This window comes from Gardnerella sp. DNF00109 (assembly GCF_049262845.1).
Taxonomy (GTDB): domain Bacteria; phylum Actinomycetota; class Actinomycetes; order Actinomycetales; family Bifidobacteriaceae; genus Bifidobacterium; species Bifidobacterium vaginale.
In genome coordinates, this window is record NZ_CP058406.1 from 1,499,459 (window position 1) to 1,557,129 (window position 57,671).

The 57,671-nt window shown below is 40.1% G+C and carries 48 protein-coding genes (1 of these 48 cut by a window edge); 23 read left to right on the forward strand and 25 right to left on the reverse strand.

All coding sequences use genetic code 11. The features are described 5' to 3' along the window. The 4 genes from valS to HXT20_RS05895 form a co-directional block, all read right to left on the reverse strand. Positions 1-795, reverse strand: the start of a protein-coding gene (gene valS / locus HXT20_RS05880) for a valine--tRNA ligase (protein WP_004116108.1). It extends 1,974 nt beyond the left edge of the window; only the first 795 of its 2,769 coding nucleotides appear in the window; its start codon is at positions 793-795; its stop codon lies off the left edge, out of view. A gap of 132 nt (positions 796-927) precedes the next feature. Continuing rightward, on the reverse strand, positions 928-2,475 hold the full coding sequence (locus tag HXT20_RS05885) for an ABC transporter substrate-binding protein (protein WP_422114469.1): 1,548 nt from the start codon (positions 2,473-2,475) through the stop codon (positions 928-930). A gap of 238 nt (positions 2,476-2,713) precedes the next feature. Further along, entirely contained in the window at positions 2,714-3,415 is a 702-nt protein-coding gene (nth, locus tag HXT20_RS05890; protein ID WP_004116115.1) for an endonuclease III, read from the reverse strand. A gap of 31 nt (positions 3,416-3,446) precedes the next feature. Next, complete coding sequence (locus HXT20_RS05895) at positions 3,447-4,220, reverse strand: response regulator transcription factor (protein WP_004114288.1); 774 nt, start codon at positions 4,218-4,220, stop codon at positions 3,447-3,449. Between the two features lie 189 nt (positions 4,221-4,409). Between HXT20_RS05895 and HXT20_RS05900 the strand changes: the two genes are divergently transcribed. Next, positions 4,410-5,135 (forward strand): hypothetical protein, encoded by a 726-nt coding sequence (locus HXT20_RS05900; RefSeq protein WP_004114286.1) that lies wholly within the window; start codon positions 4,410-4,412, stop codon positions 5,133-5,135. A gap of 100 nt (positions 5,136-5,235) precedes the next feature. On the opposite strand, the gene HXT20_RS05905 is transcribed toward HXT20_RS05900, so the two are convergent. Next, positions 5,236-5,730 carry an inorganic diphosphatase gene (locus HXT20_RS05905; RefSeq protein ID WP_004105658.1) on the reverse strand — a complete coding sequence of 165 codons (495 nt, stop codon included), beginning with the start codon at positions 5,728-5,730 and terminating at the stop codon, positions 5,236-5,238. A gap of 440 nt (positions 5,731-6,170) precedes the next feature. Between HXT20_RS05905 and HXT20_RS05910 the strand changes: the two genes are divergently transcribed. The 4 genes from HXT20_RS05910 (at position 6,171) to pgl (ending at position 12,085) form a co-directional block, all read left to right on the forward strand. Then, positions 6,171-8,603, forward strand: coding sequence for an acyltransferase family protein (locus HXT20_RS05910; RefSeq protein ID WP_075038430.1), 2,433 nt, complete (start codon positions 6,171-6,173; stop codon positions 8,601-8,603). 96 nt (positions 8,604-8,699) lie between these two features. Beyond that, the gene (gene zwf / locus HXT20_RS05915) at positions 8,700-10,280 is read left to right on the forward strand and encodes a glucose-6-phosphate dehydrogenase (RefSeq protein ID WP_004138752.1); all 1,581 of its coding nucleotides are present in this window, start codon (positions 8,700-8,702) and stop codon (positions 10,278-10,280) included. Further along, positions 10,277-11,230, forward strand: a complete 954-nt coding sequence (locus tag HXT20_RS05920; protein WP_004114280.1) for a glucose-6-phosphate dehydrogenase assembly protein OpcA — start codon at positions 10,277-10,279, stop codon at positions 11,228-11,230. The genes zwf and HXT20_RS05920 overlap by 4 nt, the downstream gene beginning before the upstream one ends. A gap of 33 nt (positions 11,231-11,263) precedes the next feature. After that, positions 11,264-12,085 (forward strand): 6-phosphogluconolactonase, encoded by an 822-nt coding sequence (gene pgl, locus HXT20_RS05925; RefSeq protein WP_004114279.1) that lies wholly within the window; start codon positions 11,264-11,266, stop codon positions 12,083-12,085. 247 nt (positions 12,086-12,332) lie between these two features. On the opposite strand, the gene gndA is transcribed toward pgl, so the two are convergent. Continuing rightward, complete coding sequence (gndA, locus tag HXT20_RS05930) at positions 12,333-13,793, reverse strand: NADP-dependent phosphogluconate dehydrogenase (protein ID WP_422114319.1); 1,461 nt, start codon at positions 13,791-13,793, stop codon at positions 12,333-12,335. Positions 13,794-14,223: 430 nt separating this feature from the next. Between gndA and HXT20_RS05935 the strand changes: the two genes are divergently transcribed. From HXT20_RS05935 to HXT20_RS05965, 7 genes are all read left to right on the forward strand, one after another. Beyond that, entirely contained in the window at positions 14,224-14,484 is a 261-nt protein-coding gene (locus HXT20_RS05935) for a glutaredoxin family protein (RefSeq protein ID WP_004124343.1), read from the forward strand. A 45-nt stretch (positions 14,485-14,529) separates the two neighbouring features. Further along, positions 14,530-15,030, forward strand: a complete 501-nt coding sequence (gene nrdI, locus HXT20_RS05940) for a class Ib ribonucleoside-diphosphate reductase assembly flavoprotein NrdI (protein WP_032836424.1) — start codon at positions 14,530-14,532, stop codon at positions 15,028-15,030. Positions 15,031-15,102: 72 nt separating this feature from the next. Beyond that, positions 15,103-17,325, forward strand: a complete 2,223-nt coding sequence (gene nrdE, locus HXT20_RS05945; RefSeq protein WP_004138562.1) for a class 1b ribonucleoside-diphosphate reductase subunit alpha — start codon at positions 15,103-15,105, stop codon at positions 17,323-17,325. An 82-nt stretch (positions 17,326-17,407) separates the two neighbouring features. Beyond that, positions 17,408-18,502: a class 1b ribonucleoside-diphosphate reductase subunit beta gene (gene nrdF / locus HXT20_RS05950; RefSeq protein ID WP_004114270.1), complete on the forward strand. Its 1,095-nt coding sequence runs from the start codon at positions 17,408-17,410 to the stop codon at positions 18,500-18,502. A gap of 295 nt (positions 18,503-18,797) precedes the next feature. Next, positions 18,798-19,259, forward strand: a complete 462-nt coding sequence (locus HXT20_RS05955; protein ID WP_004114257.1) for a hypothetical protein — start codon at positions 18,798-18,800, stop codon at positions 19,257-19,259. Positions 19,260-19,293: 34 nt separating this feature from the next. Next, entirely contained in the window at positions 19,294-19,947 is a 654-nt protein-coding gene (locus tag HXT20_RS05960; protein WP_020759544.1) for a response regulator transcription factor, read from the forward strand. 34 nt (positions 19,948-19,981) lie between these two features. Continuing rightward, positions 19,982-21,154, forward strand: coding sequence for a hypothetical protein (locus HXT20_RS05965; RefSeq protein WP_020759543.1), 1,173 nt, complete (start codon positions 19,982-19,984; stop codon positions 21,152-21,154). 220 nt (positions 21,155-21,374) lie between these two features. On the opposite strand, the gene HXT20_RS05970 is transcribed toward HXT20_RS05965, so the two are convergent. Further along, positions 21,375-22,598 carry a histidine kinase gene (locus HXT20_RS05970; protein WP_422114320.1) on the reverse strand — a complete coding sequence of 408 codons (1,224 nt, stop codon included), beginning with the start codon at positions 22,596-22,598 and terminating at the stop codon, positions 21,375-21,377. Next, positions 22,592-23,332 carry a response regulator transcription factor gene (locus HXT20_RS05975; protein WP_174190773.1) on the reverse strand — a complete coding sequence of 247 codons (741 nt, stop codon included), beginning with the start codon at positions 23,330-23,332 and terminating at the stop codon, positions 22,592-22,594. The genes HXT20_RS05970 and HXT20_RS05975 overlap by 7 nt, the downstream gene beginning before the upstream one ends. Before the next feature lie 193 nt (positions 23,333-23,525). Between HXT20_RS05975 and HXT20_RS05980 the strand changes: the two genes are divergently transcribed. Further along, positions 23,526-24,029, forward strand: coding sequence for a hypothetical protein (locus HXT20_RS05980; protein WP_014554325.1), 504 nt, complete (start codon positions 23,526-23,528; stop codon positions 24,027-24,029). 26 nt (positions 24,030-24,055) lie between these two features. Here HXT20_RS05980 and HXT20_RS05985 read toward each other — a convergent pair whose 3' ends face one another. After that, positions 24,056-24,403, reverse strand: coding sequence for a hypothetical protein (locus tag HXT20_RS05985; RefSeq protein WP_004116167.1), 348 nt, complete (start codon positions 24,401-24,403; stop codon positions 24,056-24,058). A 235-nt stretch (positions 24,404-24,638) separates the two neighbouring features. On the opposite strand from HXT20_RS05985, the gene HXT20_RS05990 reads away from it, so the two are divergent. Further along, a complete protein-coding gene (locus HXT20_RS05990) occupies positions 24,639-24,875 on the forward strand; it encodes a hypothetical protein (RefSeq protein ID WP_004114248.1) in 237 nt (78 codons plus the stop codon). A 128-nt stretch (positions 24,876-25,003) separates the two neighbouring features. On the opposite strand, the gene HXT20_RS05995 is transcribed toward HXT20_RS05990, so the two are convergent. After that, positions 25,004-25,774, reverse strand: a complete 771-nt coding sequence (locus HXT20_RS05995; protein WP_004114245.1) for a DUF3800 domain-containing protein — start codon at positions 25,772-25,774, stop codon at positions 25,004-25,006. Positions 25,775-25,987: 213 nt separating this feature from the next. On the opposite strand from HXT20_RS05995, the gene HXT20_RS06000 reads away from it, so the two are divergent. Together HXT20_RS06000 and HXT20_RS06005 are read left to right on the forward strand one after the other, a co-directional pair. Next, a complete protein-coding gene (locus HXT20_RS06000) occupies positions 25,988-26,128 on the forward strand; it encodes a hypothetical protein (RefSeq protein WP_422114321.1) in 141 nt (46 codons plus the stop codon). Positions 26,129-26,420: 292 nt separating this feature from the next. After that, positions 26,421-29,528, forward strand: a complete 3,108-nt coding sequence (locus HXT20_RS06005) for an InlB B-repeat-containing protein (RefSeq protein ID WP_422114322.1) — start codon at positions 26,421-26,423, stop codon at positions 29,526-29,528. Between the two features lie 152 nt (positions 29,529-29,680). Here the strand turns inward: HXT20_RS06005 and HXT20_RS06010 are convergent, their stop codons facing one another. The 14 genes from HXT20_RS06010 to HXT20_RS06075 all read right to left on the reverse strand — a co-directional run bounded on the left by HXT20_RS06010 (position 29,681) and on the right by HXT20_RS06075 (position 47,941). Next, positions 29,681-30,295 (reverse strand): FMN-binding protein, encoded by a 615-nt coding sequence (locus HXT20_RS06010; RefSeq protein ID WP_422114323.1) that lies wholly within the window; start codon positions 30,293-30,295, stop codon positions 29,681-29,683. A gap of 55 nt (positions 30,296-30,350) precedes the next feature. Then, positions 30,351-31,196: an ABC transporter ATP-binding protein gene (locus HXT20_RS06015; protein WP_004114240.1), complete on the reverse strand. Its 846-nt coding sequence runs from the start codon at positions 31,194-31,196 to the stop codon at positions 30,351-30,353. 64 nt (positions 31,197-31,260) lie between these two features. Then, complete coding sequence (locus HXT20_RS06020) at positions 31,261-32,550, reverse strand: ABC transporter permease (protein WP_410313165.1); 1,290 nt, start codon at positions 32,548-32,550, stop codon at positions 31,261-31,263. After that, the gene (locus HXT20_RS06025) at positions 32,540-33,943 is read right to left on the reverse strand and encodes an ABC transporter permease (RefSeq protein WP_101887734.1); all 1,404 of its coding nucleotides are present in this window, start codon (positions 33,941-33,943) and stop codon (positions 32,540-32,542) included. The genes HXT20_RS06020 and HXT20_RS06025 overlap by 11 nt, the downstream gene beginning before the upstream one ends. A 12-nt stretch (positions 33,944-33,955) precedes the next feature. Beyond that, complete coding sequence (locus tag HXT20_RS06030) at positions 33,956-35,227, reverse strand: DUF2318 domain-containing protein (protein WP_101887735.1); 1,272 nt, start codon at positions 35,225-35,227, stop codon at positions 33,956-33,958. A 122-nt stretch (positions 35,228-35,349) separates the two neighbouring features. Then, positions 35,350-35,982: an iron transporter gene (locus tag HXT20_RS06035; protein WP_004116196.1), complete on the reverse strand. Its 633-nt coding sequence runs from the start codon at positions 35,980-35,982 to the stop codon at positions 35,350-35,352. Positions 35,983-36,054: 72 nt separating this feature from the next. After that, positions 36,055-37,791 carry an FTR1 family iron permease gene (locus tag HXT20_RS06040; protein WP_004116200.1) on the reverse strand — a complete coding sequence of 579 codons (1,737 nt, stop codon included), beginning with the start codon at positions 37,789-37,791 and terminating at the stop codon, positions 36,055-36,057. Positions 37,792-38,038: 247 nt separating this feature from the next. Then, entirely contained in the window at positions 38,039-41,326 is a 3,288-nt protein-coding gene (locus HXT20_RS06045; RefSeq protein WP_422114324.1) for a type I restriction endonuclease subunit R, read from the reverse strand. 58 nt (positions 41,327-41,384) lie between these two features. After that, entirely contained in the window at positions 41,385-42,338 is a 954-nt protein-coding gene (locus HXT20_RS06050) for an Abi family protein (protein WP_422114325.1), read from the reverse strand. A gap of 111 nt (positions 42,339-42,449) precedes the next feature. Next, on the reverse strand, positions 42,450-43,619 hold the full coding sequence (locus HXT20_RS06055) for a restriction endonuclease subunit S (RefSeq protein WP_422114326.1): 1,170 nt from the start codon (positions 43,617-43,619) through the stop codon (positions 42,450-42,452). Then, positions 43,616-45,220, reverse strand: coding sequence for a type I restriction-modification system subunit M (locus HXT20_RS06060; protein WP_422114327.1), 1,605 nt, complete (start codon positions 45,218-45,220; stop codon positions 43,616-43,618). Before HXT20_RS06060 ends, HXT20_RS06055 begins: the two co-directional genes overlap by 4 nt. 456 nt (positions 45,221-45,676) lie before the next feature. Then, the gene (locus tag HXT20_RS06065) at positions 45,677-46,441 is read right to left on the reverse strand and encodes an ABC transporter permease (RefSeq protein ID WP_004114222.1); all 765 of its coding nucleotides are present in this window, start codon (positions 46,439-46,441) and stop codon (positions 45,677-45,679) included. A gap of 13 nt (positions 46,442-46,454) precedes the next feature. After that, on the reverse strand, positions 46,455-47,180 hold the full coding sequence (locus HXT20_RS06070) for an ABC transporter permease (protein ID WP_004114221.1): 726 nt from the start codon (positions 47,178-47,180) through the stop codon (positions 46,455-46,457). After that, positions 47,177-47,941: an ABC transporter ATP-binding protein gene (locus tag HXT20_RS06075; RefSeq protein ID WP_004116219.1), complete on the reverse strand. Its 765-nt coding sequence runs from the start codon at positions 47,939-47,941 to the stop codon at positions 47,177-47,179. Before HXT20_RS06075 ends, HXT20_RS06070 begins: the two co-directional genes overlap by 4 nt. A 139-nt stretch (positions 47,942-48,080) precedes the next feature. Between HXT20_RS06075 and HXT20_RS06080 the strand changes: the two genes are divergently transcribed. Further along, positions 48,081-48,782 (forward strand): response regulator transcription factor, encoded by a 702-nt coding sequence (locus HXT20_RS06080; protein ID WP_004573677.1) that lies wholly within the window; start codon positions 48,081-48,083, stop codon positions 48,780-48,782. A gap of 6 nt (positions 48,783-48,788) precedes the next feature. After that, entirely contained in the window at positions 48,789-50,198 is a 1,410-nt protein-coding gene (locus HXT20_RS06085; RefSeq protein WP_020760678.1) for a sensor histidine kinase, read from the forward strand. Positions 50,199-50,515: 317 nt separating this feature from the next. On the opposite strand, the gene HXT20_RS06090 is transcribed toward HXT20_RS06085, so the two are convergent. Beyond that, positions 50,516-51,541: an FAD:protein FMN transferase gene (locus tag HXT20_RS06090; protein WP_248911708.1), complete on the reverse strand. Its 1,026-nt coding sequence runs from the start codon at positions 51,539-51,541 to the stop codon at positions 50,516-50,518. Between the two features lie 772 nt (positions 51,542-52,313). On the opposite strand from HXT20_RS06090, the gene HXT20_RS06095 reads away from it, so the two are divergent. The 5 genes from HXT20_RS06095 (at position 52,314) to rbsK (ending at position 57,371) form a co-directional block, all read left to right on the forward strand. Next, positions 52,314-53,291, forward strand: a complete 978-nt coding sequence (locus HXT20_RS06095) for a sugar-binding transcriptional regulator (protein WP_248911434.1) — start codon at positions 52,314-52,316, stop codon at positions 53,289-53,291. 105 nt (positions 53,292-53,396) lie between these two features. After that, complete coding sequence (gene deoC, locus HXT20_RS06100; protein WP_004116226.1) at positions 53,397-54,053, forward strand: deoxyribose-phosphate aldolase; 657 nt, start codon at positions 53,397-53,399, stop codon at positions 54,051-54,053. Further along, entirely contained in the window at positions 54,050-55,426 is a 1,377-nt protein-coding gene (fucP, locus tag HXT20_RS06105) for an L-fucose:H+ symporter permease (RefSeq protein ID WP_004116227.1), read from the forward strand. Before deoC ends, fucP begins: the two co-directional genes overlap by 4 nt. A gap of 5 nt (positions 55,427-55,431) precedes the next feature. Next, positions 55,432-56,457 (forward strand): aldose 1-epimerase family protein, encoded by a 1,026-nt coding sequence (locus HXT20_RS06110; protein ID WP_014554312.1) that lies wholly within the window; start codon positions 55,432-55,434, stop codon positions 56,455-56,457. 2 nt (positions 56,458-56,459) lie between these two features. Beyond that, entirely contained in the window at positions 56,460-57,371 is a 912-nt protein-coding gene (gene rbsK / locus HXT20_RS06115) for a ribokinase (RefSeq protein WP_004573673.1), read from the forward strand. The last annotated feature ends 300 nt before the right edge of the window (positions 57,372-57,671 follow it).

Consider the following 57,671-nt stretch of genomic DNA (forward strand, 5'->3'; position numbering starts at 1 on the left):
AGAAGTGCATGCAGCAAGCAATTCTGGGCGCGTAGTTTCAATATAAATTGGCGTACCATCTTCAAAGCGGAACGCAATCTTATGGTAGAAGCCAGGATATTCGCGCGCTTCAAGCTCAGCCTGCGCAACTGCAGTCTGGAATGTAACATCCCACAAGCCTGGAGCGTCTTTCTGATAAGCCTCTCCACGAGCAAGATTGCGCAAGAATGCTTTTTGTGCAACTCGGCGAGGCTGCTCGCCAATAGTGTGATAAGTTTGCGACCAATCAACAGAAAGACCAAGCCTACGCCACAAAGCTTCAAAAAGCTTCTCATCTTGAGAAGTCAAGCGCTCACAAAGCTCAATAAAGTTCTGTCTGCTTACAGGAACCTGATCCTTAGCTTCAATCTTCTTGCCTTCAGTGCCTTCAAAAGGCGGCTTAAAATCAGGGTCATACTTCAACGAAGTATCCACTCGCACACCGTAATAATTCTGCACGCGGCGTTCTGTTGGCAAGCCGTTATCATCCCAACCCATTGGGTAGAAAACGTCAAAACCTTGCATGCGCTTATATCGTGCAATAACATCCGTATGCGTGTAAGAAAATACGTGACCAACGTGCAAGTGGCCACTAACGGTTGGAGGTGGAGTATCGATAGAATACACGGCCTTACGATCGCGAGAATTATGGAATGCGTAAGTCTTAGCTTCGTCCCAATTACTACGCCACTTGTCTTCAAGACCATCAACGCCAACTTTGTTAGGAAGCGGCGTTAAATGTGCGTGTTTTACTGTGTTATTATCCTGTTCACTCATGAACTGAATATTAGAAACTCAGCGCGACAACGTCAATATTTTTACAAATATTTGTAAAAATTATTCAAATCAACGGTTGCTGGCGACTAATCCCAAACCACACGCACTTATATTCCTGAAATAATCTTGGATTTATTTTACGTTTACATCGTGCAATGGTAAAAGTTGATCAGTCATGTTTGTAGGATATCCACTAACATTAGATTTAGCTACCACAATGCTCTTTCGCGCATACATCCAGTTCGAAACAGCGTAATTATTCAACTCTTTAGCATACTGTTTGACATTTGACTCATATCCTTCTGCATTGGTTGATTTCATTGCCTGTGCAAAATATTTCTGCGACTCATGATCTTGGAACAAATAAGTAGACTTTGTATCTGCATACGCTCCAGAATCCAAAGTGTGATTCATCCATGTGAGTGCTAAGTCATATTTACCATCATGAATTCGCTGTTTCATAGTGTTCTCATCTACTTCTTCGACATTCACACGGAAACCGCCGGTAGCGTTTAACTGAGAACCAAGCGCATTACCAATATTGCTCATTCCAAGAGGTACGAGGAATGTAATTTTACCAAGGTAGGCAGCAGAGAAATATGAGAATAGAGATCGAGCTTTTTGAGGATCGTGTGGATAAGTGCCACTTAAATCCTCGTATCCTGGCGACAATGGGGAAATTGGTCCGCGCACAATTTGACCACCAAATGGATCAGCCGATAAAACAGTGCTTACATCCATTGCGTAACTGCTTGCCCTACGAACGTGCTGATCGCAGAAAATAGACGATATTCCAGTGTTATAAGCAATCATTCGTATTCTAGTGCTCTGACCTTCAACAAGTTGAGTATTTGGCATTGACGCCATACGTTTGTTTTCATTGCCATCAAGAGGAACAGCCATTTGAATATCGCCATTCTGCATGGCATTTGCTAAAGATGTATCGTCATTAAAGTATTTAAGAGTTATGCTAGCGCAGCCAGATGCTGTACCCCAATATTTGTCGTTTCTCACAAGAACAAGGTCTGAACTTTTACTATAGCCGTTAACTTTAAAAGGTCCTGTTCCCATAGCGTCTGAAGCGTAGTTTAATGAAGCGCGAGTGTCATATACAATTCCAGCTCTACCTGCTAATCTTCGCAGCAGTAATGGATCTGGCATTTTTAATGAAATGTTTAGAATATCATGTCCTGAGTTAGATACGCTTGTAATATTCGTCAACTTTTCATAGCCTGGATAGCTTTTTGTAATACCTTGTTGAAGTGATTGCAGTACGGAGCCAGAGTCCATTACGTCTCCATTTGCAAACTTCACGCCTGAACGAATCCTAAACTTATAATTCAAACCGTCGGAAGATACGCTCCAAGACTGAGCAAGACCTGGTTTTAAAGCATTATTGCCGTCTCGTTTAATAAGCGTTTCATAAACGTTTTCAATAAGAGCTTGTTGCAGTGAATCACTGTCGTCAGTCCTAATATCTAAGGATGCTGGGGCTGTACGCAAGCCTATTTTTAAAACTGAGCCTGATGCTGGAACAATACTTTCTGGAACTATTGATCTTCCATCTAAAAATCGCCATCCACCCCATGCAACAACAGACATAATGGCAATTAAGACTATAAAAATAACCCACGAGGACACGCCTTTTTTAGCTTTTTTTGCATAACGTGCTTTTCTCATATGTGATCCAGATGAGTATCTTTCAAATTCAGACATAGCCAACAGTGTATATCATCGATTGAATCATACGTAGAATTTATGCAGAAAATAATCTAAAAATACCCTAAGAATATTCTAAAAGTTAATTATATGAGATATTAGAAAAATCCGTTACGACAACCACAACGCAGCTACGACAAAATCCACGACAAAACCTACAACATAACTACAACATAACTACAACATAGCTACAACATAGCTACAACGAAACAGATGGGCACAGAAATCTTAGAGGGCAGTCAGCACAATGCGGATTCCTAGCTGTACATATTTTTCTACCATGAAGAATAAGGCGGTGAGACAAATTAGTCCATTCTTCTGGCGGAAAATAAGATGTAATTTCACGCTCAACTTTTATAGGATCTGACTTAGCTATTTTCCAATCGCTTCTCCATCTAAGCCTTGACGTCACACGCATAACGTGGGTATCTACTGGAAACCCTGGGATACCAAAAGCATTGCCCAATACAACGTTTGCTGTTTTTCTTCCTACACCTGGAAGTTTTGTAAGATCATCCATATTATTTGGAACTACACCATTGAAATCGTCCATAAGTTTTTGCGAAAGCTCTATAATATGCTGCGATTTTACTCTATAAAATCCAAGTTGATGGATGATCTCTTGTACCTTATATATTGGTGCGCGCGCTAAATCTTTTGGCGTAGGATAAGTTCTAAAAAGTTGTTCCGTTACAATATTTACACGTCTATCAGTGGTTTGTGCGCTAAGAACAGTGGCTATTAGTAGTTCAAATGGATTTGTAAAATTTAATGCACACTTTGGATTCGGTATTTCTTCGCATAAAATCCTATACTCTTCACTCATCCTAGCAATTTTTTTAGATTTTCTAGAATTGGAAGATGATTCTTGACTACTATTCACGCTTTGTAATTTAACCAATATAATAAACCACTAATCCTCTACAGGAATTCTAGTCGGAAGCTGCCGACGAATCATTATTATCAGAATCTGTAGAATCTACAACTTCATCCTGAGACTCTAAAGGATCGAAACGATATCCAACATTCCTAACCGTTCCAATAACGTGCTCATATTCAACGCCTAATTTCGCGCGTAACCTACGAATGTGAACATCCACTGTACGAGTTCCACCGTAATAATCGTAACCCCAAACCTCTTGAAGTAGGTGAGCACGAGTGAATACTCGCCGAGGATGCTGAACAAAGTATTTAAGAAGCTCAAATTCTTTATACGCTAAATCAATAGGCTTTCCGTGCAAGCTAACTGTGTAACTCTGCGTATCTACGACTAAATCCCCAGAGCACATTTGACCGCTACTGTTAATTTCCACGCTACCAGAATCAGCTACATGTTCTTTAGAAGTAGATTCAGCCGACCCACCTCGTTGAGAAGCTAGTCTAAGTCTACCTTCTACTTCGGCTGGTGAAGCGGTTGTCAGCATAACATCGCTAACACCCCAAGATGCATTAACAACTGTGAATCCGCCTTCTGTAAGAATTAATATAACAGACATTGTTAAATTAGAAGCACGAACAATAGAGCATAAAGATTTCGCCAAAGACAAATCTTCTCTAGCATCTACAAGAAGAATAGTGTTTTCTGGCATCTTAAGCATACTAGACGGTTCCATTGGGAGCACTCGCACTCTATGCGAAAGTAGAGTCAAAGATGGCAAAACTTTTGCAGGCGCGGCACAAGAGGTCATCAATGTAATATCCGTCATATTGATACCTCCAGAACGCATAGAATTGAATAACAAATTCAAAATCAAGCTGTTAAAAGAGAATTGTAATCCATACTTAAGATACTTAATAAGAATCGAAGCATGCAAGTGTACGCTTACATATAAAATAAGTTAATACGGCTAAACATTTTATTAAAATTATCTTATAAAACGCGATAGGAGCGTAATATGAGCAACGATAACATCGCACATAATGCAATGCACAATCACATTACGATTATTGTAACTCAATTCGTTGCTATAGCTCTTTTAGCAATTGCAGCCATTCTGCCAATAGCAACAACAAAAGCCGTTATAACCGTTTGCGTGATTATTCTTCTTGCTCTAGTTACTTTCTGGCCGTTACAAGGTTCTACAGCAGATAAAGCTATTCCGCTTTTTGCCGGAATCGCATCCATGTGGTGCGCGACATTAGCTTTAAAAGGTTGGCTTCCTAGCAGCGTAATAGATAATACAGAAGTTAGTATGGATAAGTTCATTGCAGCTATTCACCCATATGAACGTTGGGCTGTTAGCTTTGCTCTAATTCTTGTTGCTGCAACTTTTGTTAGCTTTGGTCGTCAAATGCTTAGGGAAGAGAGATCTAATCTGGTAAGAAATATTTCACATTCTCTTACAGCAAGTATCGCTTGTGCAGCTCTTCCAGGATGGCTTTTTTTGCCTTCGATTATTCGTTTCACATTCTCCGTGCGTATTCTAGAACTTGGCATACTGGTAGCAGTATTGGGTTTGCTTGCCGTGATTGTTCTAGCTGGACTTTCTCATCTTTGGGTTAAAGATGCAAAATACAATACTGACATGCTTTTGCCACAAGTTGGTACTGCTTTGATTCCCGTGATGATGGGCGGAATGGTTGTTTACGCAACTGGTTTAGGAATGCTACTAATCGCTTAAATTTTTTAGAATAAAAAAAGTGTCTAACACATAAAAATGTGTTAGACACTAGCAAACGCGTTTCTAAAACGCTCGGAAGATTCGCGACTAATATCGAAAACTACTTTTCGCTTTCTTCAAGACGCTTGCGAGCTGCGACAATTTCCTTTTCAGCCTGCTCAACTCCAGCCCAGAAGTCACCAGGAAGAACTTCCTTACCTGGCTCCAAAGCCTTGTACTGCTCGAAGAAGTGCTTGATTTCAGCCTTGTGATACTCATTCACGTCATCAATATCCTTGATGTCGTCGAAACGAACATCTGCTGGAACGCACAAAACCTTATCGTCTCCGCCAGCTTCGTCAACCATGTGATACAAGCCAACAGCGCGGCACTCAACAACGCATCCTGGGAACACAGAGTTTGGAATCATAACAAGAGCATCGAGTGGATCGCCATCTTCGCCCAAAGTTCCATCAATGTAACCGTAATCATCTGGATAACCCATAGCTGTGAAAAGGGTACGATCCAAGAAAACGCGACCAGTTTCGTGATCAACTTCATACTTATTCTTGGATCCGCGTGGGATTTCTACCACAACATTGAATGTTTCTGCCATGTTTACTCCTTAATGCGTAAAATAATGCGTAAAACACACTGTTTATCAATCTAACGTTTATACACCTAAATTAGACTGTTCAGTCTAACTCTAGCGCGCAGCAAAGAGCACGTAAAACGCGTTGTATAACATTGGCATTTTAGCAAACAAAAGTCGAAAGCAACCGCACTAAAAAATAACAGAGAAAAATCTTAATAAAAACGAATAATTACCTTGAAAAATATTTAAATCCATATTAAAAAATTTCATAAAACTTGCAAAAAACATAAGAAAAATCAAGGAAAAACTAGGGAAAAACTAAGACACGCTATAACTAACTACAGTGTCTTAATACGTAGATAATATGACTACGTTTTGGGCGATGTTAGTCATAAAACAATTCATACCCACATCATGTCCACAACCAAAATTAAACCACGTATTAGCAAGTTGCAGGCAAAATGACAGAGATAAACAACGCAGCTAACACTACAAGCAAACGCAACGCTGCAATAGATGGCATGCGTGCTATTGCTGTTATTGCGATTGTAGCGTTCCACCTACGTCCAATAGTACTTCCAGGAGGATTCTTGGGAGTAACAATGTTTCTTGTTATGGCTGGATACTTCAGCACTGTATCTCTGCTAAAAATGTTTGAAACATCAAATGCGCAAAAGTCGCCAGCAACCAGCGAACAAACCAAAATACCGGTAAAGTCTAAAATATTCGCCTACTTAAAATACTTGTTTAAACGCGTAAAACGAATTTGGCCGTCTACTATAGGGATTATTGCTCTGAGCGCCCCACTAATGTGGCTATTTTCACCAAGTCTTTTAACAAAACTACAATCTGACGCACTAACAGGCGCTAGCTTTACAAGCAATATGGCGTATATTTTACGAAAAGTATCTTACTTTGAACAATCAGGACTACCATCCCCAATAAAACACCTTTGGTATTTGGGACTTATTATGCAAATCTTTGTATTTTGGCCGATTATACTATGGGCGATTCTTAAAATTGTGCACTCTAAATTTGTAAGAATGTGCGTTACGGCGATTCTTATGATTGCATGTTCGTTGGCAAACCTAGCAATTACGATTTTTTATGGAGATGGCCAAACCATTGCGCGCGTGTATTACTCTATTGACACTCGAGCTGGAGAATTCTTAATTGGTGCATTACTAGCAATGTATTGCACATGGTTTAGCGAACGTTCCATTATCAAAATTATTGCAGATGCTTGTAAATATATTGTTGGAAACAAAAGCAAAAAAACACAAATCGAAAAAATAGAGGATTCATCAGAGATAGAAGCGCAAAATACACAAAATACGCAAAATAAAAGCCAATCCTCAGAAGCCTCGATACCAGACGATTTACTAGCAGGATTGCAAGTAAACATGATGGAATCTGATAAAGATGGCGAATATGACGAATCCGATGAATCTAATAATGAAATTGCTGGGGAAAAGTGGCAACAAACCAACGAATCAGAAAACACTGATAAAGTAAAAACTGATCTAAAAAATAAATCAGAATCTGGTAAATTCGCAAAAATAGCAAAAACTCTTCAAAAACCTCTAAGCACACTACAAAAATCGATTATAGGATTGGCTGCGTTAATTTTTATTCTATGGTGCTTAGTGAAAGAAGACGGTTCAAAAACCTGGATTGTTTACGGCGGATACACGATATTCGCAATAGTTTGCGCGATTTTAATGTGGTCCTGCCTACAGAAAAATAGTATTTGCACTAAAATACTTGAAATTGCTCCACTGAAATATATAGGTCTAAGATCTTTTGCGATTTACATAGTCCACTTCCCTATTCTAGAAATACTAAACCCTGCTACAAGAACCACACAGATAACTCTTTGGGAACAGGCAGGGCAATGCGTAATAGTTATTATTGCAGCAGAGGTTTTTTACAGAATGTTCGAGATGCCTCTTGCAAATAAGCATATAACCTTTAGTATTATCCAGAAAGACGATATTATCTCGGATGATATAGACGCGAAAAACCCTGATTTATCTTCAGATACTTTAAACGTTAAAAGTAAGAATATAAGATTGCCGTTTGTTTTAAGAAGAACGGTAATAGTGATTTGTGCAATAGTTGGGCTAGCAATAATTGCAGCGCCAGTTAACTGGAATAGTATTGCGCAAGCGCGAGCTATACAATTAAGACCAGAATTAAACGCGCAAGACGCGAATACTCAAAACAAAACTGCACAAGAAAAAACTGCACAAGAAAAAAATTCCGCTAATACGAAGAAAAAAACAGGCGGAAAGCGCGAGAATATAGAAAAACAAACGCTTCCAACAAAACCATCTGACCATAGGATTCTCAACCCGATTGCAGAAAAAGTGCCAGAAAACATAAATACAAAACCATGGAAAATAGACTCAAAACGCAATGTTTGCACTGCAGACATAACAATGGTTGGAGATTCCGTAACAGAAGGCGCAAAACCATACCTTATGCAAGCATTACCAAACGCTTGGATTGACGGAAAAGTGAGCAGACAAATATTCCACGGAGCGGAAGATTATCAGCAAGATTTAGTTGGGAAACACCCTGGAAGCGTTGTAATCTATGAGCTTGGAACAAACGGACCTCCTAGAGACGAATCTGTTTTGCAAAATATGGTAAATGTTACAGGCGGCAAACCAGTGTATTTTGTAACAACCCGTGTTCCACAGCCTTGGCAAGACGAAACAAACGCAAGACTGCGCGCTTTTGCAGCGAAACGCAAAAACGTTGGAATAATAGACTGGTATGGTTTAAGCGCAGGACACTCCGAATTCTTAACAGACGATGGAATACATTTGACTCCTATTGGAGGTCCACAATACGCGCAAATGATAAGACTAGCCGTGTGCGGAGGATAATTTACTGGTAAATCCTAGTAAGAATCATGGTAAGTCCTGCGCAAATTTTGGTAAGTCCTGCGCAGCAAATCAAGTCGAAACATTACGATGGTATACATGACTGAATTAAGAACCACAATATGCTCGACTGCGCATAGCGAAGAAACAACAGCTTGGAAAAATCCGCTACGCGATCCACGAGACTTGCGTTTGGCTCGTATTGCAGGACCATGTAGTTTAGTAATATTCGGAATTACTGGCGATTTAGCGCGCAAAAAACTTATGCCAGCCGTATACGATTTGGCGAATCGAGGGCTTTTGCCACCTGGATTTGGTTTAACGGGCTTCGCAAGACGCGACTGGACAGATGAACATTTTGTAAACTTTGTGCGTGAAAATATTCAACAACACTGCCGCACACCATTTCGTGAATCAACATGGATTAACCTTGCTAAAGGCATACGTTTTGTTCGCGGAACATTCGACGACGCAAGCGCATTTGAGCGCTTAAGCAAAACCGTAAGCGAATTAGACAGAGATCTCGGAACTCGCGGAAATCACGCGTTTTACATGTCGGTTCCGCCTTCTAGCTTCCCTGTTGTGGCACAGCAGTTAGCAGCATCGGGGCTTTCACATTCCTCCGAAAACGCGTGGAGACGAGTGATAATAGAAAAACCTTTTGGTCACGATTTAACAAGCGCACAAGAGTTGGATCGCGTAGTTTCCGAAGTTTTTGACCCTAATTCTGTATTCCGCATAGACCACTATTTAGGCAAAGAAACTGTGCAAAATTTGCTGGCTTTTCGTTTTGCAAATGCAATGTATGAGCCAATTTGGAACGCTAATTATGTTGACCACGTGCAGATTACTATGGCAGAAGATATTGGCATAGGCGGCAGAGCTGGATATTATGATGGGATTGGAGCAGCCAGAGATGTTATTCAAAATCATCTGCTGCAACTAATGGCTCTTACTGCTATGGAAGAGCCAGTAAGTTTTAGTGCTAGTGACTTGACGGCTGAAAAAACTAAGGTCTTGTCTGCTATACGCTTGCCTAAAGATTTAGCAACAAATACTGCGAGAGGTCAATACGCAGAAGGTTGGCAAGGATCGTATAAAGCCGTTGGATATTTGCAAGAGCAAGGAATTAGCCCGGATAGCACTACGGAAACATACGCTGCCGTGCGTTTAGACGTAGACACTCGTCGCTGGGCTGGAGTTCCGTTCTATTTGCGAACCGGAAAGCGCTTAGGAAAGCGCGTTACAGAGATTGCCGTGATTTTTAAGCGCGCTCCACACTTGCCTTTTGAGTCCACTGCTGTGCGTGAACTTGGTAGTAATGCGATTGTGATTCGCGTGCAGCCAGATGAAGGCGTAACAATGCGATTTGGCGCAAAAGTGCCAGGCGGAACATCTATGGAAGTTCGCGATGTTTCTATGGACTTTAGTTATGGAAGATCTTTTACAGAAAACTCTCCAGAAGCCTACGAGCGCCTTATTCTAGACGTTTTACTTGGCGAGCCACCGCTTTTCCCAACTACACAAGAAGTTGATTTAAGTTGGAAAATCTTAGATCCTATTGAAGATTTTTGGAGTTCGCTTGGTACACAGCCTCAGCCATACCGTGCTGGAACGTGGGGTCCAGCGGAAGCTGACGCTATGCTTGCTCGCGATAATCGCCATTGGAGGCTGCCATGATTATTAATCTTCCTAACACAAACACGTCTAAAATCTCTGCAAAAATCGACGAGCTTCACGAAGAGCGTGGAGAATCTGCAACTGGACGCGTGCTAACTCTTCTTATTGACACCACTCTTAAAGATCTTGAAAACGCACTGGGAGCAGCAAATGCAGCTAGTCGCGAACACCCTTGTAGAGTTATTGCCATTGTTCGCGAATCACAAGTCAATATAGCAGATTCACAAAGCGAAGAAACGCCAAACTTAGACGCGCAAGTACGCTTTGGCGCAGATGCTGGAGCTGGGGAAATCATTATTCTCTACCCTCATAATGGCTTAGTTCGACATCCAGATACGCTTGTTATTCCTCTGCTTGTTCCAGACGCGCCGATTGTTGCGTGGTGGCCTACAAATGCACCAGAAAATCCTGCTAAGGACTTGCTTGGAACTATGGCAAGTAGCAGAATCACTGATGCTCAAAATGCGGACAATACCCTTGAAACTGTGAAAAATTTGCGCAAAAACTGGTCTTCTAAAGATGTTGATCTTTCTTGGACTCGTCTTACTCCTTGGCGTGCAATGCTAGCTTCTATGCTTGATCAGCCTCCGCATTTACCTGTTATTAGCGCTAAGGTTAGCGGTCCAAAGCATTATGTTCCGATGCATTTGCTCGCACAATGGCTAAAAATATCGCTTAATGTTCCTGTTGAAATTGTTGAGGATTCGAGTGCGCATGCAATTACGGAGGTAAGTCTTAAAAGACAAGATGGCGTGCTTTCTTTGACTCGTCCTTCTGGAGAAGAACAAGCAATGATAAGTCTTCCAGGACAAGCAACACAGCCAATTGCAATGCCAATTAGATCTTTAGAAGATTGCTTGAGTGAGGAGTTGCGTAGAATCGATCCAGATGAGATCTATGCTCAACTTGTTCACGCAGATTGTTGCACAATGCAAGATAACGAACTTTAATACAACGGGTAAAAAATAATAAAAGGATTCATTATGGCTGAAGATTTTAGATTTGCGCATAACGCAACAGTGTACGGCTACGATAATCAAGATATTCTAGCTGCTGTTGCTGCGCAAAAGCTTGTGACTTTGATTATGCAATGGCAAAACAATGTTGAAAATCTTAATAAGCCATTCCATCTTTTGCTAACAGGTGGAACAGATTCTATTCGCATGTTTCAAATGTTAGCTAGCAACCCATTGCTTCCAGCAATCAACTGGTCCAATGTTCATATTTGGTGGGCAGATGAACGTTTTGTAGCTTATAACAGCGACGATCGCAATGCGCTCAAGGCTCGCGAGCTACTTCTTAACATGCTTAGCGATCACAAAGTTTTGCAGGAGTCTCATATTCACGAAATGCCTGCAGATGATCGCAATGCGCAAGAAGTGGCGAATGCTGGCGATGCTGAAAACAATGCGATTTTAGACGCAGCAGCACGCGATTACGAAGAAGAAATTATAGGTTTACTAGGCAAAGAGCCTGTGTTTGATTTGGCAATTCTTGGCATGGGACCAGACGCACATATGGCTTCACTTTTCCCAGGATTGCCGCAAATTCATAATCGCGATCGCATAGTTTTAGGCGTGAATCACTCCCCTAAGCAACCGCCAATGAGATTAACTCTTAGCGCACCCGTGCTGGCTCATAGCCGCCGCACTTGGTTCTTAACGGCTGGAGAGCAAAAAGGAAAAGCTTTAATGAACGCGCTTTCTTCGGATAATAACCCAGATTATCCTGCGTCTTTTGCCAACGGCACGGAAGAAATCGCATGGCTAACCACCGCAGAAACTTTGCACGCTGCAATTCAGTAATCTGCATAATATTCAGCAAGTCAAAAATTAAATGCGCTACATAAATTGGCGCAAATGCGAAAATAGCATGTTTAAAACATGGCGCATTTGGGAAAATCTTCATAAAACCATTGAAATATCAAGGAAATCAATCAATTTAAGAATATTAGTAAAATTCAGCAATAAAATATGCTAAAAAAGATCAGAATAGAGTACATGCCTCTGCATAATAATGCAAAGGCATGTTAGTTATAAATATTATTTTGATTTAATCCTGCTTTACTTCTGGGCGATTAGGCTCTGCCCACAAAGTGTGGAATACTCCTGGCTCGTCAATACGACCGTAAGTGTGAGCGCCGAAGAAATCGCGCTGAGCCTGAATAAGCGAAGCTGGCAAACGCTTGGAACGCAAGCCATCGTAGTATGCAAGCAAGCTAGAGAATGCTGGCACAGGAACCCCGTGCTCAACTGCGCGCGCAATAACACGACGCCAAGCAGCTTGAGACTTTTCAATAGCATCCTTAAAGTAAGGAGCAAAAATCAAGGAAACACTCGCCTGCCCAGATTCAAAAGCCTCGGAAACGCGGTTTAAGAATTGTGCACGAATAATGCATCCGCCTCGCCAAATGCGAGCAACAGCAGCCTGGTCAATCTTCCAATCATGCTCAATTGCAGCAGCTGCAATCTCGTCGAATCCCTGAGCGTAAGAAACAATCTTAGAAGCATACAAAGCTTGGCGAATATCCTCAATAAACGCCTTACGCTCAGCATCGTTCAAATCAAAATGCATATCTGGACCAGTCAAGCCTTGACTTTCAGCAGCTTCTCGCAAAGCAACTTGGCTTGAAAGTCCGCGAGCAAACACAGCTTCAGCAATACCCGTTACAGGTATTCCGAGAGAAAGCGCAGACTGCACAGTCCAAGTACCCGTGCCCTTCATACCAGCGTGATCCACCATCATCTCAACCAAAGGCTTACCAGTCTTAGCATCCTTCTGTCGAAGCACATCTGCCGTAATCTCAATCAAATAAGAATCAAGCTCGCCCTTGTTCCACTCGCTAAACACGTCCGCAATTTCGTCAGACTTCATGCCCAAACCACGAAGCATTAAATCGTAGCTTTCTGCAATAAGTTGCATATCCGAGTACTCAATACCGTTGTGAACCATCTTCACAAAGTGGCCAGCGCCATCAGTGCCAATATGGGTTACGCAAGGCTCACCTTCTGCAACAGCTGCAATCGACTTTAAAATAGGGCCAAGAGTCTTCCAAGACTCCTCCGTGCCACCTGGCATCATCGAAGGACCGCGCAAAGCGCCTTCTTCACCACCAGAAACACCGCAACCAACGTAGTGAAGACCGCGCGCGCGAATGTTACGCTCTCGGCGAATCGTATCTTCAAAGTAGGAGTTTCCGCCGTCAACAATAATATCTCCTGGCTCCATAGCGTTTGCAAGCTCTTCAATAACAGCGTCTGTAGGAGCACCAGCTTTTACCATAATGATTGCAGTGCGTGGGCGCTTAAGCGAAGCAACAAATTCTTCAACAGTTTTAGCAGGAACGAAAGCACCTTCACTGCCGTACTCATTCATCAAGGTTTCTGTGCGCGAATAATGACGATTATAAACAGCAACTGTATTACCGTGATGTGCAAGATTTCTCGCTAAATTCGACCCCATAGCCGCTAAACCAACAACGCCAATATTTGCTCTAGCTTGATTTTCCGCCATTTTGCACCTCTATCTTTTAATATTTATAACCGTAATATTTATAACCGTTTTATTATTTTATGATTGCTTTATTTTTAACACTTAACCAATCAAAACACACTTTTTTAAGTTTATCTACCTATATGCACAAGCGTCATTCATACGATCACAAAGCCTACGACATAGCCCACGCGTTAATGGCAATTTTGTGATAAAGATTACATTTTTACTTTTATTAGTCGCTATTAAAAAAACATAAATACCGCTTAAATCTTACAGACACGCGTGATAGCCAAAATTTGGACACACTAAATATAGGGATTAGACATACAACACGCCACTATAAATAGTGTTAAGTGGTAGTAGACTGTTAAATCGTGCCAAAAAGCACAAACTTAAATAATCATAAAGAAAAAAGACTTAGAATACACTCAACGAAGGGAGAAGAACCGTGACTATTACAGTTTTCACCAAGCCACATTGCCCACAGTGCGATGCCACAAAGCGTCAATTCACTAAGCTAGGCGTGAATTTTGAAACAGTAGATTTAACTCAAAGCCCTTCTACTTTAGACCAATTGCGCGCAGCAGGATATCGCCAAGCGCCAGTGGTGATTACTCCAAACTCGTCGTGGAGTGGGTATCGCCCAGATTTGATTGCGCAAATCGCAAGCCAACTAGAAGACGAAAATCAAAGCAATAAAAATAATTAAAGCAATCAACAATCAAAATAATCAAAGCAATCAAGAAGCATAAAAATGTGTGATCAAGAAAATATGTCACAACCAAGCGAGCCAGAAGCGCGCGCACAAGGCGAATCAATCGGAGCTGTAGTCTATTTTTCTTCCGTCTCCGAAAACACACTACGATTCGTGAAAAATTGCGATTTTCCAAGCAACAATGTGAACGTATATCGCATACCGCTTCGACCAAAAGAGCCAGAATTGCACGTGCGCGAGCCATACGTTTTGATTGTACCGACTTACGGCGGAGGAAACATATCTAAAGCAATACCAATGCAAGTGCGCAAATTCCTAAATAATCGCGAAAATCGTTCGTTTATTCGCGGCGTAATATCTTCTGGAAATACGAATTTTGGAGATGCATATTGCGCTGCAGGCGGTCAAATCGCTGGAAAATGCGCAATCCCAAATATGTATTCGTTTGAACTTACGGGAACTCAAGAAGATATAGAAAAAGTAGCGCAGGGAATACCAAAATTTTTAAGGCAATTAAAAGAAACAGAAGAAACGAAATAAACAAATAAACAAAATCAACAAAAAACAGCGTTTGAAAAGCAAAACTAACGCACGAGGAAAGGAATAAACACCATGAATAGCACGGATCCGATGAGCGAATCTACTTCGCTTAATCTTGATCACACTGACGACACCAACACTGCTAGCAGCACAGCAGAGCGCATTCGCAACAGCCGCGACTACCACGTTCTTAACGCTATGCTCGGTCTTTTCGACCCAGAAAAAGGTATTCAGTTTGATAAAGATCAGGAAGCAGAAAAGCTTTACGTTTCGGGTTACGTGCAAGAACACAGCATGAAGTTTGCTTCAACTCATGAGCGCTTGAACTATTTGATTAGCAACTACTACTACAACGGAAACGTGTTCGGCAAGTATAGCAGCGAGTTTCTAGATAAGTTCTACGAGCACGCGGAATCTGCTCACCACACTTTTGGCACATTCTTGGGTGCTTTTAAGTTCTACACTTCTTACGCTTTGAAGACTTTCGACGGCAAGCAATATTTGGAAAACTTCGCTCAGCGCGCAGCTGCAGTCGCTTTGGAACTTGCAGACGGAGACGAAAAAGCAGCGCTCAACTATTTGGACGAGATGCTTGCAGGCCGATTCCAGCCAGCCACTCCAACGTTCTTGAATCTTGGTAAAGCTCAGCGCGGAGAGGCTGTGAGCTGCTTCCTCGTGCGTTTGGAAGATAATATGGAGTCTATTGCACGCGGAATTAACTCTGCTTTGCAGCTTTCTAAGCGCGGCGGCGGCGTGGCTCTGCTTCTTACGAATTTGCGCGAGCTTGGTGCTCCTATTAAGCGCATCGAAAATCAGTCGAGTGGCGTTGTGCCTGTTATGAAGCTTTTGGAAGATTCATTCTCTTATGCTAATCAGCTTGGCGCTCGTCAGGGCGCTGGTGCCGTGTATATTAGCGCTCACCACCCAGATATTATGCGTTTCCTTGACACTAAGCGCGAGAACGCGGACGAGAAGATTCGTATTAAGTCGCTTTCTTTGGGTGTTGTGATTCCAGATATTACTTTTGAGCTTGCTAAGCGTAAGGAAAAGATGGCTTTGTTTAGCCCTTACGACGTTGAGCGCGAATATGGCAAGCCTTTTGCAGACATTTCTGTTACTGAGCATTACGATGAGATGGTTGCAAATCCTCGCATTCACAAGAAGTACATTGATGCTCGCGAATTCTTTATGACGCTTGCGGAGATTCAGTTTGAGTCTGGCTACCCTTACATTTTGTTTGAAGATACTGTAAATCGCACAAATCCTATTGAAGGCCGCATTACTATGAGCAACTTGTGCTCCGAGATTTTGCAAACTCAAGAGGCAAGCACTTATAACGCCGACTTGTCTTATAGCCACGTTGGTCGCGATATTTCTTGCAATCTTGGCTCGCTTAATATTGCTAAGGCGATGGACGGTGACTTGGGTACAAGCGTTGATTTGGCTGTGCGCGCGCTCACGTCTGTTTCGGAGCATACTTCGATTGATTCCGTGCCTTCGATTCGTCGCGGAAACGCAGAGGGCCATGCTATTGGCTTGGGTCAAATGAATTTGCACGGTTTCCTTGCTCGCGAGCACATGCAGTACGGAAGCGAGGAAGCTCTTGACTTTACAGACATGTACTTTATGACGGTTGCTTACCACGCTTATAAGGCTTCTCACGCTTTGGCTGTAGAGCGCGGGACTGCTTTTGCAAGCTTTAAGACTAGCGCTTACGCTAAGCCTGCAGGAAAAGGCAACTACTTCGATAAGTACACTGATGGCAGCCGCTCGCTTGAGCCTAAAACTCAAAAGGTTCGCGATTTGTTTGCTCGTTTTAACGTTGCAATTCCAACCGTTTCGGATTGGGAGCAATTGCGCGACGAGATTTTGCGCGATGGCATTTACAACGAGTATTTGCAGGCTGTTCCTCCAACTGGTTCCATATCGTACATAAACCATTCCACGAGTTCAATACACCCGATTGCTTCTCGCATTGAGATTCGCAAAGAGGGCAAAGTTGGCCGCGTCTACTACCCTGCTGCATACATGACGAATGACAATATGCAGTACTTTAAGGATGCTTACGAGATTGGTTGGAAGGCAATTATTGACACTTACGCGGAGGCAACTCAGCATGTAGATCAGGGATTGTCTCTTACTTTGTTCTTCCCAGACACTACGACTACTCGCGATTTGAACAAAGCTCAGATTTACGCGTGGCGTAAGGGTATTAAGACTCTTTACTACATTCGTATTCGCCAGAAGGCTTTGGAAGGTACAGAAATCGAGGGTTGCGTAAGCTGCACGCTGTAAACCTTATGGTTGTAAATCTTTCGCAAATTAAATCAAAAACTTAAAAATTTTATAAAACGTAAACACAGAATCAGGAGTAATTATGACAGAACTCAGCCCAACTGCGCTCGATCCAACAGAACTTCGCAGTAGCTTAGATAAGCCTTTCGGCACGAACCGCGTAATCGCAGACGACGCTATGATGGCAGATTCCATCACCCCAGCTCAATACCGCTATCATCACGGATCTCGCGTGCGCCCAGTTAATTGGAATAATATTGTTGACGACAAGGATTTGGACGTTTGGAATCGTCTTATTGCTAACTTCTGGCTTCCTGAAAAGGTTCCGCTGAGCAACGATATTCCTTCTTGGCGTTCCCTCACCGATCTTGAACGCAAGACAACTACTCGCGTTTTTACAGGCTTAACTTTGCTTGATACCAGCCAGGCAACTATTGGCGAACTTTGCCAGATTGAGCACGCACGCACGGAGCACGAGCAGGCTATTTACACGAATATTGCTTTTATGCAGTCGATTCATGCGCGCTCCTACTCCTCTATTTTCTCCACTCTTTGCTCTAGCGAGGAGATTGACGAGGCTTACCGTTGGGCTGTTGGAAACGATGTTTTGCAGCAGCGAGTTACAACCGTGCTTTGCGAGTATGAGAGCGAAGATCCACTTAAGCGTAAGATTGCTGCAACTATGCTTTCTTCGTTGCTTCTTTACGCAGGTTTCTACCTTCCGCTTTATTTTGCTTCCCGCGGCAAGATGATGAATACTGCCGATATGATTCGCTTGATTTTGCGAGATAAGGCGATTCACGGCTACTATTCTGGCTACAAGTTCCAGCGCGGTTTGGAACTTAGAAGCGAGAACGACAAGAAGAATCTTGAAAAGTTCACTATGAACTTGCTTGATACTTTGTATGATTTGGAAGTTGAGTATTCTGGTCAGATTTACGAAGGATTTGACTTCCACGATGACGTTTTTGACTTCGTGCGTTACAACGCTAACAAGGCTTTGATGAACCTTGGCTATCCTGCTAAGTACAGCGAAGAAGAAACTCACGTAAGCCCTGAGATTCTTGCGGCTCTTTCTCCTGCAGCCGACGAAAATCACGACTTCTTCTCCGGCTCTGGTTCCAGCTACATTATGGGCAAGTCTGTTGAAACCGACGACGACGATTGGGATTTCTAGTCACTTAGTTGCTTCATTGCTTCGTTAATTAGTTAATTAGTTAATTAATCAGGTTGCTTATGCACTTTTCATAAGCAACCTATTTTTTTATTTAATTATTTAAGAATATTTCCAAAGCGGAAATATTCTTAAATGTTGATTGTTGAGAACGTGCAAACTACTAATAGTAAAAGTTTTTTAAAAAGTTTTCTAAAAGCACTATCGTTAAAAATAGGTACGCTTATTTGTGTAGATAAAATCTGCACGCTAGTATGTTGGTAATTTACAAAACGAGAATCACGAGGAGGTGCTTATTATGACTAATCCTTTGCGCGGTATACGAGAAGAAGATATCGTCAAGTATTTTAAAGATCACAATCTTTCAGTTGATAAGACGTATGTATTTACAATGAAATACGACCCTTGGTGGAAAGATTTAATCAAACTATTTTTGTTACCTAAATTATTCTATGTAGCGCAAGGCGTTGTTGCACGTATTATTGCTGCCACTAATAATGAGTTTATTATTGTTAATCCGAATGTCATTTTAGGCTCGGGTAATCTAGCTAAATTAGACGATAAGTATCTTCGTCGTATTGCGTGGAATCAACTCACTAATTTTGAAGTTATAAGTAAACCAACAACTCAAATAATTCGTTTTACTGCGAATGGCAAAACCGAAGAATGGAGTGTGCCAACGGAAAGTGCTAGCGTATGGCACTTTAATGTGTACAATCTTGATAATTTGAGAAAAACAATACAATCGCACATCTCTTGATAAGCGGATTCCAAAACAAGATATCATATATTGTATGAACACTACTTACGCAATTGTTGATAATGACACGCTTGTATTGCGATATATGCAACTTCTTCTTAAAAGTCGTTTGCCTGAAAACTTTGTTTGTGCATGGATGTGTTCTTCTGCAAAACAAGCTATTCATCGTTGCGTTGCAGAGAATACTCCTGACGTACTTTTAGTAGATATGTCAATGAGAGAAATGAGTGGTGTTGATGTAATTAAGGCAATTCGCGAGCGCAATAGCAATATTGTTTTAATTGGCATTACTTCCTACATGCTAGATGAATACGTATTGCAAGTTGCTAAGTCGGGTGGTCAAGCGCTAGTACATAAAGACAATTTAGCAGACGTAGTTGCAGCCATCCAATCGCGCGCAACAAGCTACGGTTGCCCAGAATTGCCACAATATATTGACTATTTTCACACTCCGCAAGAATCATTTAATATGATTTCTCAACTTCCGAAGACTTCAGTTTTGTCTCCTCAAGAATCGGAAATTATGCGCTTGTGCAAACAGGGGTATTCTACGAAAGAGATTGCAGATCAACTTAATGTGAAAGTTTCAACAGTAAACACGCATTTACGGCGTATTTATGGAAAACTTCAAGTCCGAAGTCGAATGCAGGCGCTTGCTGTGCTCGCAAAGTATTCGCATGACATATAACGTGTAAGAAATTAACGTGTAAAAGTAGGTAGTTATGAAATTATTAACGCGTATGATCAATTTTTTGCCGCATGACGCATGGCAGAAAATTGGAATTGGTGTAATCATAAGTTGTACTTTGATTCTTGAAATTTGTTCCTATAATAATCTTCATTACTACTCTAATTGGCATGCAATTACAGTTGAAATAGTATGGATTGTAATATGCTTATGTATTGCAATATGGCCTCATAAAGCATCTTTTATTGTGCTCATTTGGATGCCGTTGGTAATTATTGCGCCAAATATCAACTACTCATCTATGATGCTTACCATATTGATTTGTTTGGCAATTGCTGTAATTACTCAACCTTGGTACACTGTACTTTCTTCTTGCGGAGTATCTTCATGGTTCTTTATTATCTGCGATTTTCAAAACGCTCATGTGTTAGCGTGGTGGCTTCTTATAACTCTTATTTCTAGCGCAATCGTAAAATACTATATTTCTACTATTCACCAACAGCAGGAACAGTTATTTGCACAGCGTTACAACGTTTTTCAAAAATATGCCACTATTGCTGCAATTCGCATGCACGATGAAGTAACTAATGAGCTTTCCAGCATTATGATGATGGCTCAACAATCTATTGAACCTCAAACGACTCATGACCAAGAGCATGAAAATTCGCGAGAGATTCTTCAACGTGCTACTACAGCTGTTCATAGAGCACGTAATATCATTTCTCTTCTTGACAATGCTACAACTGCAAGCACTGGCGATGCTATGCAATCGACTACATGTTATAAAGATTTTTGTACAGGATTACGCGTTTTATTTGATGGTGAGCAAAAGTCATTTGAGAAGCTTGGCTATATTGGTTCCATTGACTTTAGTAGTGATTTAGCTGCTGAAGATTCGAGATCAGCGCATTTGCCTTTTGAAGAATGTGCTCAGATTGAGTATATTTGCCGAGAACTGCTTGCGAACGTAAAAAAGCATGCTGCAAAGCCTAAAGAATACGCCATGAATGTAATGCTTAATGACAATGAATGTCATATTACGTGTATAAATAGTGCGCAACGAGGTATTCTTGCTAACTTGCAATTAGGATATGGACTGCGTTTTCATAAGATGCTTGCGGAACGCGTTGGCGGAACTTTTAAAGTTATTGAAGATGGCGATTCGTGGATTATTAATGTACACGTTCCGCTTCATGTAGAGAAATAGCCATTGTGCAAGATACTTATTGTGCTTTCTCTTGCGCTTCAATCGAGTATTTGGACATATTTCAACCGAATATTTGGATGTGTCTGCTGCATGGCAGATGCAAGTAGGCGGTTAATTTGCAATGCAGAATGCTGTTTCGTTGCTATGTTATACACATTATCGTGGCAGATTCTGTTAGATTTGCGATTTTTGCCACGATAACGCAAGAGTCTGATTGATACTAGTTTAGCGGAATAACAACATTGACCAGCCAAGTGTCGTCATCTTTTTGCGCGCTTAAAGATCCACCTAAACGTTCCACAGATTTTTTGTGGAATAGTAGACCTTTGCCAAAAACAAGTCTTTCGCCAAACTTATTCAACGTCGAAATCGAATTCATACACATTATTCTGCATTCGCGCTTATCAACCGTAACGTTCATAGAAAAATCAACGCTAGTATTGCAATGCTTACGAATATTAGTAAGCAGCTCGCTGCACATGCGAATAGCACATTGAGCTTTTTCAGTACTAATAGTTGCAGAGGCAGTAAAATCACCACTCCCCGAACTTTTATCATTCACTGTTAGAGAGCCATAGTACCCAAGCTGCTCGCAAATCTTACGTTCAGCCTGTAAGCGTGCGCGAATATTGCATAAGAAATCAGCCAAAGTCATGCGATTATTGCTATTAGAACTATAAATAAACTGCGTGCTGGCAATATTTGAATCTAAAGAATCATCATACTTATGCTCAGCTTGTTCAAGTAGATTAATAACAAGTCGCGTTTTAGAAAGCGCATTACGAGAATGCTCAACAATCTGCTCTAGCGACTCTTTTGTATGATCACTTTTCTCGGTATACAAAGCATCAGTCGCAAGCAATGTAATATCCGTAATCTCATTGTTCACATCGTCGTGCAATTGCAATGCAACAGAAGCAATATAAGACTGGAACTCACTGCGCACAATATCCATTTTTGCGCGATTATTTTCCTCCAACATGTTCAAATACTTGCGCAAAGCGTAGCCACAAATCATGGAAATAAGAATAAAACAAGGGAAAGTAAGCGGAATGTACGCAATTTTTGCAAAGTACATAATATTCAGCGAAACTATGTACGCACAAAGCAAATACTTCCACGAATCGTAAAAGCCTGCAACAAACATGCTAGCGATCAATGAAAAAAGAAAGCAAGTTGCATTTACGCCTGGTACTGCTAACGTTACGCAATATAAAATCGGAGTTACGAGGGATATTTGACGAGGAAAAGCAATCAAAAGAAATATTGCGAACATCCAAACGTATTGGCACACAGATTGTAATGGATTATGCCACAAACCAGCTGTATTGCAAGATTGCACATCCATTGACACTACAAGAATCGCCAATATTATGAATAAAGTTCGCTGAATTTTCCAGCTTTTAACCAACTCAATAACGCGCGAAAATGTTTTCATTAACATGCGTTATCCGTTTCTTGCAAAAGATTCGGATGATTCTGCGGCGAATCATTAAAATATTGCATATTGCTATTTTGCTCACGATTTTGCATTGCAGCAAACGCGGATATTGCTTGCACTCGGTTAGAAACATGTAATTTTTTGTAAATTCTATGAATATGCGTGTTAATAGTGTTTGGCATAAGACCAAGTTGAGACGCAATCTGATTCGTTGTGTACCCTTTAGCAAGCAGATCCATAATTTTTAGTTCTTGAGGCGGCAAAACGCTGCGCGATCTTGATTTAGAAAGCCTAATAAAAGATTCTTGCGGAGTAGCAAAATCGTAAACAACGTCTTTAACGCAACGGCAGCCATACACATTCTGCTTATCGCAATATTGCAAAGCTTCTGCTAGCCCTTTGAAATTGTCTTTAGCAACCATCGCTTGCCCGCCAACTTGCGAAACCATAGAAGCGTAGGATCTACAATCGTAAGAAGTCATGCCAATTAAAATAATGCTGTTGTTTTTCTCACGAATTGCGCGTATTACGTCTACTCCAGACATGTCTTTCATTGACATATCTATCAGAATATAATCTGGAGTAGTTTTTGCTACTTGGCAATATTTCAAAGCTTGCACGCCTGATTTTACGCACCATTTGCACTCGTACTCGCTTGGCAAAAGCTTGCTGAGCACGTTTTGCATAACCGCTAAAACTAATGTGTCGTTATCTACTATTGCATACGTTTTTTGCATAATGGCTTTCTTGCAATCTTATGCTACTTTTCTTACATTCTACTTTATAAGCATGCGCAAAATAGAGCAAATCGTGTAGTAATAAATGATTACAAGTAATGCATGTAAATCAAATGTGATTATAATGAGTGACAATATGTGACTTTTGGTTGCGTTGAAAATTTATTTTTAATAATGATTGCAGCAGGATTATATGAAAAAACGACTAGTAGTATTGCACTCCGCAGAAGTAGCTGCGATGGCGTTTGCCTCAGCAGCTGCTTTTATGCGTAGCTTTGACTTTTTCGCTTTGTGGCTTGTTCTAGGACTTCTTTCTGTTGCAATGTATTCTTGTGCATATTTTTTCTTGCTCAAAAGCGTTATTAAAGCAAAAAATGCGTATATAGAAAATAATATATCTAAGCTTAGCGGCGCGGGCGCTAACAGCATAAGTAGTGATGTTGAGAATATAGAAAACAACAAAGATTACATAATGACTCTTGAGCGAGAGCGCAAAAAAGTCGAATCACAAAATAATCAAATACTCAACAATTACTCAAATAATTTAATAAATATTATTACATGCTTTATTTGTGGGCTTATTCACGTTCCTTGGATTTATTACTACGGAATTGCAAATGGCGTTTTAACATTAGTGATTCTGTGGCGAGTAATAAAGCGTCCACAAGGTCACCCTATTGATGAAAGCGATTTTTAAAGATTTAAGACTTTAAGGATTTAAGCTTATTGCTGATCTTCCATTGAAAGATTTAATCCTTTTGCAGCATTGCGAAAATATTCTATGTGATCGCCATAACCGTCTGCAATAATAGCATCCTCTTTTACAACAAAAGAGCCATTTTCTAGCACAATATATTTTGTAAAGACTTCTTCTAATTGCTTAGCTAATTCATCAATTTCATCTTGTGAAAGCTCTTCGCTACTATTTTCCGCAAAGTTATCTTCCTGCTTTTGAATTTGATTAATGCTATTTTCACTAACATTTCCTATTTTGTTTACGCTATCTTCTGGCTGCCAAGAGTTTATACCAAAATCACTCATGCTTACACTACCCATATCTGCGCTACTCATGTTTGTATCTCCTTGTATCTGTAACGTATTTGCGCAACATATTTGTGCGTTGCTTTAACTCTAATTACAAACATTTTCCGTGCAATCTTGAGTACTAAGTTCTGAGTACATAATATTGCTCGAAGACTTGCGGCATTTATACTAGAAATACAAAATACATACGAACGATAGGCAGCGTACACAAATTAGCTACAATGCTCACGAACAAAACAGCAAATTGGAAGGGAAACAACTCATGAGCAAGGACTCTATAAAACTTATTAAAAAAACGCTTATTTGGATTCTTAAGTGGGCAATATTTACAGCAATCGAATTCCTTCTTTTGTACGTTGCGATTATTTCTTGGAATCATGATTTTGCACAATTCATGCACGAATACAGAGATGCTATTATTCCATTTATGGCAGCAACCGGAGCCATGATAGCAACAACGATTCGCAACGAAGGAACTATTTTTGAAGTCAAGGAGTAAGGTGATTATGGCGCTAAAACGCAATATTGCAAACAATAAACAATTTATGATATAATTTTACTACGCCGTGACTGCGCCATATTGTAGGTTTGAGGTTAATCTTCAACACGGCGTCTATTTTTATTATTTCAATTTTCAATAATACGGCTGCCACTAGGTACAGCCACTACTCCAAATCCTTCCGCTTTACCTTGACTATTTCTACGAACGTTATTTCTTATCATATTATAAAAAGTTGAATCTCTTTTAGAACATTTTCTATAAACTGCTCCTGCAACTAAATCTGCAAACTGCACACCTACACTGTGATGAGAAGCTGCTATAAATAATCCTTCAATTAGATTGTTATAATCAGCTCGATGTGAGTCATGATTATTGAGTAGATCAAAATGGAAATCATCAAGTTGCTTATTTTGTTTACTATTACGAGCATCAATAACTATCATTCCATAAACTTTTGTACCAGCATTTTTACTTAAATCTTGAAGATAATACTGAAAACGTTCACATATTTTTTCAAACGCAGTGTGATACATATTTTCAGCATTGCCATCTTTATATTTATCGTAATACTCCTTAGTGTTCACTACAGCAGCAATAATTTTAAAATCTTCATTTTCCGAAATCAGCTTAAACAGATTCTCACGCAATTCATTCAATTCATTAACACTCAAATTAGAAAGAGGCGTGGTCTCGTTGCTTAATGGATGATTAATGAAATAACGCCACTTAACTTCCCCCTCAATCCCATATTTCTTTTTTAATCCATGCAGATTACTTTGTAATGATTTCCATTGCGATTCTGGAATGACTAATCCGCCCAAAACAAAATAAGGATTTTGCTCTACAGCATCACGTTTAGGAGCGGTTCCACTCTCGTCCAAAAAAAGAATTTGCATGAGAATATTTTATATGAAATATTCAACATTCTACAGTTATAAACACAGCACAGCTACTATTGCACTATTAATTAGATTATGCAAATATTTATAAACTATTGTATTTAATACAAATACGAGTATACTTTTACCTTCTACAGGTGTAGTGTAGAAACTGTATTAATACGATGCATTAACTAGCGCCCAACTTCAGCGGACAATATGGAGCTAACAATGAGAAGAAATAATAAATATAAAGGCATGCGCATACTTACTGCTTCAACTATCATTGCAGCAATGTCGCTACTTTCTGTATATCCAATAAGTGCATTAGCTATTACCCCCCCCCCCATCAACAGAAGTAACCGTAACTAACCCAGCTCCAAAAACACAACTTGTTGTAGATGGCACAAACGGATCAGACACAAACGATGGATCTGAAAGTAAGCCATTAAAAACTATTCAAAAAGCTCTTGAAAAAACTGCACAAAAACCTGCAAATATTACCATTAAAGGCAATTTTTCACTTAATACACCTGTAGAAATTCCACAAGACATTACACTTTCTATCGATAAATCCGGCGCCACAATAACAGGCTCAAATAATACCAACGATGGAATCACGCTGAAATCTGGTTCCACACTTCGCGGTGACGGCGAATTGAAAATGACTGCATTTAAGGTAGCTCTTACAGCGGAAAAAGGCTCTCTTATTACAGATGGCACATACACTTTCAAAGATAACGCAGTAGAAGACAGTCACGGAATTTACCTTGCGGGAACAGTAAAAGGCACAAGCAAAGATAAATTAAAAATTACTGCTGATGACAAATGTAATACAGGTTTTTATGCTGATGGTATTACTTTCGAAAATGCTACTATTAACGTTAAATCACAAATTCGCACATGGTTTGACGCAAGAGATTTAACTTTGAAGAATTCTTCACTTACCGTAGCAGGCTTTGGAATGTCATACTATGTAAACAAATTAAACATGGACAATTCGGAGTTTGTGATTAATCAAATTGGTTGGAGACACTCAACTGGTTTAACAATTCAAGGCGACTCAACTGTTACCAATAATTCACGAATTGTTGCTAATGCAGGATCTACAGCAGGCATTTCCGTTGGAATATCAAACGGAAAATTAACTGTTATCAACTCTACTCTTGAATTTAATAATGGTGGCACTGGCGGCTTAAATGTAAATACCGGAAAAGTAATTCTCATCAATTCTACAATCAAAGGTGATGGGAAAAATAGTGGAGCGCTTTTTGGAGCTCAGGAAAACGGATCTATTGAACTTAGAGAAGACTGCTTAATAGATAGCCCGGCAATCAAAAATGCAGATGGTGGAGCTGGAACAGAAAATAACTATGTTGTGACTGGAGGCTCGCACATGGTTACATATGCTCCTGATTATCACAGCAACAAGGGAAGCACTGTTCCTGTAAACGGTGAAGAAAACGGTAATGAAAGGCTAAGTCTCTTTACTCTTGCTGATAGTTCTGTGAATGAGATAAAACCAATTAACAAAAAAGGAAATACCTACATATACTCAGTTAAAAAAGCTTCTAAAGATAACGAAAAGCACGTATGGGTTCCAGCAGCAAAAGTGACATTCGAGCTCAATGATACAAAAGCTGAGGATTCTAAAAAAGCTAAAGGAGCTATATTCTCTGACTCTTCAACTAAAGCAAAAGAATCCCTTGCTATACGCGGTTACGCATTAAACTTTGCAAAAACAGTGGCAGGAGGAAGTACTGAAGTACCAGCAAATCCAATTGCTCCTGGATATAAGTTCCTCGGGTGGTTCTGCAAAAACGCTCAGCATAGCGAGCAAAAATTTACTGAAAAAATGATAATTAAAAGCGACACAACAGTGTACGCAAAGTGGGAAAAAGATTCCTCATCTTATGCTGTTCGCTACCATAATTGCGCTCAAGATGATGCAACATACATTGTTAGTGAAACTAGTCCAAAACGCACTAGCAAAGTTCTTTCATTCTACGAAGTTGTTAAAAATAATGCAAAATTTGCCCGAAAGGGAATGGTCTTCAAAGGTTGGACTACCGATAAAAACGGCAAAGGCAAGACTGTAAAAGCAGGTAGCAATATTTCTATATCGCAAAGTGAAAACTTAATTGACTTATATGCAAATTGGGAAGAAAAAGAATTTACAGTAAAATTCTCTGCAAATGGCGGAACTTTCTCCAATAACAGTATATTTAAGACAAATACAAAAGTATTTGAGATTAAAAAAGATAAGCGCGGTGGAGATGTTGCTGTTGTTAAGAAAACAGCAACATTTAGCGAAAACAGGACGCTAATCAATCTTATTAAAAGTTTGGATGATAATGTCAATATAGACACACCTGGCATTAGTGGCAAAGCAGATTCTGATTCAGACACAACTTATACAAATCTAGCCACGCGCAAATACTACACGCTTAAGAATAAAGATGAATCGTACAGTATATTCGGAATTACGATTGGAAGTTACTACTATTGGTTCAAAGACAAGAATGGAACTGAAAAAGCTAGTATTGATAACAATTTACGAGTGAACGACGATCTTACCTTCTACCTTAAGTGGGAGATTAATCCAAATGTTAAACAGATACAACAGGAGGATATTAATCTTCCTGCAGATTTATTAACTGGCGAGAACACAGCAACTACAGCGTATAAAGTTACTCCAGGACAAACTATTGATTTCACTGGCACAATCACAGCTTCAGTAGTAAAAGACCAAATGAAGACGATAGAAAAGAAATTTAACACAGTAAATGCGAAAGATTATGACAAAATTACTCTCGAAGATATGACATCTTCGTTCATGGCTACATTTACTATCCCAGACGGTTTAACGCTGCCTGAAAATATCACAAAAAATACACTTAAGCTCGATGGGTTCTCAGATACTTTTGCTATCCAGGATGTGCAAGTTAAAGACAAGACTGTAACAGTTACTATTAATTTGAAATCTGGCATTACAACGTATGCAGCATTGCAGACAGCAGTACAAACAAATCTTGGCGACGCAATGAAAATCACTATTCCGGGAATAAAGATAAATCAAGATTTCTCCGGAAAAGCTACAATCGTTGGAACAGTATCTGGCTCATTCCACGCAGCTGCAACATTTAATGGAACAACGAAATTATTTGACTTTACTTGGAACGGCTCACAAACAAACGATGGTAAGAACTCTGACGCAGCAGCAGGCGCTAATGATATTTCTCTCACCGTAGAATATGATCCACAAACTCCTCCGACACCTCCGACACCTCCGACTCCACCTACACCTGTTCCAGAACCTACACCTGTTCCAGAACCTACACCTGTTCCAGAACCTACACCTGTTCCAGAACCTACACCTGTTCCAGAACCTACACCTGTTCCAGAACCTACACCTGTTCCAGAACCTACACCTGTTCCAGAACCTACACCTGTTCCAGAACCTACACCTGTTCCAGAACCTACACCTGTTCCAGAACCTACACCTGTTCCAGAACCAACCCCAGAACCAACCCCAGAACCAACCCCAGAACCAACCCCAGAACCAAAATATAAGCCGACTCCAGAAAAAACACCAAACATTACGCCACTACCAAAAGAAAATCCAAATAATAAAATCGTAGAAAAACACAAAAATGAGAATAGCCAACTTCCAAAAACAGGAAGCGCAATATCACTAACCGCTTTTTCTACAATTTTAACGTTTGGACTTGCTGAAATCATAGCAAAAATTAAAGCACATAAAAATAAATAAACAATAATTTCATAAGAAAAAAACAAACAAAATAGGGGTTAGTATTGTAAACAACTGCACCACTAACCCCTATTAATTACACGCAAATATTCAACAATATAATCACGATTATTATAATCACGATTATATTAATAAAGTAAGGTAGTTCAAGATTATTTTGCGGATTGAATTGAAGCCTCTTGGCGAGCAACGTCAAGCGCTTTGTTGAAGGCATCACTAGTCCAACTTGCTCCAGCAACAACCGAAATATGCAAATCTTTTAACGGTTTTCCAACGATTTTTCCTGGAATAGCCTCACTGAAAGCGCTCATGTGTTTTTTGGAGATTGGCGTAAACGGATGAGACGTTATTTGCACACTGCTAATATTTCCATTTGCAACGCTTAAATTCACGTCAATGCTATCTTCTGCAACTGGCCCATACTTAGCTTTGATTTTGTAATCGCCATCTTTGTAATTGCCAGTGTCTGTTTTAGGCGAATTTTGCTGATTTTGCGAATCCTCACTTTGCGCGGAAGCGTGCGATTGTTGAGCACCAGAATCGTAAGATTTCGAAGCATTGCCACTATCGTTTTCGCTTTGACCAGAGTTTCCTGCAAACTCATCATTCATTGGAACGGCACTCGGCTCGCCGCAAGATGCAAGAAACGCACTTGAGCTAGCCAAAACCGCAATCGCAGCAACCGTTTTTGCAATTTTTTTAGACTTCAAATCATCACGCAAATTAGTGCAGCGTGAAACATTGTGAAATATATTGTCTAAAATCATAAATCATCGCCTTTAAATCTTAAATTAAAACTATGCGCAACTAATCATTTAAAAACTAATCATCTAAATTCGCTAATTTAGGTGACTTAGTAGGCTCATGATTTTGCAAAGCTTCCGCAACGCTTTCATCAACATGTGCACTCGTAAACGCAGGCTTGCCACCAATCGCCTCGTACGCTTTGCGCGCAACCTCATTATTCCAACGTTCGCCAACAAGCACACCGTGGTTGAGCATAATTTCACGATCCGCGCATTGAGCAACCAAAGAATCGTGCGTTACAACAATAATCGTAGTTCCCTGGGAATGAAGCTGCTTAAACAAGTCGAGTACAATCTGCTCATTCTTTTCGTCCAAATTACCAGTCGGCTCATCCGCAAGAAGCAACTTCGGGCAGTTAATAAGAGCACGCGCAACGCAAACGCGCTGCTGCTCACCGCCAGAAAGCTGGCTCGGCAAATGATGCGCACGGTCCTTTAATCCCACGCGTTCCAAGGCTTCCATTGCTTGCGATTCATCTACAACTGAATGATAATATTGCGCAACCATCACGTTTTCTACAGCTGTTAAATGTGGCACAAGATAAAACTTTTGAAACACAAGACCGATTACGTTTTTGCGAACGTCTGCAAGCTGACCCGCGTTCAAATCCTCGAGTTTGCGGCCTTGCAAAGCAACGGAGCCTTTAGACGGCGAATCCATGCACCCAATAATGTTCATTAGCGTAGTTTTGCCAGAGCCGCTCGAGCCAACAATCGAAAGCCACTCGCCTTGCGGCACAGTAAGCGACAAATCGTCAACAGCGCGAAGAGAGCCGTAAATCTTGGAAACATGGTCCAAAGTCAACAGCATTTCTGGCTCAGCTTTTGTGCTCTCCAGCTTAGTTTCTTTATTCTCTGTCATATTAAATCCTTAACTAAAATCCTTAACTAAACACTCTAAAATCACTATAAAATCACTATAAAAGCTATTCTTCTCGAAGCACAATCGCAGGGTCTATTTTTGAAGCGCGCAAAACAGGCGGCAACGCAGCAACGCAAGACGCTGCAACGCTAAACACAATAGAAAACACAACCAGCCACCAATTTACGCTCAAATCTCGCGCAAACACCATTGACGCAAGCAATCGCGCAAATCCATACCCCACTGCTGTACCAGCGATTCCGCCAATAAAACCATAAAGCCCAGATTCTGCAGTGAACTCAATGCCAATGCTTTTAGCGCTCGCACCCAAAGCTTTGCGCAAGCCAATCTCATTTCGGCGCTGCTGCACAATCGAAGAAATCGTAGTGCTTACGCCAACCATCATCAACGCAAGAACAACCAGCGAAACAATCCAAAATAGGCTGCGAAGCATAGCAATAATGCCAGTATCTGCCACCGTAACTTTAGTAACTTGTTGCGCACGAACACGCATAGAAGTCATATCGTTAATGCTGCGCACAACAGCATCTACGTTCGGCGCAGAAGACGAGTAAGCAATCACGTCCGCACCGCGCTTAACGCCTGTAAGCGCACGCAAATCCGCGTTAGTTGCGTAAAGCATGGAATCTTCGGCATCTCCCGTATCTAAAATGCCGCAAACGCGGAAAGTTGTGCCGTGAGTATCCATAATATCTGTGGAAACTCTGCCTTCAACAAGCTTATTTTGAGAAGATTTATCTGTTTGATTATCTGTTTGATTGCCTGCTTGATTACCTTGCGATTTTTGCGCAAGGCTATCCGAATCCGAGGAATTATCGCCAGCGCGATACGCGATTGCAATGCGCGAACCAATCTTCAATCCCATAGCCGAAGCAACATCTCGCCCAACCATAACGTTGCCACTGCTAGGCCAAGCGCCGTCCACGTTCCAATGCTTATTAAGCGACTTAACAGCGGAGACATCCACTCCAGCAAGCACGTACGGAGCCGCATTAATGCGCACATTTTCGTAACGGTAGGTAGCAAATCGCATAGCACCTTTTGCAAGAACCATGTCGTTAGTGTGCAAAACCATTGCGCGATCAATGCCATTTTTCCACTCGCCTGCAAGCGGCGTCACAATAATATTCGCTCCGTATGCGCGCATTTCGTCACTCATTTGTTGAGGAACAACAATGCAGATTGCAGCCAAGCAAAATAGCGTAGCGGCACCAACAAGAGTGGCAACTACTGCCATAAGCGCACGCGACTTTCGGCGAAAAACCGCGCCAAAAAGCATAGTCGCAAACATTGCGCCATTAGAAGTCATACCCGAACCAGATTTAACGCCCATGAAGCACCTCCGCAGGACGCACATGCAAAATAGAGCGAATAGAAGAGCCAGCAGCAGCAAGAACAGTAATCGCAAGAAGCACAAACACCAGCACAAATACCATTGGTCGAAGCGAAATCGCAGAACCAAACACGCTAAATCCAATCACTTGCGCAACGCCAAAGCCTGCAATCATGCCAATAAGCGCACCAGCGCACGCAATAACCGCTGTTTCCATAAGCATTAGCCGCGCAACAGCGCCATCGCGCGCACCCAGCGCCTTGAGCAGCGCAAGCTCCCCAGAGCGCTCAGAAATCGCAGCTGCCATAAGATTCGCAACCGCAACAGCCGCCGCAACCAAGCTAAGCGCCGTCATAAGCACCATCACAGCGCGCGTCTTGTTAAGCACGCTGCCTTGCATAGCAGAAACTTGCCGCACTTGCTTTGCAACAGCTCCTGGAATCACTTCTTCAATTTGGTAAGTAATCGAGCTTGGGTAGGCTGTGCAATACCACGTCTCCCACTCTTCTTGGCTAAGAGCCGCTGGATTCTTCGCCGCTTTACGCGCTAAATCGTTTTCTGGCGTAGTCAATGCTTTAACTTCAATCGCCTCAACCATATTTGGCTTATTTGAAAGGCGTTGTGCCTGGCTGGAATCCGCGTAAATCGCGTTATTGTCGCTATCTCCAGAATCGTAGATACCAACAATTTTAAGTGAGATTTGCCTGCTAGAACGATCTAGTTTTATTCGCTGACCAACTTTTAGATTATGACTTTTAGCAAGATTTGTGCCAACAGCAGCCTCGTGCTTAAAATCGCGCGGGAATCTGCCTTCAAGCATCTTCCACCAAGACCGCATTCCTTGTACACCAACAACTGTTGTTTCTCCAGAAGCGAGCGCAAGCTTGCGATTAAACCACGTGCCAACAATCGGGACTACTGAATTAACAGATTTAGCGGAATTAGTGGATTTAGCAGAAGAAGAATTAGCAGATTCGGCAGAAGAATTTGCTTTAAGATTTGCATAAATCGTTAGTTTTGGCGCAAAATTCGTTATGTTAAACGCCCAAAAAATCATTTTGATTTTTGCAGCATCCGATTCCTTCAAAAAAGCGGTAGATTCTTGACTTTCAGCATCCGCCAAAGTTTGAGAAGTTTGCAAAGTTTGCGAATTACTATAGCCTGACTTTGTGCGAGACGCATACAAGTCGTTCACAACAGCATTCGACTTAGGCTGAACAATAATATTGGACCCGTAAGAGCTAAGCTCCGCGTTAATTTTGTCTCCAACGTCGTAAACAACGCTAAGCATTGCAACGCTTACACACGCACTCAAGCACACAACAATCGCTATAAGAACTCGCTTTTTAATCTGCCTTGCAAGAGATCGCGCAACCATTCGAATCATAAACATTTGCAAGCACTCCTACTTAAAGTGCGAGCTAAGCACGTCTAAATCGGCTGTATGAATGGTAATTTTGCCGCCACCAGCCTTGTATGGGAATGGAATCGGGTTGCATCCGCCCTTAAAACCAATAGTCGCCAAATTTATTGCAACATCGCATTTTCGGCATATTATCTTGCCGTCTTTTTCGTAGTAGCCTGCGTCTCCGCAATTTTCGCAAGCATCCAAGCCCACTCCATACGCTCCACCATTTTTCTTGATGATTATAAAGCGCATAACAGTGCCATCTTTAGCTTTGTATTGGAATCTATGCAAGTGACCATCGCTAATTTGCACAAAGTTGATTGTTGCTACGCCATCATGCAACTCGTACGGTTCTGGCGGCGTAAGCGTTGGCTTAATATTCATAAGAGACACACCAGCAGTAAGCGTAAGTATTACTACAATTGCAGCCATTAGCGCCGCAAGCGCAGACCTTCTAGACTTGCGCTTAAACGCTCGCTTTGCGCGGATTTGTGCAGAATTTTCTCCAACTACAGGCGTCTTAAAACCAATTACAAGAGAGGCGAATGCAGGAATCAAAAACACGCAAATTTGCGCCATAATCATAAGCGGAGCGTTGTTTATAAGCCAAACAAGAATGCTAAACGAAAAATCGTCTATATACAGCAAAATACTTCCTTGCATAATTTGCAACAAAGACGTTAAATGCTGAATTAGCAAGATTATCATGCTTAGAATAATTGCGATTCTAAAGGCGACTTTACTGGCGGTCGTGCGCAAAGACCTAACCATAAGACTTATGCAAATCGCAGCAGCCGCGCCAAGAATAAATCCTAGCGCGCGAAGAAGCATATCAGAAGTAAACGGAGGCGTGCTGGAGTCAACGAAAATCGTAAGCTGCAAAATCACGTCTGGAAGCGCGTAAAACACTGTAAACGCTAGGCATAGCGCGCCAATTGCATTGCTTATGTGCAAGGGCAGCGGATTTTTGCGCCATTTTGCAACCGTTTTGCCAGATGCGCCAACACAAACGATTGTGGCAACATCTAGCGGAACAGCAATGCAAAGCGCTGGAAGATTCACAAAATTGCGCTGATTAATCACCACGCTTGCGCGCAAAAATGCAAAAACAAGCGCCGCAACTGTTCCAAAAATCAAGCCAAAAAGTCGCCAACTAGAGCTGATTGGCTTATCTCGCCCCTCGCCAACGCTTAGAGTTGCGCTTAATCCCATTGTAAGCAGCGCAAGAGGGAGCAGCCCTGGAAGAACTGTAACGAACAGCCTGAGCATGTCTCCCTCCTTTGCTGTTTACGTGATTATTCGTTATCTATTTTTGTTTTTTATTTATGCGCCATTTTGCACTATTTATGCATTACTCATGCATTCTATTGGCAAAACTACCACTGGCAAAACTACCACTGACGTGGAGTGTACTTCCAATCGTCGAATGTAGCGGTAATTGGCTCAGTCCAGAATCTGCCAGTCACGCCCGTAGCAGGATCTACATGAAGCATCCAGCCCTTCTTTTCTGGCGATTCGACAGAAAGCACTAACTTGTAGTTTCCAGCCTTATCGAGCTTAACATTTGCGCCGTAGTGAGGACCGTCGGAAGCGTTCATTTGCATAAACGTTCCCTTTACAACAGCTTCACCGCTCGCCTTATCAATAATTTGATAATTCACAGTCAAATCTGGAATAAACTCGCCCTTGCCGTAGCCAAGCTTTGTACCTTCCTTGTTTGCGTGAATATCTGCCTCAAGATGGAAGCTTGCCTCGCTTGCCTTTAAGCCCATGCCTGCTGGGACCATGTCAACTGGCTGGAAGTACACAGCGCCAATCGTAAGTGGGCCAATGTTCTGGTCTTGGTTAGGTCCAACTGGAACCTCTTCAAAGCCTTTGTCTCCGCCCTTATCGTCGGCCTTCTGCTCAGATGCTTGTGGCTTTGCAGCAGATTTTGCCGCGTTTCCGTTTGCACCGCAACCAGTGAGTGTTAGCATTCCTGCCAGCGCTAAGGCTGCAATTGCCATCATCTTTTTGTTCTTCATATCTAACCTTTTCTGTTAGTTAATTATCTGTTTATTATTGCTTGATTTTTAGTTTTGATTTTTAGTTTTGACTTATCCGCGAACGGTTGCTTGCGACTTGTGTGTGCGCAAAATAGACACGCATAGCAGTGCAATAACCACGATTGCAGCTACGACTTGCGCCGAAATCGTTTCAACGTACGGATAGAATCCAAGCCAATCGTTAGTTGGCAAGCCTTGAATATAAACTCCAGCGAGCGCATCACCCTCTATAAGCGCGTGCACACCTCCACCAGCAAAAATCACCACTAAAATGCACATAAGCGCGCTGGTTCCTGTAAAGAATGGACGAATTGGTATGCGAACGGATGCAAAGCGAATCAGCAGGAAGATTACAACCAAAACAGCGGCTGCGGATACAAACCCGCCCCAGATCATGGAGTCTGCTCCACTTGATACAGCAAAAATCGCCTGGTAGAAGATTACAGTTTCTGCACCTTCGCGAAACACTGCTAAGAAGCTTAGCAGCGCTAGAGAAATCAGGCTTCCTTTAGAAACTGCTGCCGTCGTTTGGTTGCGAATATACTCGTTCCAAGCTTGCACAGAAGATCTTGAAATCATCCAATTGCTTGTGTACAGCAGCATAAGCATTGCAAACAGAGCTACAACACCTTCAGTGATTTCTTGCTGCGGACCAGAACCGTTAAACAACAATCCAAATAGCGCAGCAACAATAAGCGAAGCTATGATTCCTGCAACAAGCCCCATGTAAATATACTTAACCATGCTCTTGTGCCCAGATTTAATAAGATACGCGATTATTGCAGCCACAACCAGCAGCGCTTCCAACCCTTCGCGCAACAAGATTATAAAAGCCTGCCCAAAGGAGCTTGTTATAAATTGCATAAACGGGTTGGAGTTAGATGCCGCTCCGCCGTCTAGTTTTGCTGCATCTTCAATAAGCATTGACTTAAGATCGGTCACGAACTTTTTTGTTTGCTCAAACGTTTTGCCATTGTTCATAGCCTGCCTGCACTCTTTGAACTGGTATTCAACAGTGCTTACTCGGCTGCCGCTTATTGCGTTCATCACGTTCTTCTCAAAACCGAGCTTTTCGTAATATTGGTAGTAGGCTTCGTTTACTAAATCAACAGCTTTGGCAACTTCTTGCTTGTTTCCTTTTGCTGCTTTGTACGTTGATGCAGATTTGTCGAGTATAACGTTCATTTCTCGCGCAACTTGGCTCCAAGTTCTACCATTTCGCCCAAGATTTTTCTTTTTTGCTGCATCGAGCTTTTTACGCTCTTTTGCGATTTGCGCGCGCAACTTGGCTGCGTAAACATTCGGCTTATCTAGCTGCGTGTTTGCATCGAGTTGAGAAGCGGTTTGCGCAATATCTCTTTCCAGAGTAGATGCCACTTCACTAATCTGTGCGCTTTGATTTTGTTGATATACCAAAGTTTGCAGTTGCTGGAACTGGTCACTTTGCGACTGCACCTTATCTTGACCAATTGTGTCTCGAACAACGGTTATGAAGTTTGATGCTACGTATACCGAATTGTATGCAGCTTGAAATCTGGTTGCAGCTCCTGCCATATTTGCACTATTGTATTCGTTTTTACCTTGTTCTATTTGGCTTGTAACTGCTGAAGAAACTTCTGACCAACTGTTATAGGTTTTGTCAGCGTCAGTTGCGTAGGCTATTGTTGGCTCTCCAACTAATCCTACTAATCCGACTACTCCCATTGCACAACTTATTAAAATGCATATTGACAACAAAAATGCCGATGCGCTCGCAACTTTTTGGCGCGCTTTTGCACACGCGTGCATAATGTCTCCATATCTCCTTTGGCTCTATCCCCCCATCGAGCGCACACAATTTTTTCTATTTTCGTTTAGTTTTAATCGTTCAAATTTTTTGGCGGCTTTTGCACGGTTTGTATTTCCGTTTTTATTCTGTTTAAAGTCGCTTCGCAAGTAACCCCATGAACATAATATCGATATATCAAGTAGATTGATATAGTTAGACGCAAAAAACACGCAAATATTACAAAAATGATATTGATAATGATAATTATCAATCTTTTTGCGAATCGTATTGAGAAAAGCCAATAAGCCCAACAAACTCATTAAACATGTTTCTCATACTTTCTACAATGCGACTTTTCTTCTCAGCGCGCGCAATCGCCGCAGCGCCAAATCTGCTCATTCTAGGCATTAAATCATTAATGTCTGTACCAAGCTCACTTACTTCGCCAGCGCTAAAAGATTTCTCCATAAACTTGCGAGTCAAAGCATCGTTTAATCCTTCACTTTGCACAAGTTGTTCCAAGTCATGATCATACTTTTGCTCAACATACTCGCTCCAGCAATCAACAATACTCAACTTATTGCCGTTAGAATCGTAAACAGTAATGTTACCTTCAGAATCCACAAGCTTCCCAAGCTCCTTCTCGTTAAGCTGCGCAATAAACCCTTCAATAAGCTTCTTTTTACTACGCAACTGCGGGCTAGAGTCAACTGCCACCCTAATAGAAGCAAGAACATTTTTATCCTTACAATGCTTGCTATGGTAACGTTCTACTAACATCAAAATGTAGTCAATATTTACTTCTACTTGCCGCACAAGCTCCATCTCAAACACAACATCGTCCGTAATGTTTGCAATATCGCCTTTTTGCTCTTTGCGCTTCCACTCTTCATGCAAATCCTGGTAATGCCCCAAGTAATCTTGCATATCGCGCTCTTTGATTATCTCGTTGCCTTCAAATTGATCGAAAGCTTTCAGCAGGTTACGCAAGCGCAGAATATTACCAAAAAGCGATATAAACTTTTTCTGATTCTCTTCTCCAACAATGTCGAAGCCTTGCAGCGGATACTTTTCCATAAGCTCATTTACTAAATCACTGTATCCGCAACGCTCAATTCCTTTAGCGTCAACGTAACCGTTGTAAATCTGCTCAAACGTAGGACAAAGCACAATACCTTGCGCATCTTTATCTCCAAAAAGACTTACCGCTTCGTCAACTCTATAACTCAAATCCCTAAAGCACACAATGTTTCCGAATGTTTTAACGGAATTTAAGATTCGATTTGTGCGCGAAAACGCTTGAATAAGCCCATGCATGCGAAGATTTTTATCTACCCAAAGCGTGTTCAAAGTTGTTGCATCAAAACCAGTTAGAAACATGTTGACTACAATCAAAACGTCAATTTCCTTATTTTTCATGCGAATTGAAACGTCTTTGTAATAGTTTTGGAATTTGTTATTTGACGCATCATACGCAGTATTAAACATTTCGTTATAGTCTTTTATTGCGCTTTCCAAGAATTCTTGCGAATTTGCGTCTAGCTTTGCAGTACTTTCGGAATTTTCTTCTCCAAGAGAACCCATGCCGTTGGCGTACGCCGAAGAATCTGACTCGCCCTCGTTTACTGCATAGCTGAAAATAGTTGCTACTTTTAAGCGTTCGCTTGGAGGCAGATTTTGCTGCTGCTTTTTGAACTCGTTGTAATACGCTTTTGCAAGAGGAATGTCTGCAACAGCAAAGATTGAATTAAAGCCGTTTACGTCAACTGATTCAGAAGATTTTTTAGTCTCTAAAGTATTATGCTTATCTGCAGCAAGTTCTTTAACGTTAATAATGCGCTTGTACTTGTAAGTTTTCTCGTTGCGATACGTTTTTTGAGTAAAATGTTCAATAATATATTGAACAACATTATGCACGCGATCTTTGTGCTTAATTACCTCAGGGCGATTAATATCTTTAACCAATTCGTCGGTTGCTTTTTCCAGCTCGCTAGACGTTTTTACAGTAGCAACGTATTCCACGCGGAATGGCAACACATTTTTATCGTTAATCGCGTTAATGATTGTGTACGTGTGCAAGCACGGTCCAAAGGTTTGCTCGGTTGTAGAAATATGCGCAGCGTCGGATCCAGCAGCGTTCGCTTCAAAAATTGGCGTGCCAGTAAACCCAAAAAGCAGAGCATTTTTAAAGTGTTTTACAATATCTGCATGCATGCCTCCAAACTGGCTTCTGTGGCATTCGTCAAAAATAAACACTATGCGCTTTTTGTAAATTTCATGGATCGGGTTGTTGCTTATAAATCTACTAAGCTTTTGAATAGTTGTTATAATAAGTCTGCGTTTTTCAGTATTGTCTTCTAGCTGTTTTGTAAGCACAGATGTTGACGTGTTACTATTTGCGGCTCCTTTTTCAAACCTGTCGTATTCTCTCATTGTTTGATAGTCAAGATCTTTACGGTCTACAACAAACAAAACTTTGTCAACAAGATTATTGCCTTCTGCGTCTTTCAAAGCTTTTACTAGCTGCGATGTTTTGAAGCTGGTTAGCGTTTTGCCAGATCCAGTAGTATGCCAAATATAACCACCCTTTTGACGCTCTGATGCTGGCGTTTTGCTCGCATTAGCAAACATGTATTTTACGCGATTCACTATGTTTTCTGCTGCAGTAATCTGGTATGGACGCATAACCATCAAGCAATCTTCTGCATTAAAAACGCAATATTTTGTAAGAATGTTAAGAATTACGTGCTTTGCAAAGAAGGTTTTAGCAAAATCGCATAAGTCGGAGATTATAGTGTTTTGAGCATCGGACCAATAGTTTGTAAATTCAAAACTGTTACTTGTTGTGCTTTTGCTAGATCCTTTACTTTTCTGCTCTCTGTAAGCATTATTGCGAGTTGAGTTGGAGTAATACTTTGTTTCAGTACCGTTTGAGATTACGAAAATTTGCACGTATCCAAATAGTCCGCTTCCAGCCCAAAATGAGTCGCGAGCATAACGGTTAATCTGATTGAACGCTTCTCTAATAGGCACACCTCTGCGCTTTAGCTCAATATGAACCATTGGCAAGCCGTTTACTAGAATCGTCACATCGTAACGATTGCTGCGAGCAGGGCCATTTGCATCATTATCGTTTGCATTAACAGCATACTGGTTGATTACTTGCACAATATTCTTGTGAATATTTTCTTTGTCAATAATAGTAATGTTCTTATCTGTGCCGTCATCTTTTTTGAGTATTTTAACGTTATCTCGCTGAATAGTATCTGTTTTCTTAACTATATCGTCAATGCTGTTTGCAATATTTTCTTTGAAAAATCTTTCCCACTCATCATTTGAAAAGTGGTAGTCGTTGAGCTTTTCGATTTGCACGCGAAGGTTTGCTATAAGATCTTTCTCGTTGTGAATGTGAGCGTACTCGTAGCCTTGGGATTGCAAAATGTTAATGAACTCTTCTTCGAGTTGTGCTTCGCTTTGATAACTGCCGTCGTTGCGCGCGCTTGGCGTAAACGTAGACATTACAGTGCTATCTTGATTCTCTAACACGATTTTCATTTTGCTTCCTTCTTTCTTACTTACTCACATAACGCATTGCATATTCTACAAATTTAACTTATCTCCAATGTAAATGGTTAAATATTCCATTTTTGTATTCTTCATTTTTATTCAGAAATTCTTTTATTTCAGTCTCATAATTATGATTGTTTTCTATTTTTGATACTAAATACATTAAATTTACTAATGCTGCAGCAATAGATTTATCCGTATAACCATTTAATAAAGAAGAATTTTTAACATCACGAATTGAGGGAGTTGATATTACAGTTTCCTTATACCATAATCTACAATGATGAGAACACAAATTACGCAAGTAAACTATTGAATGGATTGCTTCAGAAGATTTACGAATTTCTGTTTTTAACCCCATTGAATCAAAAAGTTTTCGCAACACATTAGTATCTTTATACAAAGAAATCATTCGTGAAATAGTATCAAATGGAAAAGCTTCAACGGCAGCCCATATTGGTATAGGTTGTTTCTTACTCTTATAATGTTTTATACAAACTTCGTTAGATTTTTCCAGCCATTTGTTCATATTAGATAAAAGATTATTTATGCTTATGTTAGATTTTTTAATATATGAATCTGAATTGAGGTATGTATATGCTCCTCCAGAGTTTGCAACGTGATATGCGAATCTAGATCTTAATGTTAACTCTACTTGTGCTGTACCTTTAAGGATAATTGTTCGCAATTCTTCATCCATTTTGTATGGCACAAGAAAATCAACATCTTTGCTACCTGGCTTAAACTGATTATTGCCAGAAGAAGGATCGATTTGAAACACTCGAAAATATCCAGATAATCTATAGTAGTTGCAGTCATACAGCATACTTTTTAAATTATTTTCATCAGTAACTACTAATTCTCGAGTTTTCATGAGTTGAATCATATCGTCAATAGATTTTGGAGGCTTTGAATTAGCTGAAAAACAAGAAGAACCCCCAGGTTTGAGCACTGTTAGTAGGCTTAGGGGGCTGCTATTACTGGCAAGTTTAGCAGACATTTCTTACCTCCTCAATCTCTTCGGCGAGTCTCACTAGAAATGTAATTTATGTAAATTCTAATACTAAATACGCTTTTATAGTTTACTTTACATAAATTGTGCATAACTAAATTACGCACGCTTGAAGGTAAGGAGTTGATCGCGGTAGTACTCGTATTGCTTGCGTCTAGCTTCAATTTCTGCAGGCAAACCTTGAGTTAAATCATTGCACAATGAGTCAAAGCGATCCAGAATTTGTACGATTTGGCGCTGCACTTCAAGAGGTGGAACGGGGAGAACTAACTCCTCCAAGTCAGACTTGTTAATTGCAGGAACTCCGCCATCTTTCTTAAGAGACAATATTGCATACGAATTATTTGACAAGCAATAATACAGATATTTATTTAATACAAAATCAGCATTTCCAGCGATTTTATAACATAAAGGTCCAAGCCAAAACTTATTTTTTTGATACCCAACATAACCAATACCACCTTGACCTCTAGAAGGCGTTGTCACCACATCCCCATCACAATTCCAATCTAATGAATATCCAGAATTAGTAGTTCCCGCATTAATATATTCATACAAAGAAGGTGATTCTTGAATATCACTTAATTTACTGCCAGTTGAAATAAAAGCAATATCGCCAATCTTCTTATACTCCACACCGTTAAGGCAGTAGTGTGATATAAGCGAGCGAAGAGGATTATTGTCGTCAAATGTAAGCAGTGTATCTCGATAGTATTCGTATTGCTTTTTACGAGCTGTAAGCTCTGCTGTAAGCTCTGCTGTAAGCTCTGTAAACGTATCTAAAATCCGCACAATCTCCGCTTGAACCTCAAGCGGCGGCACTGGGATTTCAAAATCTTCTGTTATATGTAAAGAAATTTGAGGCAACGATCCCATTCCAGAAGCTGCATCACGAAAATATTGAATGTTATTTTTTAACAGGTAATACAAGAATTTTACGCGAATCGGATTATTTGAAGTATAAGCCCACATCTCATTTTTGAAAGTAAATGGTTTATCATAATAAACAGCATCAATAACACCTCTAGACTGCACTAAAACTGCTGGAACTCTCGTAATATTTGCTTTAGGTATGTCTGATTCATGAGCATTAATAACAGTTTTACCGCCAGCAAATATCCTAATTTCGCCATCTTCAGAAGCTATTTCTTTCATCTTACTTGCAGTAATCGGCGTACCTTTAATACGAAGATATGTATCCTTAACCTTCTTATACTCCACGCCATTCGGGCAAAGCTCAGCGATTAACTCCTCAAGCCTGCTAGTCATTGAGCCACCTCGCTATTATCAAAGTTAACGCTGCCAGCTTCAATCTCGCTTACAATCTTCTCAATCTGTTCGCGCAACTCTTGCTCGCGAGCGCAAACCGTTTTTAATTGCGTATTAAGCTCTGTAATATCAATCTTTTCGCGAGTATCTTCCGCTTCAACATATGTGGAAACGGAAAGATTGTACTTATTTGACTCCACTTCTTCCAAAGACGCAACGTGCGCAATATGCTCCACATCTTGCCTAGAAGTGTACCACTTAACAATTTGCTCAATGTTCTCGCAAGAAAGCTTGTTGCTATTCGTTGACTTTACAAACTCTTGGCTGGCATCAACAAACAATATTGAAGTATCGTTTTGCTTGTTTTTGCGCAAAACCATAATGCACGTAGCAATCGAAGTGCCAAAGAACAAGTTGCTTGGAAGTTGAATCACGCAATCAACAGCATTATGTTCAATTAAATATTGGCGAATCTTTTGCTCAGCTCCACCTCTATACATAATTCCTGGGAAGCAAACAATTGCAGCAGCACCATTTTCTGCCAGATGCGCCAAGCAGTGCAAAACAAACGCCATATCTGCCTTGCTTTTTGGAGCAAGCACGCCAGCTGGAGCAAAACGAGGATCGTTAATCATCAACGGATTAGAATCCCCTTCCCAACTCGTGGAATAAGGCGGATTAGAAACAACTAGCTCAAACTTTTTATTAGCATCGATTTGCGGATTTATAAGAGTATCGCCGCAAGTAATCTCAAACTTGTTAAAATTCACATCGTGCAAAAACATGTTCATGCGACACAAGTTGTAGCTAGTAACGTTCTTTTCCTGACCGTAAAAACCGCCATTAATATTTTCAATGCCTAGCACTTTTTTGGCTTTTAGCAGAAGCGACCCGGATCCGCATGCTGGGTCGTATACGTCTGAAATGCTTGATTTTCCAACTGTTCCAAGGCGCGTGAGCAGCATTGAGACTTCTGCAGGCGTAAAGTATTCGCCGCCAGACTTGCCAGCATTAGAAGCGTACAAGCCCATCAAATACTCGTAAGCGTCACCAAAAGCCTCAATAGAACTGTCGGTTACACTGCCAAGCCTCATCTCACTAATCACTTGCAATAACCTCACAAAACGCTTATTTCTGCCTTCAACAGTATCTGCAAGCTTAATATTATTCACATCGTAATCGGAGAATAATCCCTTAAAATCACCAGACGAATCAGTTCCTTGAGACGACGCTTCAATATTGCGGAACACGCGGCTCAACGTTTCGTTTAAATCACTATCTTGAGGAGCACGCTTCAACACATTGCAAAACAGTTCGCTAGGAAGTATAAAGAAACCTTTAGCCGAGATCATTTCGCTGCGAATAGGCTCGGCATCTTCATCGCTTATTTTTGCATAATCAAAATCTGGATCGCCGCCTTCAGATTCATGCTCGTTTTTATTGATATAATCGCATAAATTCTCGGAAATATAGCGATAAAACATTGTGCACAACACGTATGCTTTGAAGTCCCAGCCATCAACAGAACCTCGCAAATCGTCGGCAATCTTCCAAATCGTGCGATGCAATTCCGCGCGTTCTTCTTCTTTGCGAGTGTCCATCCTACTGCTCCCTATTCGTGCAATTCGTGCAAGCGTATGCGCAATATTAAATAAGCTAATTAAACAAGCGCAATATTACGCAATATTACGCAATAATTAAATAAGCGTTCTTTAATATTCTACTGTAAACGCGCACAATCAGCAGCGATAGTATTCGTATTGCTTGCAACGAGATTTTATCTCGGGAAATAACCCCCTTTGGACTATAACCCCGGAATCGTCTTTGTGTTGGCGTTTGTTGTGCGTGTGGGGGTTTTGAGTGTTGAATGTGTTGCTTTCGGTTTTGTTTGCTACTAGGGGCATTCAAAACCGAAAGCTTTTTGTTTTTGTTCTATTTGTTTCCATACTGCGTTTTGAACGTTTTACGCGTTTTGTGTATAGCTAAAAACTTATACGCGATTTTGCAAGTCACATCTGCATTTGTTATTTCACTGCATTGTTATTTAGTACCCCTTGTTATCTCATCTCTTTTTTGCCAAATTGTGTTATTGCAATCAAAAATACAAACACAGATATTGCAATTGCACATGGCAAAAATGGTATAAGATTAAATCCGTTTCCTAATCCTGTTGATGTAACTGCATGTAGAGAGCGGGAAACCATATATCCGCTGTAACAATAAGGATAAACTACCCAAAGTGGAGTATTTGCTATTAATACGCCAGGAATTACAAGAAGTATATTTAATCCAACGGATAACATTGACTTTTCAAAAAGAACAGTAATCGCCCACATGACTATTACGCTTGGAATCATAGTCAAAAACAGATCTAAACACCATTTTAGTAGATACATAATTGGGAGCGTTTCTGTAACTCCTGTGCTACTGGTTGCAAACAATCCTGCTATGACGAATACAGCAAAAAATACGACCATTTCCATAAGCAAATAAAATAATAGTACGCAAAATTTTGCAGCAGAAATCGCGTATCGACTAACAGGCAGTGCCAGCATTTTTAGTATTCCGTTATTGCTCGTTTCTCGTCCGGCAATCATCACGCAAATAACAATCATACTAAGAGGAAGCAAATAGTATGAATAGACTAATGCGCTTTGAATAAACATAGCAGCCCATGCGTGTGTATATTCTGGAGTGAAGTATCTATGAAGGCTTGCTACACCAGATCCAACCACAATTAGTGGTGCAATAAAAATCAAAGGAATAATTTTACTACGCTTTACTTTCTTAAATTCGATTCTAAGAAGTTCAAAAAATCTCATTTTCATAATCTCCTTATTCGTAGTGCAGCTTCTTAGCTGCCCACAATCCAGAACATAAAAACAGAAGTGTTTCAACTATTGATACGATTACGACCGTAGTATTAGGTTGCGCGCTCATGGCAACTGCTGGTTTTAGCATAACGATAAAAGGTGATGCCATAAAAAGCACGATGTCTGACGAAGCCAATGCCATGCCGCTTAAAAATCCTGCTACACCAATTCCAAGCGTTACCCACATGTTTTCAAATCGTGATGATACAAAAATCATAAAGGACAATACGGGCATTGATGTAATAAATGAATATGCAGCAAAAGATATAAGAGTACTTACATTAAACGTGCCTTGTGGCAAATCTGTTACACCGATTTTTGCAAGTGCTAAATTTTGTATGCAAATAGCGATTAGTAACAGAACGGTCAGCAGCATAAATTTGCATAGGTACATAGTTGGAACACTCATAGGAAGCATATGCATCTTTTTTACTGCATTTCCCTTAAATTCCATGTTGTAGATAATGCATGCGGCAACTATTATGCCGAACATGTTTAACACCATAATCATGCCGTAAAGCTGTGTAAGAAGAATATCCATAGGAGCTAAAGGCAGATTTAATAATGTACTTTTTCGTACAATGAAATTCACAAAAGCGTAAGCTGCTCCCATAACGCCAATAGCAATCATAAGAGCTATAAAGCCAGTTCTCTTGCATTTTTTGAGTTCGATTACAAGCGTTTTCATAGTCTTGCACTCTGCTTCCTGAGTGTATTGTCTTTATCAATCATGGATAGGAACATATCTTCCAAATTGTCGGCAGCAAAACCAGATCGTAATGCGTATTGTCGTAGTTCATCTAAACTACCTTCAAATAGTAAGTGTCCGTGATTAAGTATTCCAATATCATCTGCAATAAGCTCAATTTCGGATAGCATATGAGAAGAAATAAGAATCGTGCAATCGTAAAAATCTGGAAGCGACTTAATTAGATTTCGGATTTCGTGTATACCAGATGGATCGAGTCCATTTGTTGGCTCATCTAAAATCAAAATAGGTGGTCTACCAAGCAATGCTCCAGCAAGACCAAGCCTTTGTTTCATGCCAAGTGAATATTTTTTTGCAAGACGGTCTCCAAACTCAGAAAGACCTACTAATTCTAATGCGTCATCAACTGCACTCTTAGGTAGTTCTAAAATACGACGTATAATGTCAAGATTTTCTCTACCTGTTAGATTTGCATAGAAAGATGGGGATTCAATAAACGAGCCTATTTCTTTCAAAATAGGTATGCGGTCAGCAGGAAACCGCTTTCCGTCGATTGTAAATACGCCTTTTGTTGGAGCTGTAAGTCCTAGGAGCATTTTCATTGTTGTAGATTTTCCAGCTCCATTTGGCCCAAGAAAGCCATAAATGCTACCTTTTCGAATATGAAGTGAAACATCATTAACAGCAGTAAATGATTTATATTTTTTTGTTAAATGTTCTGTTGTAACAATATTGTTCATGGCAATATCTCCTTTCAGGATTTATGATATTGCGTCAACCTTTCTACAACATTCTCTTCACCTTACATCTACCTTACATTTTTATGCGAGGTCAAAAAATGAATATTCACATGGCATAATATATGTTAGGGGGCGCTCCATGAATCAGGATGATTATTTGTTGAACAAGCATATTCTGCTTGTTGATGACGAGCAGGAACTTTTAGATATGGTTGTATCCATATTAAACGAATACGGTTTTCATAATATAACTACTGCAAAAAGCATGAAAGATGCTGTAGAAGCAACACAAACATTACGTCCAGAATTAGCAATACTTGATGTTATGCTCCCTGACGGTAATGGATTTGAGTTAATGGAGAAGATAAAACAATATAGTGATTGTCCTGTTTTGTTTCTTACTGCTTGCGGTGAGGATGAAGATAAGTTTAAGGGATTTGACTTAGGAGCAGATGATTATATTGTAAAGCCGTTTCTTCCAAAAGAGCTAACGTTTCGCATTATGGCAATTTTAAGACGAAGCTACAAGAGCGAAAATCCCATTGTTAAACTGAAAAATAGTCAGATTGATTTTTCTTCTGCAGAAGTAATAAAAAATAACGAACATATTCCACTTACAGCCAAAGAACACGATTTGCTTTCTGCTTTATATAGAAATGCGGGACGTATCGTAACAATTGACGCGTTATGTGAAGCTGCATGGGGTGATAATCCTTTTGGATATGAAAATTCTTTAATGGCGCATATACGTCGTATCAGAGAAAAAATAGAACTCAATCCATCGCAGCCTGTTTCATTGGTAACAGTAAAAGGTTTAGGATACAAGCTGATTGTGGAGTAAAGCAGAATGAAAAGCATACCAAAACTAATACAACGCTTTATAAGTATTTTTCTACTAAGCACTGTGCTCATAGTATTAATGAATATTATTGCGTTTGTTGTACTTATAGGGAGTTACGCACCCGATAAAGAGATGTCTCCCTATAACATAGCAAAAGAGACGGGAGAAGCATTACAATTATCCGCAAGTGGGGATTATGTATTATCAAAAAATATGTCTTCCAAATTGACAAATTCTGGCGCATGGGCAATTTTGATTGATAATAATACGTTAAGAGTCGTATGGAAAACAAAAGACGTTCCTGCAACTATTCCAAACGATTATACTTTGTCTGATGTAGCTAATTTGAGCATTGGCTACATTGATGGTTATCCAACTTACACTGGTGATAATAAGAATGGAGTTGTCGTAGTCGGATTTCCGCACAAAAGCTTTTGGAAACATACGCAACCAAGTTGGAACTACAGTTTAATCTCAAATTTTCCACAGATTGTTTTAAGCGTATTCTTCATCAACATTTTGCTTATTCTTGGAATTTATTTAATAGCTAATATAAAACTACTAAAATCAATTAATCCGATTACAAAAGGGATACAACGTTTATCTAGTGGAGAAAGCGTGCATATTCCAGAAACAGGAGCACTTTCAGAAATTTCATCTAACATAAATTCTGCTTCCGATATTTTGCAAATACAAAAAGAACAATTGAGAAAAAAGGAGACTGCAAGAGCGAATTGGATAGCTGGAGTTTCGCATGATATTCGTACTCCGTTATCTATGGTTATGGGATATGCGGGACAGTTAGAAAATTCTCTCCATATTTCGCAAGAAGATCGTAAAAAAGCGACGATGATTATTAAGCAAAGTGCAAGAATGAAGAATTTGATTAATGACCTTAATTTGGCTTCAAAACTTGAATATAATATGCAACCCATTATGAAAAAAGAAGAAAATATTGTTGCTGTTGTTAGGCAAGTTGTTGTGGATTTTATGAATATGGGTATGCAAGATGAGTTTTCGATTAAGTGGGAAACAGATGCTAAATTGACTGTTTGCAATATTAATGTAGACAAAGATTTATTAAAACGAGCAATATCTAATCTTATTCAGAACAGCATATCTCATAATGAAAATGGGTGTACGATTTATGTATCCGTTGCTGCAAATAATAACAATTGTATTATTTGCGTTGAGGATAATGGTATAGGTGCTTCAGATGAAAAAATCGAAAAGCTTAATCATGCACCGCACTATATGATTTGCGATACAAGTACTGTAGAGCAACGGCATGGTTTGGGTCTGCTAATTGTTCAACAGATTATTAGCTCTCATAACGGAACGGTTGATATAAGCAGAAGCAAACATGGTGGGCTTAAGGTTGAGTTAACAGTGCCAAGTAAAAAATTTGGGTTATAGGTCTTTTGGCCTATAACCCAAATATCCAGTACTTATTAGTTGTCTTTTTTGTACACTACCAGAAATAATTAAGCCGCTATCTCTAAGATGTCGCATTAAAGAATCAACTGTTTTATAAGACCTTACGCACAATCTCCTTCTATGCAATTTTTTACTTTACAGTAAAATTTATTTTACAATTTTACTATGCACGTTTGAAAGTGGAAGCTGATTGCAACGCTACCGTATTGCTTGCGTCTAGCTTCGATTCTTGCAAGCAAGATAGCTCGCATAGTCATTATTGGGCATTAGTTGGAATTATTCAGCATTACTCAACATCACTCCGCAAAAAAGTGCGCTGGGAATGCACGCGTTTTGCGAAGCGTTTTATTAGGCAGCATTACAGCAAACTCAGCACTGGTGGTTTGCACGATTTTTTGCAAATCGCTTTCTTGCGATACAAACAACGCACTAGCGAGTGCATCGGCATAAGCTGTTGGAAAATCGCAAGTTTTAGCAGGAATATAAACCCAGCTTGCACATAAATCGCAAGCAGGAATGCCATCAAGCGCATTAATCAAGTGAGTCGCAATTAAATTAGACTCAAAGCCACTTGCATCTTTGCCTAAATAACTTGCGTCTTTTACTTTCCAACGCCTTCTTGCGCTAGACGACGCACACAACGCTCCGCTTGCGATTGATGCCACTGCAACTGCTTGAGTTGTGTCAAACGGATTTTCCAGAGCAACTTTTATTTGGTAATCTTCATTGCTAAAGCAAGCGCGCATATCACCGCCAGCGTTTACCAAAAAATCAAAATTCGCAGGAGAATCGCCGCTAAGCTCCTCTTTAATAATCCGCGTTACAAGATCTACAAAATAACCTTTACCCGCTGCACCAAAATCAAGCTGCACTGGCTGATTCGTGTGAAGCGTTACGCTGCCGCAATCTCGCGAAATATTCCCCCACGTAACTGGCAAAGCGCGGCGATAATTAGCCCAACTGTCACTATCATCACTCGCGCTAGCTGCCGACTCTGGAACGAATTGCACAGAATTGTTGTAGCCAAGTGCAAGCAAATCCGCGCCAACACACGCATCAAAAGCTCCGCGAGTGGCAGCGTAAAACTCGCTATAAAGCGTAAAAAGTGGCCCAGCCCATTCTGGAAACTCAAAATCGCCGCCATCAGCCGCACAAGCCATGCGCGAAACAAGCGAATCTGCACGAAAGCGCGAAAGCACCGATTCATACTCTTCAACAAAAGTGCGAATCCGCTTCTGCACGCGCTGCGAAATCGGCTTGCTGCTAGAGATAATAATCCCCGTTCCAAGCGCGCGCTCAATCGCAACAACGTTCCTAAACATCATTTGACTCACTCCCAACATCAAACACTCTATCAATCATCAAAAACCACAACAATATCCCCCAAAAGCCACAAAATAGCAAAATGTCGTCATAGTTTACAGAAAGCCATGTTCTATGCCTACATTTTGGCAAAATGAAGGCATAGCGTACAAAAAATACTCATCTATACCGACATCGTGGGAAAAATACTGCATCAACAACTATATTAAAATTGATGGTAAAGTCAGCATAAATCACAAATCCTCACTTATATGCATGCCAGATCGCAATTATCTTTAATATTTTCACATCAGCATATTGCCAACGAAAAATACTTACAAAATATAATAAATATAATATTTATGTACTTTACCTTGGTAGAATTTGTCTAAAAATTAATCAACTTATTGAATTCTGTCGAATAAGAAAAATTAGAAACAATATTGACATTCGATATAGTAATTGCAAATCATTAAGACTCTTCAGGAAAAAATCAAATATATTATCATCGCATAAACAAGACTTACTACAACAACCAACATGCTTGCAACATGCCGGTAAAGCTTTTGTATTATTGCAAAAAGATTAATATGCCGACAATGACTTTATTAGCTAAAAATACATTACAACGGTATGAATAATATAAAAATAAACTTACTTTTTGTATTTAGCACTTAATTTATTATTAAATTGTACATATAATTATCCCATATTATTCAGTCGTATATGAAAATCGAAAATTAGTCTACTAACTTATGCAGCTAAAGATGATTATCATGCGTGAATGGGAAAATGATGAAAACAGATCAATTAGGCATGACCCACAAAGATCATCAAGCTTTAGACGTTGCAAAGCTTTATTACAATGGATTATCTCAAGCTGAAGTGAGCGAAGTTTTACATGTTTCAAGGCCGAACGTGTCAAAATTATTATCTCATGCTAAAAAACGTGGATTCGTAAAAATTACAGTAGAAGATCCAAGAGAGAAAGACATACATCTTATAGAAACATTAAAAAAATATTTTCAACTTGATGAAGTTAGACTTGTCTCTCCTATAAGAGGACGCGATACAAATCTACATAAATCATTAGGAAAAGCTGGTTCACAACTCATAGCTGGTCTTCTGAGAGATGGAGATACAATTGGAATATCTTGGTCAAGGACGATCGATTATGTTGCTTCACAAATGCCAGAGATGCATTTTAATAACATACATGTTGTTCAATTGCGCGGAGACATGTCTTTGCCTTCTATGGATCTTTCTATGATGAACGCATTAAAAGCATTCCATATCGCTTTAAATGCCACTATACATACAATTGCTTATCCAATTATTTTTGAATCTGTTGAAGCTAAACAGGCTGTAGAACGTCAAACTGGCATAAGGAATGTGATTTCTCATGCAGAAAAAGCAAGAATTGTCGTCTATAGTGTTGGTTCAAATGAATCTACATCGCCTCTTATGTCTTCTCCACTCATAACAAACAATGAGAAAAAAGAATTAACTGAAAATTCTGTCGGCGATATTTGTTCACATTTCGTAGATAGAAATGGTAGGGTTTGCTTACCAGATTTAAATGCTCGGACTCTTACGATTTCTTTGCCAGAATTACGGCACAAAGAGCAACGCATTTTAATAGCAGGCGGAAATGAAAAATTAGACTCCATTTATGTTGCATTGACTTGTAAATATGCAAATCGATTGGTTATAGATGTACCAACTGCGCACAAACTAGCGTCGATATGTAAAAAGAGTAACAATTCTTAAAAATTGCACATATGTTCTGAAATTTTGTTCAAATACGTCTCCTGAACTACTACACTCTATGCCTAGAGAAACTGAGGTAGTTTCTCTAAAGTCAAAGGAGACAAAATGGAAGAAAAAGCTAAATACATAGATCACACATTGTTAGCTCCCGATGCAACAACAGAACAGGTCATAAAAATCTGCAACGAAGCTAAAAAGTATGGATTCTGCTCAGTATGCATAAGCCCATGCAGAGTTAAACTAGCTTCAGAGCTCCTTAAAGATAGTGACGTGAAAGTTTGCACTGTAATTGGATTCCCTTCTGGAACGCATTGTACAGAAGTCAAAAAGTTTGAAACAGAACTTGCAATCAAAGAAGGTGCAAATGAAATCGACATGGTTATTAATATAGGAGCCGCGAAAGAAGGCGACTGGGGATATGTAACCAAGGACATTGAGGCAGTTGTAGAAGGTGCAAATCGCCAAGCTATTGTTAAAGTCATCCTTGAAGTGTGTCTATTAACAGATGAAGAAATAGTAAAGGCCAGCAAATGCGCACAAGAAGCTGGCGCTGATTTTGTTAAAACTTCAACAGGCTTCTCTACTGGAGGAGCGACAGTACACGCTGTTAAACTTATGCGAAAAACTGTTGGACCAGATATGGGCGTTAAAGCTGCTGGGGGAATTCATACATCAAAAGAGATGAACGAAATGATTGAAGCTGGCGCCAACAGGATCGGAGCCTCTGCTGGAGTGAAACTTCTCTCAGGAGAAGAATCATGATTACACAGCAGTCAGATTTAGCAAATGAAGAAACATTTGCTACTAATAACACTTGGGGAATTATAAAAGATAAAACCATACAACTAAAAGATGGATATCTAAATAAAACTCCTATTTTTCAATACATGCTATTATCGATATGCTTCCCAATGTGGGGAATCGCAGCAAGTCTTAATGATGTATTAATCACTCAATTTAAGTCGGTGTTTTCACTGTCCGATTTTGCATCAGCATTTGTACAATCAGCATTCTACGGGGGGTATTTCTTAATCGCTATACCTGCGTCTAGAGTAATTCGGCATTCTAGCTACAAGGTTGGCATACTGATAGGTCTTACCGTATACATAATTGGATGCTCATTGTTCTTCCCAGCATCCACTATGGCAACATATTCTGTGTTCTTAGTGTCTTTATTTGCAATAGCAGTAGGTTTGTCATTCTTAGAGACATCATGCAACACATATTCATCGATGATTGGAGAAAAACGACTTTCCACTTTGAGATTAAACATTTCTCAAACTTTCTACCCTCTAGGGTCTATCGCTGGTATTCTGCTAGGAAAGTATTTAATCTTCACAGAAGGTGAATCTTTACATAATCAAATGGCAAAAATGAGTGTGGCAGAGAGCCAAAAGTTTGCCAGGGAAATGTTACAAAGGACTCTACATCCATATAGGGTTATCATTTTAATCCTGTTAGTAATGCTAATTATTATTGCTATAACACAATTCCCATCTTGCAAACCTACACACACTGATGAGGATGCAAAAGATAATGCATCAATAGTGGAAACACTACGCTATCTAATAAAAAATTCTAGGTTTAGAATCGGCATTCTAACACAATTCTTGTATGTAGGAATGCAGACGGCTGTTTGGTCGTTCACTATTAGACTTGCTCTCAATATAAATCATGGTTTAAATGAACGCACCGCAGCAAACTTCATGATCTTTTCATTCATTGGATTCTTCGCAGGAAAGTTTATTGCAAACTTACTTATGACGAAGATAAATCAAGATCTTGTGCTTATTGGATACTCAGCATGCGGATTTATTGCATTAGTGTATGTAATACTTGTTCCAAATATGACTGCCGTATATGCAGCAGTGTTAGTATCAGCACTATTTGGACCATGTTGGGCAACTATTTACTCGCGTACTCTGGATTCCATAGAAGACAAACGTTTCACAGAGACTGGCGGCGCGGTAATTGTTATGTCAATAATCGGTGGAGCAATTGTTCCCGCAATACAAGGACTTGTATCTGATCACACTGGCTCTATGCAAATCTCATTCATAGTTGATTTAGTCTGCTTTGCAGCGGTATTCATCTATTTCTACTTAACCTACAAAAAATCTAAAAAAGAAAGCTGAATGTCATGTCAGAATTTAATATTAATCTTTTCGAATCACAATTCACTGAATCAGTAAAAGAAATATTACACAATAATGAATGGTCTGTTACCACGAAACAATATCCTCAAGGTATTGCATCCTTGACAATACATAATTCTAGAGGATATGTTGAAGTGCTCCCATTCATGGGACAGATTATTTGGGATGCAAATTTTGATGGTAAAAGTTTGAGAATGGATAACATGTTCTCAAAACCTAAACCAGCAAACCAAATTGTTAACACATACGGGTGCTTTGCATTCCATTCTGGACTTTTAGCTGCAGGGTGCCCTTCTCCGGAAGATACGCATCCTTTACACGGTGAATTCCCATGCTCGCATATGGATAATGCAAAATTAATTATTACCGAGACATCTATAACAATTGAATCTTCCTACGAATACTTACAGGGCTTTGGTGATCACTATGTTGCAAAACCTTCAGTAACTTTACACGAAGGTTCTTCAATGTTTGATATTCATTTAGAAGTAACCAATAAGTCACTATATGCGTCAATGCCACTACAGTACATGTGCCACATGAACTATGCATTTGTAAAGGACGCTAAAATAACACAAAACTTTGGCAATGACACATTCAAGTTACGAACATCTATTCCTGCTCACGTAAAGCCAACTCCAAGATGGACACAACTTAATGAAGACATACTAAGTGGTAAAAAAGATGCTAATTCATTAGTAGGAGCAGAAGAATTTGATCCAGAAATTGTCTACTTTGCGGATGGAGTAAACAAAATTACGGACAATGCAATTATTGATATGGTTGCTCCAGACGGTACTACATTCGAAACACAATTCTCCACGCAAGAATTCCCTGTTGTGACCAGATGGATTCTTTACAATGCAGATCAAAAAGTTGCAGCTTTTGCTCTGCCTGGAACATCTAGGCCAGAAGGTCGCGAAGCTGCTAGGAAAGCTGGCACATTGATTCAATTAAATCCTGGCGAAACAAAGAAATTCACTGTTCATACTGGAATTAAGGAGAAGTAACAATGGAAATTGCAGTAGTTGGATCAAATATGGTTGATTTGATTTCTTACATAAACCGTATGCCAACAGATGGAGAAACAGTAGAAGCCCCAGACTTTCACATGGGTTGTGGAGGAAAAGGTGCTAATCAAGCCGTAGCAGCATCTAGAATGGGCTCAAAAGTATTGATGGTAACAAGGGTTGGTAACGATGTTTTCGCGGAAAACACAATTAACAATTTTGAGAAAAATGGTATTGACTCTAAATTCGTAATGAGAACAGACGCTACATCTGGAGTAGCCCCAATCTTTGTAGATCCACAATCGCGAAACTCAATAATTATTGTCAAAGGAGCAAACGCAAAACTTAAGCCAAATGATGTGGAAAAAGCTCGCAGTGAAATCTCAAAATGCAAACTGATAGTTCTACAGTTAGAGATTCCTCTAGAAACTGTATATGCAACAATAAAAATGGGTGCGGAATTGGGTGTACCAGTCCTACTGAATCCAGCTCCAGCAGATCCAGCTTTATCACTAGAGAATATTCGCAATTGCGAATTTATTGTGCCTAACGAAAGCGAGCTTTCTCTCCTTACTGGAATGCCTGTTGACACTAGTGAAGATATCACTAATGCAGCTAGAATGCTATTACAATCTGGCATTCCTAATGTAATTGTTACATTAGGAAGCAAAGGAGCCCTATTGGTAAATAGCGAAGGCGAAAAGATGTTTAAAGCTGATGCACAATCCGCGCAAAATGCAGTTGACACAACTGGCGCTGGCGACGCGTTCATTGGATGTTTCAGCCATACATGGGTAAAGACCCATGACATAGAAGCATCTATAAAGGCAGCCAACATATATGCTGGAGATGCTGTAACCAAACGAGGTACACAGTTATCTTATGCTACGGCAGAAGAAGTTGGATTGGAATAGTTTATTATAAACTCAATATACACTAAAATTAAGCGTATAGCCCAAAAGTTGGGTTGATTATACTCTATATAGTTATCAACCCAACTTTTTGTGTTATACAATGGAAAATTGCTATTGTATCTTCCCAGACCAAAATTAGGGTTAATTGATTAATTTGCCTTATCATACATCTAATAATCAAACAAAAAAGAATGTAAACAACAAAAATGTAGTCAAAAATAATATCAGTTTATTAATGCGTGCTCACGCAAACGCGCAATCAGTGTAGCAATGGCATACAAGCTATATAAAGCTTTTAGA

Excerpts from the sequence above, each read along its gene's own strand:
- HXT20_RS05885 (WP_422114469.1), bottom strand. The coding sequence starts at position 2,475 with ATGAGAAAAGCACGTTATGCAAAAAAAGCTAAAAAAGGCGTGTCCTCG.
- HXT20_RS05895 (WP_004114288.1), bottom strand. The coding sequence starts at position 4,220 with ATGACGGATATTACATTGATGACCTCTTGTGCCGCGCCTGCAAAAGTT.
- HXT20_RS05900 (WP_004114286.1), top strand. The coding sequence starts at position 4,410 with ATGAGCAACGATAACATCGCACATAATGCAATGCACAATCACATTACG.
- HXT20_RS05905 (WP_004105658.1), bottom strand. The coding sequence starts at position 5,730 with ATGGCAGAAACATTCAATGTTGTGGTAGAAATCCCACGCGGATCCAAG.
- HXT20_RS05910 (WP_075038430.1), top strand. The coding sequence starts at position 6,171 with ATGACAGAGATAAACAACGCAGCTAACACTACAAGCAAACGCAACGCT.
- zwf (WP_004138752.1), top strand. The coding sequence starts at position 8,700 with ATGACTGAATTAAGAACCACAATATGCTCGACTGCGCATAGCGAAGAA.
- HXT20_RS05920 (WP_004114280.1), top strand. The coding sequence starts at position 10,277 with ATGATTATTAATCTTCCTAACACAAACACGTCTAAAATCTCTGCAAAA.
- pgl (WP_004114279.1), top strand. The coding sequence starts at position 11,264 with ATGGCTGAAGATTTTAGATTTGCGCATAACGCAACAGTGTACGGCTAC.
- gndA (WP_422114319.1), bottom strand. The coding sequence starts at position 13,793 with ATGGCGGAAAATCAAGCTAGAGCAAATATTGGCGTTGTTGGTTTAGCG.
- nrdI (WP_032836424.1), top strand. The coding sequence starts at position 14,530 with ATGTGTGATCAAGAAAATATGTCACAACCAAGCGAGCCAGAAGCGCGC.
- nrdE (WP_004138562.1), top strand. The coding sequence starts at position 15,103 with ATGAATAGCACGGATCCGATGAGCGAATCTACTTCGCTTAATCTTGAT.
- nrdF (WP_004114270.1), top strand. The coding sequence starts at position 17,408 with ATGACAGAACTCAGCCCAACTGCGCTCGATCCAACAGAACTTCGCAGT.
- HXT20_RS05955 (WP_004114257.1), top strand. The coding sequence starts at position 18,798 with ATGACTAATCCTTTGCGCGGTATACGAGAAGAAGATATCGTCAAGTAT.
- HXT20_RS05960 (WP_020759544.1), top strand. The coding sequence starts at position 19,294 with ATGAACACTACTTACGCAATTGTTGATAATGACACGCTTGTATTGCGA.
- HXT20_RS05965 (WP_020759543.1), top strand. The coding sequence starts at position 19,982 with ATGAAATTATTAACGCGTATGATCAATTTTTTGCCGCATGACGCATGG.
- HXT20_RS05970 (WP_422114320.1), bottom strand. The coding sequence starts at position 22,598 with ATGTTAATGAAAACATTTTCGCGCGTTATTGAGTTGGTTAAAAGCTGG.
- HXT20_RS05975 (WP_174190773.1), bottom strand. The coding sequence starts at position 23,332 with ATGCAAAAAACGTATGCAATAGTAGATAACGACACATTAGTTTTAGCG.
- HXT20_RS05980 (WP_014554325.1), top strand. The coding sequence starts at position 23,526 with ATGAAAAAACGACTAGTAGTATTGCACTCCGCAGAAGTAGCTGCGATG.
- HXT20_RS05985 (WP_004116167.1), bottom strand. The coding sequence starts at position 24,403 with ATGAGTAGCGCAGATATGGGTAGTGTAAGCATGAGTGATTTTGGTATA.
- HXT20_RS05990 (WP_004114248.1), top strand. The coding sequence starts at position 24,639 with ATGAGCAAGGACTCTATAAAACTTATTAAAAAAACGCTTATTTGGATT.
- HXT20_RS05995 (WP_004114245.1), bottom strand. The coding sequence starts at position 25,774 with ATGCAAATTCTTTTTTTGGACGAGAGTGGAACCGCTCCTAAACGTGAT.
- HXT20_RS06000 (WP_422114321.1), top strand. The coding sequence starts at position 25,988 with ATGAGAAGAAATAATAAATATAAAGGCATGCGCATACTTACTGCTTCA.
- HXT20_RS06005 (WP_422114322.1), top strand. The coding sequence starts at position 26,421 with ATGACTGCATTTAAGGTAGCTCTTACAGCGGAAAAAGGCTCTCTTATT.
- HXT20_RS06010 (WP_422114323.1), bottom strand. The coding sequence starts at position 30,295 with ATGATTTTAGACAATATATTTCACAATGTTTCACGCTGCACTAATTTG.
- HXT20_RS06015 (WP_004114240.1), bottom strand. The coding sequence starts at position 31,196 with ATGACAGAGAATAAAGAAACTAAGCTGGAGAGCACAAAAGCTGAGCCA.
- HXT20_RS06020 (WP_410313165.1), bottom strand. The coding sequence starts at position 32,550 with ATGGGCGTTAAATCTGGTTCGGGTATGACTTCTAATGGCGCAATGTTT.
- HXT20_RS06025 (WP_101887734.1), bottom strand. The coding sequence starts at position 33,943 with ATGTTTATGATTCGAATGGTTGCGCGATCTCTTGCAAGGCAGATTAAA.
- HXT20_RS06030 (WP_101887735.1), bottom strand. The coding sequence starts at position 35,227 with ATGCTCAGGCTGTTCGTTACAGTTCTTCCAGGGCTGCTCCCTCTTGCG.
- HXT20_RS06035 (WP_004116196.1), bottom strand. The coding sequence starts at position 35,982 with ATGAAGAACAAAAAGATGATGGCAATTGCAGCCTTAGCGCTGGCAGGA.
- HXT20_RS06040 (WP_004116200.1), bottom strand. The coding sequence starts at position 37,791 with ATGCACGCGTGTGCAAAAGCGCGCCAAAAAGTTGCGAGCGCATCGGCA.
- HXT20_RS06045 (WP_422114324.1), bottom strand. The coding sequence starts at position 41,326 with ATGAAAATCGTGTTAGAGAATCAAGATAGCACTGTAATGTCTACGTTT.
- HXT20_RS06050 (WP_422114325.1), bottom strand. The coding sequence starts at position 42,338 with ATGTCTGCTAAACTTGCCAGTAATAGCAGCCCCCTAAGCCTACTAACA.
- HXT20_RS06055 (WP_422114326.1), bottom strand. The coding sequence starts at position 43,619 with ATGACTAGCAGGCTTGAGGAGTTAATCGCTGAGCTTTGCCCGAATGGC.
- HXT20_RS06060 (WP_422114327.1), bottom strand. The coding sequence starts at position 45,220 with ATGGACACTCGCAAAGAAGAAGAACGCGCGGAATTGCATCGCACGATT.
- HXT20_RS06065 (WP_004114222.1), bottom strand. The coding sequence starts at position 46,441 with ATGAGATTTTTTGAACTTCTTAGAATCGAATTTAAGAAAGTAAAGCGT.
- HXT20_RS06070 (WP_004114221.1), bottom strand. The coding sequence starts at position 47,180 with ATGAAAACGCTTGTAATCGAACTCAAAAAATGCAAGAGAACTGGCTTT.
- HXT20_RS06075 (WP_004116219.1), bottom strand. The coding sequence starts at position 47,941 with ATGAACAATATTGTTACAACAGAACATTTAACAAAAAAATATAAATCA.
- HXT20_RS06080 (WP_004573677.1), top strand. The coding sequence starts at position 48,081 with ATGAATCAGGATGATTATTTGTTGAACAAGCATATTCTGCTTGTTGAT.
- HXT20_RS06085 (WP_020760678.1), top strand. The coding sequence starts at position 48,789 with ATGAAAAGCATACCAAAACTAATACAACGCTTTATAAGTATTTTTCTA.
- HXT20_RS06090 (WP_248911708.1), bottom strand. The coding sequence starts at position 51,541 with ATGTTTAGGAACGTTGTTGCGATTGAGCGCGCGCTTGGAACGGGGATT.
- HXT20_RS06095 (WP_248911434.1), top strand. The coding sequence starts at position 52,314 with ATGATGAAAACAGATCAATTAGGCATGACCCACAAAGATCATCAAGCT.
- deoC (WP_004116226.1), top strand. The coding sequence starts at position 53,397 with ATGGAAGAAAAAGCTAAATACATAGATCACACATTGTTAGCTCCCGAT.
- fucP (WP_004116227.1), top strand. The coding sequence starts at position 54,050 with ATGATTACACAGCAGTCAGATTTAGCAAATGAAGAAACATTTGCTACT.
- HXT20_RS06110 (WP_014554312.1), top strand. The coding sequence starts at position 55,432 with ATGTCAGAATTTAATATTAATCTTTTCGAATCACAATTCACTGAATCA.
- rbsK (WP_004573673.1), top strand. The coding sequence starts at position 56,460 with ATGGAAATTGCAGTAGTTGGATCAAATATGGTTGATTTGATTTCTTAC.